This window comes from Mycobacterium fragae (assembly GCF_002102185.1).
Taxonomy (GTDB): Bacteria; Actinomycetota; Actinomycetes; order Mycobacteriales; family Mycobacteriaceae; genus Mycobacterium; species Mycobacterium fragae.
On record NZ_LQOW01000028.1, the window covers coordinates 285,082 to 341,215 of the forward strand.

Consider the following 56,134-nt stretch of genomic DNA (forward strand, 5'->3'; position numbering starts at 1 on the left):
GGCCAACCTGGCGATCCTGGTGCTTTCCGGGTTCGTCGGCTTCGCCGTGATCTCGAAGGTGCCCAACACGCTGCACACCCCGCTGATGTCGGGCACCAACGCCATTCACGGCATCGTGGTACTCGGCGCGCTCGTGCTGTTCGGACAGATCGAGCACCCATCGCTGGCGTTGCAGATCATCCTGTTCGTCGCGCTGGTGTTCGGAACGCTGAACGTGATCGGCGGATTCATCGTCACCGACCGGATGCTGGGGATGTTCAAGGGCAAAAAGCGGGAGCCCGTTAAGGCCGAGACCGATGGGCACGGCCGATGAACACCCACTACCTCGTCCTGGTCCTTTACATCATCGCGTTCTCGATGTTCATCTACGGGCTGATGGGCCTCACCGGGCCCAAGACCGCGGTGCGCGGCAATCTGATCGCCGCGGTCGGCATGAGCATCGCCGTGGCGGCCACCCTGATCTCGATTCACGACCGCGCGCCATGGCTGCTGGTCATCACCGGACTGGTGGTCGGCGTCGTGCTCGGCGTCCCGCCGGCACGGTGGACCAAGATGACCGCGATGCCGCAGCTGGTGGCGTTCTTCAACGGCGTCGGCGGTGGCACGGTCGCGTTGATCGCGCTATCGGAATTCATTGAGACGACGGGCTTTTCGGCGTTTCGGCACGGCGAGGAGCCGACCGTACACATCGTGGTGGCGTCGCTGTTCGCCGCTATCATCGGCTCGATCTCGTTCTGGGGATCGATCATCGCGTTCGGCAAACTGCAGGAGATCATCTCCGGCCGCCCGATCGGGATCGGCAGGGCCCAGCAGCCGCTGAACCTGCTGCTGCTGGCCGGCGCCGTCGCCGCCGCAGTGGTGATCGGACTTCACGCGCATCCCGGCAGCGGAGGCGTGTCGCTGTGGTGGATGATCGGGCTGCTGGCTGCCGCCGGCGTGCTGGGCCTGATGGTGGTGCTGCCGATCGGCGGTGCGGACATGCCCGTCGTCATCTCCATGCTCAACGCGATGACCGGTCTGTCCGCGGCCGCGGCGGGATTGGCGCTGAACAACACCGCGATGATCGTCGCCGGCATGATCGTCGGCGCCTCGGGTTCGATCCTGACCAACCTGATGGCCAAGGCGATGAACCGGTCCATCCCGGCGATCGTCGCCGGCGGGTTCGGTGGCGGCGGGGTGGCCCCCGGCGGCGGCGACACTGGCGACAAGCACGTCAAGTCGACGTCGGCGGCCGATGCCGCGATTCAGATGGCCTACGCCAACCAGGTGATCGTTGTGCCGGGCTACGGCCTGGCCGTCGCTCAGGCCCAGCACGCCGTCAAGGACATGGCAACGCTGCTGGAGAACCGTGGGGTCACGGTGAAATACGCGATCCACCCGGTGGCGGGCCGGATGCCCGGACACATGAACGTGCTGTTGGCCGAGGCCGAAGTCGACTACGACGCGATGAAGGACATGGACGACATCAACGACGAGTTCGCCCGCACCGATGTGGCGCTGGTCATCGGCGCCAACGACGTGACTAATCCGGCTGCCCGCAACGAAGCGTCTAGTCCGATCTACGGCATGCCGATCCTCAACGTGGACAAGTCGAAGTCGGTGATCGTGCTCAAGCGGTCGATGAATTCGGGGTTCGCGGGCATCGACAACCCGCTGTTCTACGCGGACGGAACCACGATGCTTTTCGGTGATGCCAAGAAGTCGGTGTCGCAGGTGACCGAGGAGCTAAAAGCTCTCTAGACGGGCGGGTAGGCCGGCGGCGGGTAGCCGTTGCCGTCCACGACGCCGCGCAGACCCCACGGCATGTAGCGGAAGAAGAACTCGAGTTCGTCGGAAAAGTCGTAGCTAGGATCCGGATCTGGATTCATCTGACCACCTTCTCGATTGGGTCGATTCGCCACGTGCCTTCGTGGAGCAGTCTAATCCCGCCCGTACAACCCGCAACGGTGAAAAACTGTCCTGCCTAGACTATCCAACTAGTTGATTGACGCCGGGGCAACCCGGCCTGCTGATAGCGAGAAGACATGCCATCCGAGAACGGGCTCTCCCGCCGCGAAGAGCTGCTGACCGTTGCCACCAAGCTGTTCGCCGCCCGCGGCTACCACGGCACCCGGATGGACGACGTCGCCGACGTGGTCGGACTGAACAAGGCGACCGTTTACCACTACTACGCGAGCAAGTCGCTGATCCTCTACGACATCTACCAGCGGGCCGCCGAGCGCACGCTGGCCGCCGTGCACGACGACCCGTCGATCTCCGCCCGCGAGGCGCTGTATCAGTACACCGTGCGGCTGCTCAACCAGATTGCCGCCAACCCGGAAGGGGCTGCGGTGTACTTCCAAGAGCAGCCGTATATCACCGAGTGGTTCACCGAGGAACAGGTTGCGGCCGTGCGCGAGAAGGAAATTCAGGTCTATGAGCACGTGCACGGGCTCATAGACCGGGGCATCGCCAGCGGCGAGTTCTACGAATGCGACTCCCATGTGCTGGCGCTCGGCTATATCGGGATGACCCTCGGCGCCTACCGGTGGCTGCGGCCACACGGCCGTCGGACCGCGCAGGAGATCGCCGCCGAGTTCAGCACCGCCCTGCTGCGGGGTTTGATCCGCGACGAGTCGGTCCGGGCGGAGTCTCCGCTCGGCGTCAGAACCGAAATCGATACAGCCGGTCGTAGTTCCTGACGGCGGGTAGCGCGGTCAGCAATCGGTAGAGCACCCGCTGCGGCTTCAGCGGGATCTTCGCGGGGTCGAGGAACACGACTCGGTCAACGAGGCGCAGCCGCGGGTTCCACTCGGGTAGCTCATGACCGTCCCGCGTGCCCCATTTGGTGATCCCCGCCGTGGAAGCCTTGGAGAGCAATGGAGAATTCGAGAACCGCGGACCCCATGGTGAGAGCAGGTCGGTCAGCAGCTCGCCGGTGCCGAATCGATCCGTCAGCCGGCCCATCAGGTCGCGTAACTCCGCTTCGGTGAGGTACATCAGCAGGCCCTCGGCGACGACCAGCGCGGGACGACCCGTCGGGATCTGGTCCAGCCAGCCGGGGTCGGTGACCGACGACCCGATCATCGTGTAGCCCTCACGGTCGTCGTACAACCTGCGCCTCAAGTCGATGACCTCGGGCACGTCGAGGTCGAACCAGCTCACCCCGGAGGGCACCTCGAGGCGGAACGCGCGGCTGTCGAGTCCGCACCCCAGGTGCAAGACGACAGCGTCCGGGTTGCGGCGCAGGAAATCGTCGGCCCAGACATCGAGTTGCTTGGCGCGCAACGCAACCAGGAACTGGTTGGACCATGGCTGGGTGGCTCGGTGCATTCGGGCAAAGTCGTAGTCGATCCGGTCGATGGCTTCGGCGGCCTCCCGGTCACCGAGAACCGGGTGCTCCAAACGACTTTCGTAGGCACGCAGATACAGGGTGCACAGATTGGTCCACTCCACCGAGCCCCAGCGCACGCCGGAGAAGTCGAGCTTGCTGGACTGGTCTGGCCGGTCGGTCACTGTGTTCTCCGTTCTGCTCGGTAGTCCTCCCACAACTGCATCAACTTGTCGCGGTAGTCGTTGTTGCAGAACTCGCAGAAATCCCGGAAGTCCTGCAATAGCTCGCGTTGTTCGGCGCGATCCTCGCCGAGCAGCGTCAAGCCGAAGTCGGCGGCGTGGACACCCGGTTGCATGAGGCCGAATTGCACATTCAGGACGTGGGTGAAGCCGCCGGGAGTGACACGGTAGCGATGCTCACGAGACGCCGACGGCAGCCGCTCGATCATCCCTGCCGCCTGCAGCTGACGAGCCACCGTGCTGACGGACGCCTTGCTGACCGACAGCGCGGTCGCAAGCTCGGCCAACGACTGCTGGGGCGGCTCGCAGATCATCAGCCAGCCGTAAACCCGGCCCATGGTCCGCGGCCCGCCCATGCTCTCGAAGAACAGCCCGATACGGTCGACGAACTCCGCCTCGTCGGGCGACACCTGAGCTCCATCTCCTAGTTATCGTTCAGTACGGACTGAACGTACTATACAAGGTCCCCGCCGACTGTGGTAGGCACACCGACGTCCAGACTGATGGCCATGACCGACATGTTTCGACTTGACGGCAAAGTCGCCGTGGTGACCGGCGGCGGCCGCGGCATCGGCGTGATGATGGCACGCGGATTGCTGCAGGCCGGTGCGACGGTGTATCTGTCCAGCCGCAAGAAGGCCGAGCTGGACGCGGCCGTCGCCGAGCTGTCAGCCCATGGCATCGTGCACGCGATTCCGGCGGATCTCAGCACGGTCGACGGGGTGCAGGCGCTGGTGAGCGACCTGGCCGACCGGGAGGACGCGATCCACGCGCTGTTCAACAACGCCGGCGCCGCGTGGGGAGCGCCGTTCGGCGAATTTCCCGAATCCGGCTTCGACAAGGTGCTCGACGTCAACGTCAAAGGCGTGTTTCTGCTGACCCGCGCACTGGTGCCGATGCTTACCGCCGCCGCCACCGACGACGATCCCGCGCGGGTGATCAACACCGGCAGCGTCGACGGGATCATTCCGCCGGAGCGCGGCAGGAACAACTTCTCCTACAGCGCGAGCAAGGCGGCCGTGCACATGCTGACCAAGCATCTCGCCGGTGAACTGGCGCCGCGGATTCTGGTCAACGCGATCGCCCCCGGGTTGTTCCAATCCCGGATGACCAAGGAGCTGCTGCGGGCGGGCCCGGAGGCGGTCGGTTCGCTGTTGCCACTGGGCCGCATCGGCCGACCCGCCGACATGGCCGGCATCGCCGTCTTCCTCGCCAGCCGGGCCAGCACCTACATCACCGGTGCGGTGATCCCGGTCGACGGCGGCGCCAGCGTCATCCGCTAGAACTCGCCATGGCTACCGGTGTGCTTGCCCGCATGGCGACAGTGGTCGGTGACCGTCATGTCAGCACCGACCCCGATGTGCTGGCCGGTCGCAGCGTCGACCACACCGGCCGGTATCCCGGCCACGCCAGCGCCCTGGTGCGTCCTGGTTCGGGCGAGCAAGTGGCCGAGGTGTTGCGAATCTGCCGCGACGCCGGAATGCACGTGACAATCCAGGGCGGTCGGACCTCATTGGTGGCCGGCACCGTTCCCGAACACGACGATGTGCTGCTGTCCACCGAACGGCTTTGCGCCACAGGCGATGTCGACTTGCGCGAAAGACGCATCGAAGCCGGGGCGGGTGCCACCCTGGCCGCGGTGCAACGCGCGGCATCCGCGGCCGGTCTGACATTCGGTGTCGACCTTGCGGCGCGCGACAGCGCGACCGTCGGTGGCATGACATCCACCAACGCCGGCGGGCTGCGCACTGTGCGCTACGGCAACATGGGCGAACAGGTCATCGGTCTGGACGTTGCGTTGCCCGACGGGTCGATGCTGCGCCGGCACACCCGCGTGCGGGCCGACAACACCGGCTACGACCTGCCGGCGCTGTTCGTCGGCGCCGAGGGCACGCTGGGCGTGATCACGGCGCTGGATCTGCGCCTGCATCCGACGCCGTCGCATCGAGTGACGGCGGTCTGCGGTTTCGACGAGCTCGACGCGCTGGTCGACGCGGCTCGGTTGTTCCGAGACCTGGAGGGCATCGCCGCCCTGGAGCTGGTGGACGGACGGGCCGGTGTGGCCGCGCCCGTGGACGGCGCCTGGATGCTGTTGGTGGAACTGGCATCCGATCACGACCAGACCGAGCGGTTGGCCGCCGCGCTTACGGGCGTAACGACATGTGGCGAGCCCGCGGTGGGCGTCGATGCGGCTGCGCAGCAACGGCTTTGGCGGGTGCGGGAATCGCTGGCCGAGGTGCTGGGTATTCATGGGCCGCCGCTGAAGTTCGACGTCTCGCTGCCGCTGTCGGCCGTCGGCGCGTTCGCAGGCGAGGCGACGGCGCTGGTCGCCCGTCGTGCGCCTGGCGCGCTGCCGGTGTTGTTCGGGCACATCGGGGAGGGCAACCTGCATCTCAACGTGCTGCGCTGCGCCGTCGAGGCCGAACGCGAGCTGTACCCGGCGATGATGGACCTGATCGCCGGTTGCGGCGGCAACGTCAGCTCCGAGCACGGGGTGGGCAGCCGCAAACGTGCCTACCTCGGCATGTCACGCGAACCCGCCGACATTGCCGCGATGCGGACCGTCAAGACGGCCTTCGACCCGACCGGCTATCTCAACGCGGCGGTGCTGTTCGACTAATCGGCTCCTTTGATGCCGACCGCGTGGCGCAGTTGGGCCAGGAACTGGTCGGCGTCGTCGCCGCGAACCATGTAGTGCGAAAGCGCGATCCGGATCGCGACGGCCGCTTTGACCGCGGCGTTAGGCCCGGGAAGCAGCCGCTGCAGCCCCTCCCGCATCTGTGGAAGGACGTGCGAAAACTGCCCGATCACATGCTCGGGCTCGATGTCGACCATCCGCACGCCGGTGTAGGAGTGCTGGTAGTCGACGATGAAGCGCAACGCGGCGTCGAGCTTGTCGACGCCCTTGAGGCCGGCCGTCGCCCGAGCCAAACCGCTCTCGAATCCCTGTCGCTCGTAGCGGGAGAACGCCGAGAGCAGCTCCTCCTTCGACGCGAACCACCGGTACAGCGTCGGCCGCGAAACGCCGGCCTGGGCGGCGACGTCGGACAGGCTGAGCTTGCGTTTGCCGTTGCGGCTGAGGACCTCAGCGGTGGCTGCCAGGATCCGCTGCTGCGTCGAGGTATCACCTTCGATGGTCGAGGTCTGCTCCATACCCGCAACTTTACAAAACTTACCCGAAGTGTCACGCTCTTTGCGTGCCACCAGCTGACTACCAGATCTTAGCCGGACCGGCCGGGGGCAGGGCCGTCGTCATCACCGAAGCCGCATCGGCAGTTGCCCTGGCTGTCGCCGCACGATTGGCCGGGGATGGCCATCTGGTGCTGATGGGGGCCCGCCGCACCGACGTGTGTGAGGGGCTCGCGAGCCGTCTTCGATCCGACGGCGCCGCGGCCTTCGCCGCATACCTGGACCTCGCCGACCCTGCCTCGATCAATCGGTTCGTCGAGTCTGCGGGCTACCTGGTCGGTGCCGTCGACGTGCTGGTCACCGCGGCCGGTCTCGCCGACGGCTCGTGGGTCGGTGCCCAACACCTTGCGGCACAAGTCATTCCGCCGATGATCGAAAACCAGCGTGGTGATGTCGTGCTGATCAGCCCGGAGCTCGTCGGGCCGTCGCTGCCGGGGGCAAAGCGGATGCTGGACACCTGGGTATTGGGTTTGCAGGCCGAATTCGTCGGCACCGGCGTGCGGGCCTCGATCATCCGTTCGGGCGAGGACATCGTGAACCTTGCTGTACCGAGATCGACGTCAGTGCCGGAAATCTTGAAAAAAGCGACGCTACCGTCGATCTCGGCGCTCAACTGAGGGTGTCGCCGCACCAGGGATGTCCACGATCACCGTGTCGAGTCGGGACAGCCGAGTGCCTGCCAGCCGCTTGGGATCGGCGTCGGTGCTGGACATCATGAACAGCGTGCGGCGCTCTGGGCCGCCGAGCGTGCAGGCGATCGCGGCGCGATCGCCGATGTCGATGCGGTGAGTCACTTCGCCGCCTACTGTGATCCGCTCGAACTGGTGGGCCAGCGTCATCGCGGTCCACACGCCGCCGCCGGCATCGAGGGTGATGCCGTCGGGCGGGCCGTCCAAACCGTCGGCGAAGACCCGCCGGTCGCGCAGCTCGCCGCCGTCGCCGATGCTGAACGCGGTCAACCGCCTGCCGGTCGACTCCGCCACGATCAACGTCTCGCGATCGGCGGTGATCACCATCCCGTTGGGAAACTCCAGGTCTTCGGCGACCATGGTCACGGTGTTGTCCGGATCGACCCGCAGGATCACCCCGCCGTGAAATGCCTGCGACCCGATGTAGGCGCGTCCGAGGTCGTCGACCACCATGTCGCAGAGGTCGGCGGGTGCGACAGCGCTCAGGTCGGCGACGGCGATCACGGCTTCGCCGTCGTAGCGCAGGACCTGGCGGGCCTCACTGGAGGCGATCAGCAGGGACCCATCGGGGCGGAATCCCAGCCCGGACGGGGTATGCCCGGGCAACGGCACGGTGGTCAGCGAGCCACGCAGGTCGACGGTGTGCACGGCCTCGCCGAGAACGTCGGAGAACCACAGCAGCCCCTCGAACCAGCGCGGGCTTTCGCCGAAGCAGAACCCACTTGCCAGCGTTTGGAATGCTGTCTGCGAACTCGTCGTCACAATGCCCCCTACACGACTCCTGGGTTAGCTTTACAGATTATTGTAAAAGTGTCACGCAGTCGCTTCGCGCGGAGGTAGGCCGATGCATTTCACGATCACCCACCCGATGCACCGGCACCCCTACAACCCGGAGCTGGTCAGCGGCAGCGGCATCGCCGCGGTCGCCGCGGCCGCGGAGGCGGCCGGATTCCACGGCTTCGGGTTCACCGACCACCCCGCGCCGACGCAGCGCTGGCTGGACGCCGGCGGACACGATGCACTGGACCCGTTCGTGGCGATGGGTTTCGCCGCGGCGCACACCAGCACGTTGCGGTTGATTCCCAACATCGTCGTGCTCCCGTATCGAAATCCGTTCGTGGTGGCCAAGTCTGGCGCGACGCTGGATTTGCTCTCCGGCGGCCGCTTCACGCTCGCGGTCGGAGTCGGCTACCTCAAGAAGGAGTTCGCCGCCCTCGGTGTGGATTACGACGAGCGTGCCGAGCTGTTCGACGAGGCGCTGGACGTGATCCGGACGATCTGGACCACCGATGACGTCTCGTTCGAGGGCAGGCACTTCACCGCTCGCGGGATCACCGCACACCCGCGACCGGTGAGCGAGCCGCATCCGCCGATCTGGATCGGCGGCAACACCGGAGCCGCTCGTCGGCGGGCTGCGCAAAAGGGCGACGGGTGGTGCCCATTCCCCGCGCCCGCGGCGCTGGCCCAGACCGCTCGCACCGCGGCCATCGACTCGCCCGAGCGCCTCGTCGACGGCATCGACGACCTGCGTCGCCGAATCGATGCGGCTGGCCGCGACTGGACGGATTTCGACGTCGTATTCAGCAACTTCGACGGCGGCAACCCGGCAGCCGACGACTTCAACGCCGACGCCTACCTGACCGGTGTGGAAAAGCTGGCCACCCTCGGCGTCACATGGCTGCAGGTGTCGTTGCCCGGGGACAGCGTGGCGCATGCAATCGAAACCATCGACCGCTTCCGCACACTGGTGATCGACGCCTAAGCCTTTACAACATTCGTAGAGAATGTCACGCTCGCTAGGTGACCACGGACTCTGAGCAGACACACTGGTCGGTCGCCGGCCTGCTTGACTTGTTCGACGTGCGGCCCGACGGGTCGGACCGCTTCAGCGGCGACACCGGGATCGCCGGCGAGGACGAGCGGCAGGTGGTGGAAGGCACCCAGATACTGGCGCAGGCGATTGTCGCGGTGACCAAACGGTTTCCGGAGAAGTCGCTACGCTCGGCGCACGCGGTGTTCGCCCGCGCCGTGATGGCCGGTCCGCCCGTCGAATTCGACATCGACGTCGTCCACGAGGGCCGCTCCACCGCGACCGCGGTCGTCGCCGTGCAGCAGAACGGCCGCCGCTGCATCACGGTGACCGCGCTCGCCGACGTGCCGTCGTCCGATGTCATCCGTCACCAGCTGGCCCGCCCCGATGTCGCCGGGCCTGCGGATGCGAACGTGTCGCCGATGCCGATGGCGGGGCGGGAGGTGCGGCTGGTCGACGTCGTGGACGTCAATAGCCCCGACGAAGTCGGGCCGCCGGAGCTGTACGCCTGGGTGCACTACGACCCGATCCCGGCCCGCGACGACTTGGCCAAGGCGCTGGTCGCGTATTTCACCGGCCACCTGGGGATTTCGACGACGATGCGTGCGCACGAGGGCATCGGCACCAGCCAGTCGCACCTGACCGTGTCCACCGCACCGTTGTCGGTGACGGTGAGCTTTCACGAGCCGGTGTCGTGGGCCGGCTGGCTGCTGTACACGCACGAAAGCACCCAGGTCGGCGCGGGCATGTCGTATGTCCGAGGCGCGGTGCACACCGAAGAGGGCGAGCTGATCGCGTCGTTCAACCAGGAGGCGCTGATTCGTCCGCTGCGCACCAGCGACGCCGCGATCAAAACCCAAGCCCGGCTTTAACGGTCATGGACTTCTCGGTCGTCGAACTCTCCGCCGAGGACGCGGAGTTCCGCGATCGGTTGCGGGCGTTTCTGGCCGATGTGGTCACCGACGAGGTGCGCCGACGAGACCGTGAGACTGGCGAGAATTTCGACGAGGGAGTGCATTTGGCGCTGGGCGCCGAAGGCTACCTGGCCAGCGACTGGAAGGAGGAATCCGACGGCGGCTTCAGCGCGGTCCGCCGGCGCATCTTTGACCTGGAGATCGGCCGCGCGCACACGCCGTGGTTCCACTGGGGCACGACGGCCATGGTCGCGCACAAGGTCGAGCAGTTCGGATCCCCGGAGCTCGCCCGGGAGGTGATACCCGGGGTGCTGTCCGGTCACATCCGGCTGTGTCTGGGTTACACCGAGCCCGAGGGCGGCTCCGACGTGGCGACCTGCAAGACCCGCGCGGTCCGCGAGGCGGATGGATCTAGCTGGGTCATTAATGGCTCCAAGATGTTCACCTCCAACGCGCAGAACGCCAAGTATGTCTTTCTGCTCACCAACACCGACCCGGATGCCCCGAAACACAAGAACCTGACCATGTTTCTGGTGCCGCTCGATTCGCCGGGCATCGAGATCCAACCCATCCGCACCATCGACGGCGACCGGACCAACATCGTCTACTACAGCGATGTCCGGGTGGACGACAAATACCGCATCGGTGAGGTCAACGGCGGCTGGTCCGTGCTGCGGGAGGCGCTCGACGTCGAGCACGGCACGTTCGAACGTGATCTCGAAGGTCTGCAGCGGATCGCGGTGATGTCCGAGCAGGCCACCCTGATGGCCGAGGCCATCGACCGGATCGCGGCGCTTGCCGCCGAAGCGGGCCCTGATGGCCGCCGGCTGCTGGACGACACGTCGGTGGCATACCGGCTGGGCCGCGGTGTCGCTCGCCTGGAGGCGGCGCTGAGCACCCCGGGAATGTTCGGGCGAGTGGCCAATGCGCAAGCCATGCGCGATGTTTCACCCGATCTGATGGACCTGCTTGGGGCCGCGTCGGCGCTTCCCGTCGGCACCAGCCGTGCCGCCGACGACGGCGCCGCCGAATACGTTTTTCGGCTGGCGTTGCCGACCGGTATCTACGGCGGCACGCTCGAAGTCTTCCGCAACATGATCGCCCAGCATGCGCTGGGCCTCGGACGCCCGAACTATTCGCCGCCGGCGTCCTCACGACGCGGGTAGTTCGGCGAAAACCTCGGCCCGGGTCGCGTCGAAACTGAGGAAGCCCTTGATCGGCAGGCTTTCCGGTGGCGGATCCGGATAGCTCCACCCGACGTCTTCGACGACGGTGTCGCCGATCGCGGCCGTCCAATACGTCGCTGTCCCTTTGTAGTTGCAGTACGTCGACGTATCCGATTGCCGCAGAACGTCGGTGCGCACGTACGCCGGGTCGACGTACAGGCGAGGTTCCAGCGCCGTCTCGAACACGATCACGGTGTCATCGGTGTCCACCAGCGTGCTGCCGACCACCTCGACCCGTAGCCGCCGCTGGGTCGGGCGACAGTCGACGCGGTGGTACGGGTTAGGCGGGTAGTGGACGAGCGTGCGTCCTTCCTCCAGCCAGGTGTCGACGGCGTCCCACGGCACTGCGAAGTATCCGGGTGCCTCCGAAACCGGTTGGCTGGGCAGGCCGTCGACGTCCTCTGCGCGAAAAGCGTAGGACAACGGGTGATTTCGCCGGTGCACCAGCAATGACCGCTCGGTGTCGATGATTGTGCGCCCGCCGCGCAGCGCCTGCACGCGTCGGGGATGCGGCTCGACATAGACCACATCGTCAGGCACGGCGGGTGAAAACCAGCCCGCGGGATCACTGCTCAGCGGGCCACGCCCGGCAACGAGACTCATGATTGGTACTCAGGGTAGTCGCATGGTGTGATTCCGGGCATGGCCGGACCGATGGAAGGCATCAAAGTCGTGGAGCTCGGGGTCTGGGTGGCCGGGCCCGCAGCGGGTGGCATCCTCGCCGAGTGGGGTGCGGACGTGATCAAGATCGAGCCGCCGACCGGCGATCCGGGGCGGCTGTTCGGCAAGATGCTCGGCCTGGACTTCGAGATCAACCCGCCCTTCGAGATGGACAACCGCTCCAAGCGCAGCATCGTCCTGGACCTGACAACCGACGACGGGCGCGCGACAGCTCTTGAATTGATCAGTGACGCAGACGTTTTCGTGACCAATGTGCGCCCCGCTGCGTTGCGGCGGCTCAGATTCGACTTCGAGTCGATAGCCGCTGACCATCCGCGCCTTGTCTACGGGTTGATCACCGGCTACGGCGAAACCGGGCCCGACGCCGACTGGGCCGCCTACGACGTCGCCGCGTTCTGGTCCCGCGCCGGGGTGGCGCATCTGCTGACCCGGCCCGGTGACACGCCGCCGTTTCAACGCGGCGGGATGGGCGACCACGCGGCGGGCATGACGTTGGCGGCGGCCATCTGCGCAGCGCTGCTGGCCCGCAACCGAACCGGAGCCGGGCAGCTGGTGACCACATCGCTGTACCGACAGGGTGCGTACACGGTGAGCTTCGACTTGAACACCTACCTGATGACCGGCCAGCCGATTGCCATCGGGCAGCGGGAGACGATGGGCAACCCGTGCATGAACAACTACACCGCGGGCGACGGCCGGAGGTTCTGGATCGTCGGGTTGCAAGCCGACCGGCATTGGCCTGCCCTGTGCCGGGCCGTCGGCCACCCCGACTGGCTCACCGATCCGCGGTTTTCCACCGCGCGCTCCCGCGCCGCCAACGCCGTCGAACTGATCGCCCGGTTGGACGAGATCTTTGCCACCAAGCCGCTCGACGAATGGGCGGAGGTGTTCGCCGGGGAGCCCGATTTCTTCTGGTCGCCGATCAACACGGTCGAAGACGTCGTCGCCGACGAGCAGTTCCACGCCGCAGGCGGCATGGTCGACGTCCCGGAGGGCCCGGCGGGCGAAGGCGCCGTGCCGATGGTCGCGACTCCGGCGGATTTCCACGGCACGCCGTGGGCGCCGCGGTCCACCGCGCCGGCGCTCGGCGCGCACACCGAAGAGATTCTCGCCGAGTTGGAGGCGCGCCGTAAGTTCTGACCACCCTTTACAGATTGGCGTAAAAGTGTCACGCTGGGTCGGCCGGATGCAACGATGAGGAATGGTTCATTGATAGCTCGACCTTCGCCCGCAACCGCGGCCTCGCGCTCCGACGATGCTGCATTCAAGTACCGGCTCGACGTCATCGCCGCCAGCCCTACCGATGTCGCGTGCTCGGTCGGCGGGTGGGTTTACGACAGGGTGGCGGCCGGCTGGGAGGTCAACGTGCTGCTAACGCAGCGCTGCGATATCCGCCCGTTGCAGATCCTGGGCGCGCGGGTGGCCGACCTGGACTCCCAGTTCGTGCCGACGAGCATCGGCTTGGCGGTCAGCGCAGAGGTTTTCGCGTCCAACCCGGGCATCCGCGAGCAGGTGCTCAAGGCGCTGGATCAACGGATGACCGAACTCACGCTCTGGCACGACGATTGGCCGTTGGCTGTCGGTCACCGGATGACGACCGTGCAGCATGTGCTCAGCGGTGCCGCGCGCGCGTTCAAGCGTCATGCGCTTGCGGCCGCGGGGATTTCAGCTTCGGTCGGTGCAACCGAAGTGCTGCGCAGCAATTGCCTGCCGGTCGATTCAGAGCTGATCCCGGTTGGCTGACGCGCGCGTCGCCCTGGTGACCGGAGCCGCCCGCGGGCAGGGCTGGGCCATTGTGCAACGGCTGCGCGCAGACGGATTTCTCGTCGGCGCCTGCGACATCAGCACCGGGGAACTCACGGCCGCGGTCGACGGTTTGGGCGACGATGCGGTGATCGCGGTTCCGCTCGACGTGACCTCGCCGCCGCAGTGGGCCAACGCAGTCGCGGCCGTCGTCGACCGGTTCGGGTCGCTCTCCGCGCTGGTGAACAACGCCGGCGCGCTGCACCGCGCGTCGATCGACGAAGAGTCGGTCGAGGGATTCGAAAAAGCTTGGCGGGTCAACTGTCTGGGCGCATTCATCGGTATTCAAGCGACACTCGAGCAGTTGCGGGCCGCCGACAATGCGGCGATCGTCAACACCTGCAGCACCGGCGCGATCCGCCCGTTCCCTCGGCACAGCGCTTACGCGTCGGCGAAGTGGGCGTTGCGTGGCCTGACCCAGATCGCCGCCGCTGAGCTCGCGGCCTCCGGAATCCGGGTCAACGCGGTGTTTCCGGGCCCGATCGCGACACCGATGCTGGACAACGAGACCCAGGCGCGGCTGGCGTCGACGTCGCTGTCCGGCCGGATCGGACAGCCGTCGGAGGTGGCCGACGCCGTCGCGTTCCTGGTCTCGGATCAGGCGTCGTTCATCACCGGTTCGGAGCTCGTCGTCGACGGTGGGCAATGCCTGCAGATCTAGGGCTCGTCGGTTAGAAGGTGATCAGCTGGCGGATCGCGGTGCCCTCGGCCAGATGATCCATCGCCTCGTTGATGTCGTCGAGCGAAATCGTCGAGGACACCAGCGACTCCACCGGCAGCCGGCCCGAGCGCCACAGCTCGACGAACTGTGGGATATCACGTGCGGGCACCGCCGAGCCCAGGTAGCTGCCCACCAACGAGCGGCCTTCGGCAACAAAACCCAACGGCGACACGCTGATTCGGGCATCCGGTGGTGGCAGGCCGACGGTGATGGTGCGACCGCCGGGGGCGGTCAGCTCGATCGCCGTCTGTAGCGCAGCGGGATGGCCGGCCGCCTCGATGACCACGGCGGCCTTGACCCCGGCGTCGGTAGCCGCCTCGGGTGTGAAGGTTTCATGCGCGCCGAGGTCGCGAGCCGCTGTCAACTTCTCGGGTAGTTGGTCGACGGCGACGACCCGGACGTCGTCGTGGGCCAATGCCGTCAGCACCGCCGCCATACCGACACCACCCAGGCCGACGACGGCAACAGTCTCACCCGGACGCGGCTTACCGACGTTGAGCACCGCGCCGCCGCCGGTGAGCACCGCGCAGCCCAGTAGCGCCGCGACGGACGGAGGTACGTCGTCCGGCACCGGGACGACGCTGGCCCGGTGGACGACGGCGTGCGTCGCGAAGCCCGACACCCCGAGATGGTGGTAGACGGGGCGGTTGTCCCGGCTCAGCCGCATCCCGCCGCCCAGCAACGTGCCGGCGGTGTTCGCGGCGCTGCCCGGCTGGCACGGGGTCAGCCCGTCGGTGGCGCACGCCGCGCAGTGGCCGCACCGCGGCAAAAACGTCATCACCACCCGCTGACCGACCGCTATGTCAGAGCCGCTGCGTTCGACGATTCCGGCTGCCTCGTGACCGAGCAACATCGGCACGGGCCGCACCCGGTTGCCGTTGACCACCGACAGGTCGGAATGACACACGCCGGCAGCCTCGATGCGGACCTGCAGTTCGTCGACTGCGGGCGGGGCCAGGTCAACCTCGGCAACGCTGATGGGCCGCGATGCCGTGTAGGGCCGTGGCGATCCGATGTGCTCCAGCACCGCACCGCGGATTCGAAGCATGTTCGAATACAACCATGACCGTGTTTTCGGGGGGGCCGCCCGCCCCGGACGGGCTCACCAGCCGCGACTTTCCGGTGCACTGGCCCGTGACCACCCGCTGGGCCGACAACGACATGTTCGGGCACCTGAACAACGCGGTCTACTACCAGCTCTTCGACACCGCGATCAACGGCTGGATCAACACCAACGTCGACCTCGACCCGGTGACCACGCCCTTGCAAGGCATCGTGGCCGAATCGGGCTGCCGGTACTTCTCCGAATTGCATTTTCCGGAGCGGCTGATGGTCGGCGTGGCGGTCACTCGGCTCGGACGCAGCAGCGTCACCTACCGGCTCGGCGTGTTCCGGGCAGACGAACAGACCATCACCGCGCTCGGCCACTGGGTGCACGTCTACGTCGACCGGACCACGCGCAAACCGCAACCGATTCCGGAGGCCATCCGCGCGCTGCTGGCGACGGCCTGCGTGAGCTAGTGCATTGTTCCGACGCCCTCGGCCGCTGTGCCGATCCGCTGTGCCCGGCTTCGCCGCGCTTGCGATCGCCACGGATATGCTCGGCCAATGCCGTTCGTGAGCAAGACCGTCGAGGTCGCCGCCAACGCCGCCACAGTCATGGGCATCGTCGCCGACTTCGAGTCCTACCCGCAGTGGAACAAGGAGATCAAAGGCCTGTGGGTGCTGGCCCGCTACGACGACGGACGCCCCAGCCAGCTGCGTCTGGATGCCGCCTATGAAGGCATCGAAGGCACCTATATCCAGGCGGTGTACTACCCGAACCCGAACCAGATTCAGACGGTCATGCAGCAGGGCAACCTGTTCACCAAGCAGGAGCAGCTGTTCAGCGTCGTGGAGATGGGCCCGACGTCGCTGCTGACTGTGGACATGGACGTCGAGACCGAGATGGCGGTGCCGGCGCCGATGGTCAAGAAGCTCGTGAACAACGTGTTGGATTACCTCGCCGAGAACCTCAAGCGGCGCGCCGAGGAACTAGCGTCGTCGAACTAGCCCCAGATCCCGCTGGTGTCCAGTCGCTCGGCGAGCCGGCGCGCGCCGTCGACGAACTGCCAGTTGGTGTGTTCGACGACCGCGCCGGCATCGCGGCGGCGCAGCGCGGCGATCAACCGCCGGTGGTTGTCCACTGCGGCCGCACCCCATTCCGGGTCGGCGGCATACACCAACAACGGCATGTAGCGCGCGACATGCAGCAAGAACCAGGCCAACTTGATCCGCCCGGCGGCATGGTTGAAGGCCCGGTGAAACGCGAACTCGATCGTCGCGATCGCCTCGACGTCGGCGGACGCGACGGCGGCCGCCAGCGTGTCGGTGATGTGCTCGAGCTCGTCGATCTCGGTGTCAGTGATGCGTTGGGTGGCCGTCGCGGCGAGTTCCTTGGCGATGGTTGCCTGCAACCAGAAGATGTCGTCGACGTCTTGGCGGGTCAGCGGCAGTACGACATGGCCGCGGTGTGGCTCGAGTTGGACCATGCCCTCGCCGCGCAGCTTCAGTAGCGCCTCGCGTACCGGCGTGACGCTGACCCCGAGCTTGGCCGCGGTGTCGTCGAGCCGGATGAACGTCCCGGGTCGCAGCTCGCCCGACATGATCGCCGCACGCAAGTGGCCCGCGACCTCGTCGGACAACTGCGCTCGGCGCAGCGGCGGCCCAAAGTCGGGAAGCGCTTGTCTTCGCGCCGCTAAGACCATAATGTGACCCACACAACACCAAGTTTTATCAAATATCAAGCCGACCGCGAACGGCGCCGAGCAGAAAGGAAACCCTCTAGTTGACCGCGCAGTTGACTGGCCAGAACGCCCTCGGGGCAGCTCCCACCGAGCAGCCGTACCTGGCTCGACGACAGAACTGGGTCAATCAACTCGAGCGGCACGCGCTGATGCAGCCGGGTGCGACGGCGTTGAGATTCATGGGCCACACCATCACCTGGTCCGAACTTCGGCGGCGCGTCGTCGCGTTGGCCGGAGCCCTGAGCCGCCGAGGGGTCGGCTTCGGGGACCGGGTGATGATCCTGATGCTGAACCGACCCGAGTTCGTCGAGTCGGTGCTGGCGGCCAACATGCTCGGCGCCATCGCGGTGCCGGTGAACTTTCGGCTGACGCCCGCCGAGCTCGCCTTCCTGGTCGACGACTGCGAAGCGCGAATCATGATCACCGAATCCGTGCTCGCCGCGGTGGCCGGCGGTGTCCGCGGCATCACGTCGGTGCTCAACACGATCGCAGTGGCCGGCAGCGCCACCGAAGGCGATCTGTTGGGCTACGAGGATCTGGTCAACGAGCCCGGTGACCCGCCCGAGCCGGTGGACATCCCCAACGACTCGCCGGCGCTGATCATGTACACCTCGGGTACCACCGGCCGGCCGAAAGGTGCGGTGCTGACCCACACCAACCTGACCGGGCAGACGATGACCGGGCTTTTCACCCACGGCGTGGATGTCAACGATGTCGGCTTCATCGGCGTCCCGTTTTTCCACATCGCCGGAATCGGCAACATGTTGACCGGGATGCTTCTCGGCATCCCCACGGTGATCCATCCGCTGGGCGCGTTCGACCCCGGGCAGCTCCTCGACGTGCTGGCCGCGGAGAAGGTCACCGGAATCTTTTTGGTGCCCGCGCAATGGCAGGCGGTATGCGCTGCGCAGCAGGCAAATCCGCGCGACGTGAGACTGCGGGTGATGTCGTGGGGCGCCGCGCCGGCGTCGGACACGCTGCTGCGGGAGATGTCGGAAACCTTCCCCGGAACGCAGATCCTGGCCGCGTTCGGCCAGACCGAGATGTCGCCGGTCACCTGCATGCTGCTCGGGGAGGACGCGATCCGTAAGCGCGGCTCGGTCGGCAAGGTGATACCGACGGTGGCCGCCCGCGTCGTCGACGACAACATGGACGATGTGCCCGTCGGTGAGGTCGGTGAAATCGTCTACCGGGCACCGACATTGATGAGCGGCTACTGGAACAACCCGGAGGCCACCGCCGAGGCGTTCGCCGGCGGCTGGTTCCATTCGGGCGACCTGGTCCGGATGGACGACGAGGGCTACGTCTGGGTGGTCGACCGCAAGAAGGACATGATCATCTCCGGCGGCGAGAACATCTATTGCGCCGAGGTGGAAAACGTCCTGGCCAGTCATCCCGGCATCGTCGAGGTCGCCGTCATCGGGCGCCCCCACGAAAAGTGGGGTGAGGTGCCGATCGCGGTCGCCGCCGTTGCCCAAAGCGATCTGCGCATAGAGGATCTCGATGAGTTCCTCACCGAGCGGCTGGCGCGCTACAAGCATCCCAAGGGATTGGAAATCGTCGACGCATTGCCGCGGAACCCCGCGGGCAAGGTGCTCAAGACCGAATTGCGCGCACGCTACGGGGCGCCCCAGGGTGCAGCCGGAGCCCATGAAAGCGCTTCGGCGTCAACGGATCCAGGTCGCGGCGGATGAACCTGACATAACGCTCTGATAACGAAGAACGCGCAGGTCAGTTTGACGGAAGGCTAATAGTGCGGATGCGGTGTACGGCGAGTGAGCCATCGGGTATGGTCCTGTGGTCTGCCTTACTACCCCGCAGTAGGGAGGCGGCGGTCACACCTGAGGGATGGGGCAAGGAGGAGGCGTGAGACTGGATCCGCCGCTATGCCGCGGTAGCCGCGGTTCCTTCCCGAGGGGGCGCCGGTGACAACGACCCAGCCGCGACTCACCGATTACGTGCGTGACCAGCTAGGCCCGCCGCTGGTACTTGTCGGCGGCTTCTTCCGGATGTGCGTGCTGACCGGAAAAGCAGTGTTCCGCCTGCCGTTCCACTGGCGCGAATTCATCGGGCAGTGCTGGTTCATCATGCGGGTCGCACTGCTGCCAACCATGGCGGTCTCGGTGCCCGTTACGGCGCTTTTCATCTTCACGTTCAACGTCCTGCTGATCCAGGTCGGCCTTGCCGATGTCTCGGGCGCGGGCGCCGGGATCGCGGTGATCACCCAGATCGGCCCGATCAACACGGTGTTGGTGATCGCCGGCGCGGTGTCCACCGCTATCTGCGCCGACCTCGGTGCGCGCACCATCCGCGAGGAGATCGACGCGATGGAGGTGCTCGGCATCGACCCCATCCACCGGCTGGTAGTGCCCCGGGTCCTCGCCTGCGCCCTGGTCTCGATGCTGCTCAACGCCCTGGTCTGCATGGTCGGCCTGGTCGGCGGCTTCCTCTTCGGTGTTTATCTGCAAAACGTGTCGGCCGGCGCTTACCTGGCCTCGCTGACCCTGCTCACCGGACTGCCCGAAGTCGTCATCGCGACGATCAAGGCCTTGACCTTCGGGCTCATCGCGGGTCTGGTCGGCTGCTACCGCGGGCTGACCGTCCGGGGCGGCTCCAAGGGTCTGGGTACCGCCGTCAACGAGACCGTGGTGTTGGTTGTGGTGGCGCTGTTCGCGGTCAACGTGGTGCTGACCACTATCGGTGTGCGGTTCGGAACGGGGGCCCTGGGATGACGACAGGTCAAGTACTGCGCACCCGCTTCCCGCGGGCAGCGGGAAACCTTCGTCGCTACGGCGGCGCCGCGGCCCGACCACTTGAGGAAGCCGGAAAGCTGGGCTGGTTCGCGGTAATCGGCGGTCGCGACATGGCGTGGGCGGTGACCCGTTACCGCAAGGAAATCCTGCGGCTCATTGCCGAAGTCGGCATGGGCACCGGGGCCATGGCCGTCGTCGGCGGCACCGCGGTGATCATCGCTTTCGTGACGCTCTCCGCCGGCTCGCTGGTCGCCATTCAAGGCCTTGCGTCACTGGGCCACATTGGAATCCAGACCCTGCTGGGGTTCCTCGCCGCATTTATCAACGTGCGTCTCGTCGCGCCCATCGTCACCGGCATCGCCCTGGCAGCCACGGTCGGCGCCGGCGCCACCGCCGAACTGGGCGCCATGCGGATCAGCGAGGAGATCGACGCGCTGGAGGTGATGGGCATCAAGTCGACGGCGTACCTGGTGTCCACCCGGGCGTTGGCGGGGCTGGTGGTGATCATCCCCCTCTACGCGGTGGGCCTGATCTTGTCCTTCCTGTCTCCGCAGGTCCTGACGACGGTGATATACGGACAGTCCACGGGCACCTACGAGCACTACTTCCGGACATTCTTGCGCCCCAACGACGTGTTCTGGTCATTCGTGGAGGTCATCATCATCGCCGGGGTGGTGATGCTCTCGCACTGCTACTACGGCTACAACGCCAGCGGCGGCCCGGTCGGTGTCGGTGAGGCAGTCGGCCGCTCGATGCGTTTCTCGCTGGTCTCGACGCCGGTCGTCATGCTATTGGCCGAAATGGCGCTCTACGGCGTCAACCCGAACTTCAACTTCACGGTGTAAGGCAACGGGATAGAGCATGACGACTCCGCAGGGGAAGGTAAACAAGCCGCCGGCCCGGCCGTACCGAACAGCCGGTGTAGTAGTTTTTCTGGTCGCTGCGCTAGTGCTATGGCTGGTGTACCTGCAGTTCAAGGGGGATTTCACGCCAAAGACGCGGTTGACGATGCTGTCGTCTCGTGCGGGTTTGGTGATGGATCCGGGTTCAAAGGTCACCTACAACGGGGCGGAGATCGGCCGGGTGGCCAGCATTTCCGAGGTGCAGCAGGACGGCAGGCCGGCGGCCAAGTTGGCCTTGGACGTGTATCCGCGCTACCTCAAGGTGATTCCGGCCAACGTGGACGCGAGGATCGTGGCGACCACCCTGTTCGGCAACAAGTATGTTGCGTTCACGTCGCCGAAAAACCCTACGCCCCAGCGGATTACGCCGCAGCACGTCATCGACGCCAGGTCGGTCACTGTCGAGTTGAACACGCTGTTCCAGACGCTCATGTCGATCTCCGAGAAGGTGGATCCGGTCAAGGTGAACCTGACGCTTTCGGCGGCCGCGGAAGCGTTGAACGGGTTGGGCGACAAGTTCGGGCAGTCGATCATCAACGGCAGCGCCGTCCTCGACGACATCAATCCGCGGATGCCCACTATCCGCCGCGACATTCAGCGGTTGGCGGACCTCGGCGACACCTACGCCAACGCGTCGCCGGACCTGTTCGATTTCCTGAACAACGCGTCGACGACGGCACACACGGTGCACCTGCAGGAGAAGGAGCTGGATGCGGCCCTGTTGGCGGCGACCGGCTTCGGCAATACCGGCGCTGACATCTTCAACCGCGGCGGGCCGTATCTGGCACGGGGGGCCGCTGACCTGGTGCCCTCGGCTCAGCTGCTGGACACCTACAGCCCGGAGGTGTTCTGTGCCATCCGCAACTTGCACGATGTCGAACCGAAGGTCGCCGCTTTCACGGGTGGCTTCGGCGGCTATTCGCTGCGATCCGACACCGAATTGTTCTCCGGGTTGGGGCTCATGCTGGGTCTCCCGGGGATCGGCATGACGATCGCCACCCAGGGCCTCATCGGGCTGGCCGGACTGGTAGGCGGAGCGCCCAACCCCTACATCTACCCGGAGAACCTGCCGCGCGTGAACGCGCACGGCGGGCCGGGCGGTGCGCCCGGCTGCTGGCAGTCGATCACCCGTGATTTCTGGCCGGCGCCCACGCTAGTGGCGGACACCGGCAACAGCCTCGCGCCGTACAACCACGTAGATACCGGCTCGCCGTACGCAGTCGAGTACGTCTGGGGCCGTCAGGTAGGGGACAACACGATCAACCCATGAAAATCACCGGTACCTTAATCAGGCTCGGCATCATCGGGACGGTGCTGCTGCTATTCACCGTGCTGCTCGCCGTGGTGTTCGGTCAGATGCGCTTCGACCGGACCAGCAGCTACTCGGCGGAATTCAGCAATGCCAGTGGCTTACGCGAAGGCCAGTTCGTCCGGGCCGGCGGGGTGGAGATCGGGAAGGTCAAAAAGATCCAGCTGGTCGACAACGGGCATCGGGTACAGATCGATTTCGACGTGGACCGCTCCGTGCCGCTGTACCAGTCCACCACCGCACAGATCCGCTACCTGAACCTGATCGGTGACCGTTACGTCGAACTCAAGCGCGGGCAGGGCGAGGGCGCCGACCGGGTCCTCCCGCCCGGGGGGTTCATCCCGCTGTCGCGCACTCAGCCGGCCTTGGATCTGGACGCGCTGATCGGCGGTTTCAAGCCGCTGTTCCGGGCGTTGGACCCGGAGAAGGTCAACAACATCGCCTCGGCCATCATCACCGTCTTCCAGGGTCAGGGCGGCACCATCAACGACATCCTCGACCAGACCGCACAGCTGACCTCCACGATCGCCGAGCGCGACCAGGCCATCGGCGAGGTGGTCAAGAACCTCAACATCGTGCTGGACACCACGGTCAGACATCGCAAGCAGTTCGACGAGACCGTCGACAATTTCGAGAAACTGATCAGCGGGCTCAACACCCACGGTGACGAGCTGGCCGCCGGCACCGCCCACATCAGCGACGCCGCCGGGACCGTCGCCGACCTGCTGGCCGATAACCGGACCCTGCTGCACAAGACCCTGAATTACCTGGAGCCCATCCAGCAACCGATCATCGACCAGCGGGACGCGTGGGACGACCAGATCCGCCGCACGCCGCCCGGGCTGAACATTGTGGGCCGCGCCGTCGGCAGCTACGGAGACTGGGTGAACTTCTACTTGTGCGATCTCACGCTGAAGACCAATGGGCTACAGGCGGGCGGCCCTGTTCGCACGGTCCATGTCTGGGCGCAGCCGTCAGGTAGGTGCACGCCGCAATGAGAACGCTGGAACCTGCCAACCGATTGCGAATCGGCCTCATGGGCGTGGTCGTGGTGGTGCTGGTCGTCATCGTGGGCCAAACCTTTACCAGTGTTCCGATGTTGTTCGCCAAGCCCACTTACTACGGGCAGTTCACCGATACGGGTCAGCTGAACAAGGGCGACAAGGTGCGCATCGCCGGCGTCAATGTCGGGCAGGTCGAGGAGATCAAGATCGCGGGCGACCACGTCGTGATGAAGTTCTCCACCGGCAACAAGACCATCGGCACCGAGAGCCGGCTGGCGATCAAGACCGACACCATCCTGGGTAAGAAGGTGCTCGAGATCGAGCCGAAGGGCACCCAGCCGCTGCGTCCGGGTGCGATGTTGCCGCTGGGGCAAGCCACTACCCCCTACCAGATTTACGACGCGTTCTTCGATGTCACCAAAGCCGCCGCCGGCTGGGACATCGAGACCGTCAAACAGTCGCTGAACGTGTTGTCGCAGACCATCGATCAGACGTATCCCCACCTGAGCGCGGCCCTCGACGGCGTGGCCAAATTCGCCGACACCATCGGCAAGCGGGACGACCAGATCACGCATCTGCTCGCGCAGGCCAATCAGGTGGCCAGCATTCTCGGCGACCGCAGCGAGCAGATCGACCACTTGTTCGTCCACGCCAACGAGCTGCTGGCTGCGTTCAACCAGCGCAGTCAGGCCATCAGCGCGCTGCTGGGCAATGTTTCCGCTTTCTCGGCGCAGGTGCAGAACTTGATCAACGACAACCCCAATTTGAATCACGTGCTGGAGCAGCTGCGCATCGTCAGCGACCTGCTGGTGGCCCGCAAGGACGACCTGGCCAAGACGCTCGCAACGTTCGGCAAGACCGTTGCGGCCCTGAACGAAACCGTCGCGTCCGGACCGTACTTCAAGGTCCAGCTGTCCAACCTGCTGCCGCCCTGGATCCTGCAGCCGTGGGTGGATGCGGCGTTCAAGAAGCGTGGGATCGACCCGGAGGACTTCTGGCGCAGCGCGGGGCTGCCGGCCTTCCGGTTCCCCGACCCGAACGGCACCCGGTTCCCCAACGGTGCGCCGCCGCCCGCGCCGCCGGTGCTGGAGGGCACCCCGGATCACCCGGGACCGGCCGTGCCGCCGGGGTCGCCGTGCTCGTACACGCCGCCGCCGGAGCTGCTGCCGCGGCCGGGCAACCCGATGCCGTGTGCCGGCATGAATCCAAATGTGGGACCCTTCGGGCCCAACGGGCCGTACTCGTTGCCCGACGTGCTCTCGTCGCCGCCTAACCCGAACGGTTTGCCCCCGACGCCGGGCATCCCGATCGCCGGGCGGCCGGGCGCACCGCCACCTGACCTGCCGGGCACCCCGGCGCCGCTGCCGCCGAACGCGCCGCCGGGGGCACGGACCGAGCATCTGGCACCGGCCGGCCCGACGCCCCCGCCGTCGACGTTCGCGCCGGGACTGCCGCCCGGACCGCCGGCACCACCCGGACCCGGCCAACAGCTGCCGGCGCCGTTCATCCCCCCCGGCGTACAGGGCAGCCAGCCAGGCGGCGGCGGAGGAAGCGTGGGAGGTACTCAGTGAGCACCGTCTTCGATATCCGCAACCTGCGGCTGCCGAGGCTGTCTCGGGCGTCGGTGATCATCGGCGCACTGGTGATCGTGCTGGCGCTCGTCGTCGCGTACGTCGGCTACCGGCTCTTCGAGAAGCTCACCAACAACACCGTGGTCGCCTACTTCCCGCAGGCCAATGCGCTTTACTCCGGGGACTCGGTCGAGATTATGGGTGTGAAGGTCGGTGCGGTCGACAAGATCGAGCCGGTCGGCGACAAGATGAAGGTGACCTTTCATTACGCCAACAAGTACAAGGTGCCTGCCGATGCGCAGGCGGCGATCCTCAACCCCACCCTGGTGGCGTCGCGGCTCATCCAGTTGGAGCCGCCATACAAGGGCGGTCCGGTGCTGGCGAACAACGCGGTGATCCCGATAGAGCGCACTCGGGTGCCCACCGAGTGGGACGAGCTACGAAATACCGTCACCAACATCATCTCCAAACTCGGGCCCACGAAGGAGCAGCCCAAGGGGCCCTTCGGTGACGTCATCGAGGCCTACGCCAACGGGCTGGCCGGCAAGGGCAAGCAGATCAACACCACGTTCAACGCCCTGTCGCGAGCACTGACCGCGCTCAACGAAGGCCGCGGCGACTTCTTCGCGGTGGTCCGAAGTCTGGCGCTGTTCGTGAACGCGCTGCACCAGGACGACCAGAAGTTCGTCGCGTTGAACAAGAACCTGGCCCAGCTGACCGGCAACTTGCGCGGCTCCGACGCCGACCTGGCCAACGCGATACAACAGGTCGACAGCCTGCTCACGACGGTTCGGCCGTTCCTCGACAAGAACGCGGAGGTGCTGACCCACGACATCAACAACCTCGCCGAGGCGACCAATGCGCTGGTGCAACCCGACCCGCTGAACGGCTTGGAGACCGGCCTGCACGTGCTGCCGACGGCCCTGTCGAATGCGGCCTTGATTTACCACCCGGCGCAGGGCGCCGTCGTCGGCCAGCCAGCCGGGACCCTGGGCACGATGGGCTTCGCGAACCCAATGCAGTTCATCTGCAGCGCGATTCAGGCCGGTAGCCGGCTCGGCTACCAGGAATCCGCCGAGCTGTGCGCGCAGTACCTGGCGCCGATTCTCGATGCGATCAAGTTCAACTTCCCGCCGTTCGGGCTGAACCTGTTCAGCACCGCCGCGACGTTGCCCAAAGAGGTCGCGTACTCGGAGCCGCGCCTGCAGCCGCCGAACGGGTACAAGGACACCACCGTGCCGGGCATCTGGGTGCCCGACACACCGTTGTCGCACCGCAACACCCAGCACGGCTGGATCGTCGCGCCGGGCATGCAAGGCGTACAGGTGGGGCCGGTGACGGCGGGCTTGCTGACCCCCGAGTCGCTTGGCGAACTCATGGGCGGGCCGGACATCGCTCCGGTGCAGTCAAACCTGCAGACACCGCCGGGATACCCGAATGCCTACAACGAGGAGCCCGGCCCGCTGCCCTACATCGGCCAGCCGAACCACCCGGCGCCGATACCACCACCACCACCGGGGCCCGAGGTAGTCCCTGGTCCGGTCGCGCCGACGCCGGCGCCGGTCTCCGGGCCAGGCCCGGCGCCCGCGGGCCCACCGCTGCCGGCTGAGGCCGCATCGTCAGGAGGGGGCCAGTGAGCAGGGTGATGCGCGTGCTTCGCCGCCGTACCTGGCAGGGGCTGGTCTTGCTGACCGCCGCGCTGATGCTGAGCTCATGCGGCTGGCGCGGTATCTCCAACGTTCCGCTGCCCGGCGGGCCGGGCAGCGGTCCCGGTTCCTACACCGTCTACGTGCAGATGCCGGATACGCTGGCCATCAATGGCAACAGCAAGGTCATGGTGGCCGACGTCTTCGTCGGGAGCATCCGCAATATCCAGCTGAGGAACTGGGTGCCCACCTTGACGTTGCGCTTGGACAAGGATGTCAAGCTACCGGCGAACGCCACCGCTAAGATCGGGCAGACCAGTCTGCTGGGTTCTCAGCACATCGAACTGGCCGCGCCGCCGCACCCTTCGTCACAGCAGCTGAAGAACGGCGACACCATCCCGCTGAAGAACTCGTCGGCATATCCCAGCATCGAGCAGACGCTGGCCAGCCTGGCCATGATTCTGCGTGGCGGCGGCATCCCAAACCTCGAGGTCCTGCAAAAAGAGGTCAACAACATCCTGGCCGGGCGGGGGCCGCAGATCCGCGCGTTCCTCGGCAAGCTGGACACGTTCACCCGGCAAGCCAACGAGCAGCGCGACGACATCAACCATGCCATCGACTCCACCAACCGGCTGCTGGCCTACGTAAGCACCCGGGCGAATGTGCTGGATCGAGCGCTGACCGAAATCCCGCCGCTGATCAAGTATTTCGCGAACAAGGACTATCAAACGCATCTGATCAACGCGGTCGACGCGGTGGGCCGGCTCAGCCAAGCCGCCGCCCTGTACCTGGGCGAGGCGCGGGGCCCGCTGCACCAGGATCTGCAATTACTGCAGTGCCCGCTGAAGCAGCTGGGACGTGCCTCGCCGTATCTGCTCGGCGCGCTGAAGTTGATCCTGACCGCACCGTTCGACCTCGACACTGCCCCGAAGTTGATCCGCGGCGACTTCATGAACTCGTCGCTCACGCTCGACACCACGTTGTCGGCCGTTGACAACGCGTTCCTCACCGGGACCGGGCTATCCGGCGTATTGCGGGCACTCGAGCAGTCGTACGGCCGGGACCCCGAGACGATGATTCCCGACGTCCGCTACACGCCCAACCCCAACGACGCGCCCGGCGGGCCCTTGGTCGAAAGGGCGGACAGGCAATGCTGACTCGCTTCCTCAAGCGCCAGCTGATCATCTTCAGCATCGTGACGGTGATCGCCCTGGTTGTGTTGGGCTGGTACTACCTGCGGCTGCCCACGCTGGCGGGTATCGGCCAGTACGACCTGAAGGCCGACCTGCCCGCGTCCGGCGGTCTGTACCCCACCGCCAACGTGACCTATCGCGGTATCACCATCGGCAAGATCACCGCCGTCGAACCGACCGAGCGCGGCGTGCAGGCGACGATGAGCATCGACAACCGGTACAAGATCCCGATCGACGCATCGGCGAACGTGCATTCGGTGTCCGCGGTCGGTGAGCAGTATCTGGACCTGGTGTCAGTGGGCAATCCGGGCAGGTTCTTCTCGCCCGGGCAGACCATCACCAAGGGCACCGTCCCCAGCGAGATCGGGCCCGCGCTGGACACCGCCAACCGCGGGCTGGAGGTGCTGCCCAAGGAGAAGATCAGCCAGTTGCTCGACGAGACCGCGCAGGCGGTGGGCGGATTGGGCCCGTCGCTGCAGCGACTGGTCGACTCCACTCAGGCGATAGTGGGTGACTTCAAAACCAACATCCGTGATGTCGACGACATCATCCAGAACTCGACGCCGATCTTGGAAAGCCAGGTCACCTCGGGCAGCGCGATCGAGCGTTGGGCTCGAAACCTGAACGTCCTGGCCGCGCAGGCAGCGCAGAACGACCAGCATCTGAAAAGCATTCTGAGCCAAGCGGCGCCGACGGCCGATCAGGTCAACTCGGTGTTCAGCGGCGTCCGCGAGTCACTGCCGCAGACCCTGGCCAATCTCGAGATCGTGATCGACATGCTCAAGCGTTACCACGGCGGGCTCGAGCAGGTGCTAGTGTTCCTGCCCCAGCTCGGGTCGATCATCCAGACGGTCTCCGCGCCGTACGAGAAGGATCACATGGCTGCGCTGGACCTCTCGCTGGCGATCAACTACCCGCCGCCCTGTCTCACCGGGTGGCCCTCGCCATCGGAGTGGCGCTCGCCCGCCGATGTCAGCATGGCGCCCTTGGTGGAGGGCGCGTACTGCAAGATCCCGCAGGACTTTCAAGCGAACGTGGTGCGTGGATCGCGCAACATCCCGTGCGTCGACGTCCCGGGCAAACGCGCGGCGACGCCGAAGGACTGCCGCAGCAACAAGCCGTACGAGCCACTGGGCACCAACCCCTGGTACGGCGACCCGAACCAGATCCTGAACTGCCCGGCGCCCGGGGCCCGATGCGATCAGCCGGTGAATCCCGGCCAGGTGATACCGGCACCGTCGGTCAACAATGGTTTGAACCCGTTGCCCGCCGACCGGTTACCACCGGGTGGTAGTCCGCCGCCGAAGAGCGATCCGCTGCAGCGTCCGGGTTCGGGTACGGTGCAGTGCAACGGGCAGCAGCCCAACCCCTGCGTCTACACTCCGGCTGGGCCTCCTACGGCCATCTATAGTCCGATGAGTGGCGAGGTCGTAGGTCCTGACGGTTCGAAATTCTCCGTCAATAACTCGAGTACCAGAGGAGACGACGGATGGAAGGAGATGCTGGCGCCGGCCGGCTGAACCCTGACGACACCGACGATTCGCCGGAATCGGACGTCACAGCCGACCAAACCAGCACCGAGACAACCGCCGAGGGTCGCGACCAAACAACCGAGACGGACGCCGAGGATTCGCAGGCAACGGCTGAGGATTCGGAGCAAAGCGCCGAGGATGCCGGTGAGCCGGCGCACGACGAACGAAACCCCTCGCGCCTGACTCGCGGCTGGTTTGTCGGTATCACGGCAGCGCTTCTCGTGTTGGCCGGCGGTCTCGGCGCGGGCGGATACCTCGCGCTGCGGTCGCACCAGGACAGCCAGGCCCTCGCGCGCCGCGATGCGGCGGCGATAAAGGCTGCAAAGGATTGTGTCGCCGCAACACAGGCCCCCGATGTCGGCGCCATGCTCGCCAGCGCGCAGAGGATCATCGACTGCGGCACCGGAGCTTTCCGCTCCCAAGCGATTCTGTACAGCGGCCTGCTCGTCGAGGCGTACCAGGCCGCGAACGCGCATGTGCAGGTGTCGGATATGCGTGCGGCGGTTGAGCGCAACAACGCCGACGGCTCGGTCGATGTTCTGGTGGCGCTGCGAGTCAAGGTGTCCAACAGCGAAACGCAAAACCAAGAATCGGGCTACCGACTGCGCGTGACGATGGCACCGGACGAGGGCCAATACCGGATCGCGAAGCTCGACCAGGTGGCGAAGTGACGGCGGTGGTCGAGGAGACCGAGACCATCCCGGCGGCGGACCAAGCGACACCGAATGGCTTGGCGCCCTGGCATGTTCGCGCAGCGGCGTTCGCCGTTGATGTGCTGCCCGGAGTTGCCGTGGCGGTGACGATGGTTTTGACCAGGCTGGCCGTTCCGGCGCAGAGCACCTGGTGGTGGCTGTGTGTTTGTGTTCTGGCGGGTGCTCTGCTGCTGACCTTCGTCAACCGGGTGGCGTTGCCGGTGATCAAAGGATGGAGCGTGGGACGTGCCCTGGCGGGGATCGTCGTGGTGCGCCCGGATGGAACTGCGCCCGGGCCGGGTCGGCTGCTGTTGCGAGACCTCGCCCACTTGCTCGACACCATCGCCGTATTCGTCGGCTGGCTATGGCCGCTGTGGGACGCGCGTCGGCGTACCTTCGCCGATTTGCTGCTGAGAACCGAGGTGCGCCGTGTCGACCCGCAGAACAGGCCCGCCAACATCCGGCGGCTCACCGCGATCGTCGTGTCGACCGCGGCGCTGCTGTGCATCGGCGGCGCCGCGGTCAGCGTCCTGGCGGTCTTCTTGCCTGATCGGACGTCGGATCAAACGCGCGCCGCCGTACAGGCGCAGGGACCCAAGATCGTCACCGAAATGCTGACCTACGACCCGAAATCGCTGCGCGAGGATTTTGCACGTGCGCAATCGCGGACGACCGAGAAATACCGTCCGCAGTTGGTCGCGCAGCAGCAGGCGGTGCAGAAGGGCCACCCCGTCGTCAACGAATACTGGGTGACCAACAGCGCGGTGCTCTCCGCGACGCAGGATCGGGCGACGATGCTGCTGTTCATGCAGGGTCACCGCGGCGGCGGGCAGCAGCAACGCTTCATCACCGCCACCGTCCGGGTTGCCTTGGTCAAGGGCGCCGACGCGCGTTGGCTCGTCGACGATCTGACCGTGGTGACCAAACCGAAACCCGCCAAGGGTAAAAGATGAGCCCGCTGCGCCGAATTCAGCCTGGCGAGGAGCCCCTGCTCAACCCACAGGTGCCGAAGCCGACGCGGTGGTCGTGGGTGCGACTGCGCCGGTTGACGTTACCGCGGCAATGGTGGAAGCCGACGCGGCAATGGGCGCTGCCCATCGCCATGGCCGCCGCCACGGTGCTCGCGGCGGTCGCAATCACTGCTTCCTCATTGGTTCTGGTCAACCATCGGTCGCATCACGAGTTGGCGATGAAGGAAGTCGACGTGCTCGGCTTCGTCAAATCATTCATGACCGGGTTCACGACGGTGGATCCGTTTCATGCCAACGACTACGTGGACCGGATATTAGCCCAGGCCACAGGCGATTTCGCCAAGCAGTACCGCGACAAACAGAACGAGATCCTGATCGGACTTGCCCGCGCCGAGCCGACCAGAGGCACCACCCTGGATGCCGGGGTGGAACGATGGAACGACGACGGCAGCGCAAATGTGCTGGTGGCCACCGATGTCAAATACAAATCTCCCGACGGAAAGCAAATACTCGAGGACACAAATCGTTGGGTGGTAACCGCTCAACGGGAAGGTGAGCAGTGGAAGATCAGCAGCCTGCTGCAGGTGATCTGACCGACGATGACGCGACCGCCGAACGACCCCAACCGGAAGTTTCCGAGGCGGAAACGACGAGCGAGGCGGTCACCGACGACGAGGACACTGCGGGCGACGAAACCGGCGTTGGCACAACCGAAGACGAGGATGCCAAGGCTGAGCAACCCGCAGACGGAGAAGCCGAAATCACGCTGCGGGTAAGGCGGCCGGCCGGCAAGCGGCTCGCCATCGCGGCCGCCACGGCCGCAGCGCTGTTCGTGGGCGCCGGGGCATTCGCCGGCGCAATGGTGCAGCCGTATCTGACCGATCGCGCCACCGTGGACACCAAGCTGCGGATTGCCAGCACCGCCGCCAATGCGATCACAACGTTGTGGACCTACACCCCGGAGAACATCGATACGCTCGCCGACCGCGCAGCTCAATACCTCAGCGGCGACTTCGAGGCCCAGTACCGAAAATTCGTCGACCAGATCGCGGCGCCCAACAAGCAGGCACAGATCACCAACCACACCCAGGTCACCGGGGCGGCTGTGGAATCTCTGGACCCGGCAAACGCCACCGCGATCGTGTACACCAACAGCACTTCCACCAGCCCGGCTACCAAAGGCATTCCGTCCCTGAAATACCTGTCCTATCGGGTGGTGATGAGACGTGACCACGCGCGCTGGCTGGTCACCAAGATGACGACCATCACCTCGCTGGATCTGACGCCTCGGGTGTAGGCCGGCGCGCCGAAAGGGATTGGACCCCATGGTCGCTGGCGTGATGGTCTCGCCGGTATCCCATCGGCTGACGGTTGCGGCGTTGCTGCTGTTGACATTTGCCACCGGCCTGGTCGATGCGATCAGCGTGCTCGTTCTCGGTCACGTGTTCGTCGCGAACATGACCGGCAACGTCATCTTCCTCGGGTTTTGGTTCGTCCCAGGCGCGGGCGTCGATCTGACCGCCGCTATCGTCGCGTTCATCGGGTTTCTCGTCGGCACCGTCGTCGGCGGCCGGTTGGCCCGGCACCTGCGCCAGCAGACCAGGCGATGGCTCACTGTGTCGTTGGGCATAGAGGTCGGCATGCTGGCGGTGCTGTCGATCCTGGCGGGCACCGGCGTGCTGAGCTATCACGCAAACACCAAACTCATCCTGATCGCCGGGCTGGCACTGACTTTCGGCGTACAGAACGCCACCGCACGCCAGTTCGGGATCCAGGAGCTCAGCACGACGGTGTTGACGTCGACGGTCGTCGGCATTGGCGTGGACAGCAGGCTGGCCGGTGGCACGGGCGAGCGCGAAAAGTTGCGCTACAGCGTGATCTTCGCGATGTGCGGGGGCGCCATCTTCGGCGCCACGCTGTCACGGGTGACGGTGGCTCCGGTGATCGCGCTGGCCGCGGCGGTGGTGGCGGTCAGCCTGCTCATCTTCCGGTTCGGACCGCCGGTAGCTAGTTGAACGCCAGCCAGCTTGGCAGCGCACGTTCACGCGAGTCGCAAAGCACCTGAGCGGTGTCGCAGGAGCCCTTCGGCACCCCGGCGCCGGCCCACATCCCGCCGGTCTCGCGGCGCAGCACGATCGCCGACGACCCGCCGCCGTCGAGCAAAACCGCGTTGTCGCTACCCAATCCGCGGAAGAGGTCTTGGATATTGTCCGGTGTGTAGCTGCCGCCCTGGAACACATACATCTCGTCTTTGGCGTGGGAGTAGGCGACTGCTGTGCGGGCGGCGCTGGGTCCACCGTCATTGAGCTGGCCGGTGTTCCCCGGGGATAACAACCCCAATCCACTTACCGCGACGAACGATTCGCCCCTTTCCACCAAACCCTGAACGACCGGGGCGGCGGCGTCGTAATCATGGCCGTCCCTGCCGCCGTTGGGCCACACCACAGATGGCGCGCCACGAGTCGGCATGATCATCGTCGCCAACGCGCTCCAGTGTTCATTCCCACCGGACAGGCCCTGTTTGCCGGCATAGGGGATGGTGCCGGTCACCGCCTGATTGGCCCGGCCCTGCCCGCGGGTGTTGTCGACATAGGCTCCCAGCGGCGAGCTGCACCCCGTGGAGCGCCACGAGCCGCCCTTCTGTCCGCGGATGTCGAAGAAGTTGGCGTTGATGGCGATCGTCGGTTGACCCAGCAATTGCCAGGCCTGCAGCGGCGAGTAGATCTCCGAGGCCTGCATCAATCCTTCGCCGGTGCGAGCCCCGGGGTTGCGCTCACAGCGTGCCTGCGCACCGGTGTGACTGTCCACCAGCAGATGTGGTGAAAGCCGTTGCGACGCACCCTTGATGACCATCAAGTGCCCACCGCTGGTCCCGTCGTACCACCCGCCACCGGCGTTGAGCATAGGTGCCGGATGCCCACTGCCGAAGTTGTACACCAGATATGAACCCCGGGTGTTCGCGATCGCGCCGGCCAGCAAATCGCGGGCCTCCGCGCGCGCCACCGGCTGCCCGATGCTGATGGCCAGCGCCAGGCACAGCACGAACCCGGCGCAGCTGGCTGATATGCGCCGGAAGGCGGCAAGAGTCGGCACGGTTGCCCTTTCGGCACGCGAGTCGGTACAACAAGCACAACATTAACCTCAGAGATAACAGAGTCAACTTGCGTAACAATCGCGTGACGCTTTAGCCGCGATGCAATGACCGGGCAGGCGAGCGAACGCGGCTACTCGTCTGCCGTCGTGGTTGCAGGGGCTGCGGGGACCGCCGCCTGGGCGTTGGGCGCCGATGCGGCAACCGCCGGAATGCGGTGATAACCGCGACGGTCGTAGATGCGGGTGACGATGCCGCCCAGCAGCAGACCGATCAACAGTCCGATGGCGGTGAGGATCAGTGCCTGCGACAGCCCGGCATCCCACCGCCCGCCCAGGTACAGCAGTGCTCGCGCACCCAGGAAGACCTGGTGCATGGGCTCGAACTTCGCCAGCCAGCCGAAGAACTGTGGCGCGGCTTGCAATGGGACCGTCGCGCCCGCCGACGGCAAACCGAGAATAACGAACACCAGCATGCTGACCAGCAGACCTATCGAGCCCAGCACCGCGATCAGCGAGGTGGACGTGACGCCCACCGCCACGATCGCGAAAACCCCGAACAGCCATAGCGCCCAGCCATTTCCGAACGGCATTCCCAGCGCGGATGCTATCGCCATGTACACCGCAGACGTCAACAAGGCCAGCGCCGCCATCAACGCCCACTTGATTAACAGCGTGCGGAACCGCGAGATCCGTACCTGCTCGGCGAATCGATATACCGGACCGAACTCGGCTGGCACATAACCCAATAGCGAGTCCACCAGCATGCTGACCACGATGCTGCCCGTGAAACCCGCCAGCAGCAGCAACAACGAATAGTAGAACGCGGACAAACCGTTACCGGTCCCGTCCGGGAGCGCGTTGTGCACGCCTGACTGGATCTCGATCGGATGAGCCAGCGTCAGAGAGGCGGCGCCGGGCATCGGTGCGCCACCCGTCTGCTGCGCCACCTCTTGCGAAAGCCGTTCGCCCAAGCGGGAATCCACCACGGTGATAGCCCGGGTGAGCGTCTGGCCGGCGATGCTGGCGCCCAGCGTGCCCGCTCGCGGATTGGTCGAGATCCTGATCACCGGGCGGTCGACCCGCCCCGGGACGACCGCGCTTTTTGCCAGGGTCTGCAGCCTCGAGGACAAGTTGGGCGGCACCACGACCTCGCCGTAAACCTGCGCGGTGTCCAGTTGGTGCTCGGCCTCCGCGCGGGAGAGCACCCGCAGGTCGTACTTGTTCTTGTCCAGCCCGGACACCAATCCATTGACGACCTGTCCGCCAGTAGGGCCGGCGTCGGTGTTCACCACCGCGATCGGGAAGTGTCGCAGGTTGGTCAGCGGGTTCAAGATTCCGCCCAGATACAGCGCGGCGAGCGCCGACAGCAGGGCCAAGGTGATCACGATGGGAGCCACCCAAAACCGCACCCTGCGGGTCGCTCGCAAGCCGGCCTTGGGGTCGGGCGCTGCGTGGCGGGGGTTCGTTTCAGACATGCCGACTCCTGTTCGTCGGAGCAACCCTATGTCCTTATGTCGCGGAACCGAGCGTCGCGTGCATCTCCCAGATCAGGATTTCCGACGGCTCGCCCGCCGAGACGTGCTGGCCGTTCGAGTCGGTGAACCGCGCGGCGTCGCCCTCGGCCAGCTCCGCCCGGTCGGTGCCGCCGTCCAATTGCAGCCGGCCGCGCGCGACGAACAGGTGCAGGTACGGTGTCGCCGGCAGCTCGACGCTGTCGCCGGGCTGCAGCCGCGCGCCGTGCAACGCCGCCGAGCGGTTGTGGATGGTGATCGCCGCGTCATGCCCGGGCATCCCCGAGGCGATCGGTACCAGACGGCCGTCGAGCAGTCGATCGTCGATCTCGTGCTGTTGGTAGCTCGGGTCGATGCCCGACACGTCGGGCAGCACCCACATCTGCACGAAGTGCACCGGATCGGCGGCGGAGTCGTTCATCTCGGAGTGCAAGATGCCGCTGCCGGCCGACATCCGTTGAGCCAGGCCCGGATAGATCACTCCGCGATTGCCCACGGAGTCGCGATGCGCGAGCGACCCGTCGAGCACCCAGGTCACGATCTCCATATCGCGGTGGGGGTGGGTCTGAAAGCCACGGCCGGGCTCGACGATGTCGTCGTTGTTGACCAGCAGCACCCCGTGGTGGGTGTTGTGTGGGTCGTAGTGGTCGCCGAACGAGAACGAATGTCGGGAGTTCAGCCACGACGTCTTGGTGACGACGCGGTCCGCGGCTCGCCGGATGTCCAGGGTGGCGGCCATGAGTTCAGCGTAGCCACCCGTGCGGTTTACCAGTCGGCCTCGGTGTATTTGATGACGCCGCGAATGTTCTTGCCGTCGAGCATGTGCTGGTAGCCCTGGTTGATATCCTCGAGCCGGTAGGTGCTGGTCACCATCTCGTCGACCTTGAGCAGGCCCGACTTGTACAGGCCGACCAGGCGCGGCGTCTCGACATGCGAGTTGCCGCCACCGAAGATGTTGCCCTTCAACGTCTTCTGCAACATCGTGAACAGGAACAAGTTGAGCTTGACGTCCACGTCGGACATCGCGCCCATGCCTGTCACCACGCAGGTGCCGGTCTTGGCGGTCAGGGTCATCGCTTCTTCGATCATCTCTCCACGCATCTCGCCGACCGCAATGATCGTCTTGTCGGCCATCAGCCCGTAGGTCAGATCGATCATCGGCGCGATCGCCTCGGCCATCGTCGGGTAGACATGCGTGGCACCGAATTTGATCGCCTGCTCGCGTTTGAACTCGACCGGGTCGATCGCGATGACGTGCTTGGCACCGGAGAGCACAGCGCCCTGCAGTGCGCTCATCCCGATGCCGCCGACGCCGATGATCGCCACCGTCTCACCGGGCTGAACGTTGGCGACGTTGGTGGCCGATCCGAATCCGGTCGGCACCGCACAGCCCATGATCGCCGCCGACTCGAACGGGATGTCCGGATCGATCTTGACCACCGAATCCTTGTGCACGGTCATGTACGGCGCGAATGTGCCGAGCAAGTTCATCGGCGAGACATCGTGCGTCCCGGCGCGCACCCGGCAGGTGCCGTCGGCGATGGCCTTGCCGCCGAGCAGCACCGCGCCCCGATCACATAGCGATCGGAACCCCTTTAGGCACGGTGGACACTGCCCACAGGCCGGGATGAAGGCCAGGATGGCGTGGTCGCCCTCCGCCAGACCCGTGACGTTCTTGCCGACCTTGGTAATTACGCCGGCGCCCTCGTGTCCGCCGAGCGCCGGCAGCCCTATCGGGGTGGCCCCGGTGGTCAGGTGATAGTCCGAGTGGCACATGCCGGCGGCATGTAGCTGGATCTGAACTTCGTCGTCAACGGGATCACCCAGCTCGATCTCGTCGATGCTGAAGTCGGAGTTCAGCTCCCACAAAAGCGCGCCTTTGGTCTTCACCCGAGCGATCTTAGCCAAGCGGTCAGAACGCGTTACAGAATGGGGGCCTGCAGTACACGCTGACCTGGTGAAATAGCCCGCTACATGGTCTTGTGTGGTATGCCGATGGTCAGTCCGCCGTCGACGACGAACTCTTGGCCGGTCGAGTAGGACGACTCGTCGGAGGCCAGGTAAACGACGCAGGCGGACACCTCCGCCGGGTCTGCGCCGCGACCGAGCGGGATCTGCAGGAAGTCCTCCGGAAGGCCCGCCGTCATCGGGGTGCGGATGAAGCCCGGATGGATCGAGTTGACCCTGATGCCGTGCGGCGCCAGCTCCAGCGCGGCGGCCTTGGCCAGGCCCCGCACCCCGAACTTGGATGCGACATAGCCGTACAGCCCGGGACTGCCGCGCAGACCTTCCACCGACGAGATGTTGATCATCGAACCGCCGCCGGCCGCGATCATCGGCGCGACCGCGGCCTGCATACCCAGAAACGTCCCGGTGAGGTTGATGTCGATGATCTGCTGCCAGTCTTCGAGCGGGAAGTTTTGCAGGGTATTGCCGTTGACGATGCCGGCATTGTTGATCAGCACGTTGAGTGTGCCGAATGCCTGGACCGTCGCCGTGACGGCCGCCTTCCACTGATCGCGCCTGGTCACGTCGAGGTGGAGGAACAGAGCTGCCGGACCCAGCTCCGCCGCGACCGCGATGCCTTCGTCGTCGAGGACGTCGGCGACGACCACCTTGGCGCCTTCAGCGACTAATGCCCGCGCGTGTGCGGCGCCCATACCGCGCGCGCCACCGCTGATCAGTGCGACTTTGCCGTCTACGCGTCCCATGGCCGGTCACGCTACCTTGGCCGCCCGGCGCGCTAGAGCCGGTCGGGCAGGCCGAACTTAGGGAACAGCGTGGTGTCCAGGAAGGCCACCACATGCGAGACCCCATCGGCGCGCATGTCCAACACGTGCAGCTGAAACGGTCGGTGGTGCTCGCCGTCGCGCATGTACATGGCGGCGGCGGGCTGGCCGTTGGCAACCAACGGGATCAGGCGCATATCGCCGGGCGCTTGCGCCGGACACTGCTCGCGAATGAGCGTGGCGATCGACTGCGGACCCTGATACCAGCCGACGTACGGCGGCATCTCCCAGATCGCCTCACTGGTGAACATCTCCACCAGCCGGTCGACGTCGTAGTCCTCGAACGCGGCGATGTAGCGCGCCAGCCGATCCTGCGCGTCCGCCGAATCCGGTGCCGCCAGCCGATCGTCGGCGCTCGGGCCGACGGACTCCAATTGCGAGCGCGCACGCTGCAGCAGGCTGTTGACGGCCGCGGTGCTGGTGCCGATCGCGCCGGCCACTTCGGCGGCCTTCCATTGCAGCACCTCGCGGAGCACCAGCACCGCACGCTGCCGCGGCGACAGGTGCTGCAATGCGGCGACGAACGCCAATCGCACCGACTCCCGCGACCCCACGATGTCGGACGGGTCTGTGGGGACATCCGGCAACGGCTCGAGCCACGGCACCTCGGTGCGTTCTACCAACTCCGCGGTCGGGTCCGAACTGGGCGCGCCCAGCCCCGTCGGCAACGGCCTCCGCTGCCGACCCTCCAGGGCGGTCAGGCAGGTGTTGGTGGCGATGCGGTGCAGCCAGGTGCGCACCGATGACTTGCCCTCGAACCGGTCGTAGGCCTTCCACGCACGCAGAAAGGTCTCCTGCACCAGGTCCTCGGCGTCATGCAGCGAACCGGTCATCCGGTAGCAATGCGCGAGCAGTTCACGCCGGTATGGCTCGGCACGCGCGGAGAAATCCGCGCCCCGCTCACCGGCACCTTCACCCTCGAAGTCTTCCGCGAGCAGACTCACGCGCATGAGCTTACGCAGCCGCCCCGACATCGCGCCGCTACGCTGCCCCTGATGACAACCACCCGCACGGAACGAAGCTTCGACGGCGTGGGCGGCGTGCGCATCGTCTACGACGTCTGGATCCCCGACGTCCCGCCGCGTGCGGTCGTCGTCCTCTCGCATGGGCTGGGCGAACACGCGCGCCGCTACGACCATGTCGCTCAGCGGTTCGGCGAGGCCGGGCTGGTGACCTACGCGTTGGATCACCGCGGGCACGGCCGCTCGGGCGGCAAGCGGGTGCGGCTGAGGAGCATCTCCGAGTACACCGGCGACTTCGACGCGCTGGTCGGCATCGCCACCAAAGAACATCCCAGGTGCAAGCGCATTGTGCTCGGCCACAGCATGGGCGGCGGCATCGTGTTCGCCTACGGGGTGGAACGCCCCGACAACTACGACCTGATGGTGCTTTCGGGCCCGGCGGTGGCGGCACAGAACGCCGTGTCGCCGCTGTTGGCCTGGGTCGCCAAGACCCTCGGCGCCATCGCGCCGGGTCTGCCGCTACAGGAACTCGACGTCGACGCGATATCCCGCGACCCCGCGGTGGTGACCGCCTACAACATCGACCCGATGGTGCACCACGGCAAGGTTCCCGCCGGTATCGCCCGCGCCCTGCTGCTGGTCGGCGAAACCATGCCCCAGCGGGCCGCCGCGCTCACCGCGCCGCTGCTGGTCGTGCATGGATCGGAGGACAGGCTTATCGAGGTCGAGGGCAGCCGCCGGCTGATGGGCGCCGTCGGCAGTGCGGACGCCGAGTTGAAGGTCTATCCCCGGCTGTATCACGAGGTGTTCAACGAGCCGGAACGCTTTGCCGTGCTCGACGACGTGGTTTCGTGGATCGAGGCGAGGCTGTGAGTTGCGGAGCCGGAATGTCATGGGCGTCCCTTAGTTTGGTGCCATGACCGACGACAAGATGCTGGCGCGCATCGCGGCCCTGTTGCGTCAGGCCGAGGGCACCGACAACGTCCATGAGGCGGAGGCATTCATGGCAGCCGCGCAGCGGCTGGCCACCGCCACCTCCATCGACTTGGCCGTGGCCCGCTCGCATGCGGACAAGCGCACACCCGCGCAGACCCCGATCCAGCGCACCATCACCATCGGCGAGGCCGGCACAAAAGGGCTGCGCACCTACGTGCAACTGTTCGTGGTCATCGCCCACGCCAACGACGTCCAATGCGACGTGGCGTCCAACTCCACATTCGTCTACGCCTACGGGTTCGCCGAGGACATCGATGCCAGTCATGCGCTGTATGCGAGTCTGGTGGTGCAGATGGTGCGCGCGTCGGACGCCTACATCGCTTCCGGCGCGCACCGGCCCACTCCGACGATCACCGCCCGGCTGAATTTTCAGCTGGCGTTCGGCGCACGGATCGGACAGCGGTTGGCCGAGGCGCGAGAGCAAACCCAGCGAGAGGCGAAGAACGACCGTCGTCGTCCCCCGGGGACCGCTATCGCCTTGCGCGACAAGGAGATCGAACTGCGCGATTACTACCGCAGCGAGTCGAAGGCGCGCGGCACCTGGCGGGCAGTTTCCGCGTCTGCCGGATATTCGTCGGCGGCTCGACGGGCCGGGGATCGAGCCGGCAAGCGGGCCCGGCTGGGACACGGTCCGGAGCTCTCGGCAGCGCGGAGCGCGCTGGAGCGGTGACCGCCGGCGAACCTGCTGCCCGAGACACGCAGCGCTCGAAGGTCTACGCCGCCGAGGAATTCGTCCGGACACTGTTCGAACGTGCCGCCGAACATGCGTCTCGCAGCGTCGAATTCTTCGGCGCCCAGTTGACGCTGCCGCCCGAGGCGCGGTTCGGTTCGGTCCCGGCGGTGCAGCGCTACGTCGACGAGGTGCTGGCGCTACCCGCGGTCCGACGGAAGTGGCCCTCGGTTCCGCCGCTGACGGTGCGGGCTCGACGGGCTTCCACCGCTGCGCACTACGAAAACCGCGACGGCACAGGCATTATCGCCGTACCAGACCTGACCACAGCCGACTGGGCGATGCGCGAGCTGGTGGTGTTGCACGAAATCGCGCACCACCTCTGCGAGGACCAGCCGCCGCATGGACCCCGATACGTCGACACCCTGTGCACCCTGGCCGAGTTGGTGATGGGGCCGGAAGTCGGGCATGTGCTGCGGGTGGTTTACGCGAAGGAGGGCGTGCGGTGACCGACCCCGATACCCGTGCCCGCGACGTCGAGATGCAGATGACCGACGAGGAGCGGTTCTCGTTGCTCGTCAGCGTGATGGGCGTGAACAAGTGGTTGCCGTTTCGGGATGCGCGCATACCGCCTGACGTTCCCATGTGCGCCGGCTATGTTCCCGGCGTCCCGCGCCTCGGAGTGCCCGCGCTGTTGATGAGCGACGCCGGTCTCGGCGTAACCAATCCCGGTTACCGGCCGGGCGACACCGCGACCGCACTACCCGCCGGTCTGGCGCTGGCGGCCGGCTTCGACCCGGCGCTCGCCCGCGCGGGAGGAGAAGCGATCGGGCGGGAGGCGCGCAGCCGCGGATTCAACGTGCAACTGGCCGGCGGTATCAACCTTGCCCGCGACCCCCGCAACGGCCGCAACTTCGAATACCTCTCCGAGGACCCACTTTTGAGCGCCGCGATGGCGGCAGAGTCGATCAACGGCATCCAGCAGCAAGGCGTCATCTCGACGATCAAGCATTACTCGCTGAACTGCAATGAAACCAACCGCCATTGGCTCGACGCCGTCATCGACCCAACCGAACATCGCGAATCCGACTTGCTGGCTTTCGAAATCGCCATCGAGCGATCACAGCCGGGTGCAGTGATGGCGGCGTACAACAAGGTCAACGGCGAGTCCGCCGCGGGAAACGCCCTGCTGCTCAACGACGTGTTGAAAGTCGCGTGGGGATACCGCGGCTGGGTGATGTCCGACTGGGGCTCGACGCCGAGCTGGGAGTACGCCCTCAAGGGCCTGGACCAGGAATCTGGTGCGCAGATCGACGGCTTGTTCTGGCAGTCAGAGGCGTTCACCGACCCGCTCAAGGCCGCGTACGCCGACGGGAAGCTGTCCCGACAGCGCTTGTCGGACATGGTGCGCCGAATCTTGCGATCGATCTTCGCCGTGGGCGTCGACCAGTGGGACACCGCACCCCAGCCGGATCTGGCCGCACACCATCGGATCGCGTTGCAGATCGCCCGCCAAGGTATCGTCTTGTTGAAAAACGATGGCGTGTTGCCGCTTTCGGCTGAGTCAACCGCGCGCATCGCGGTCATCGGCGGGTGTGCGCAGATTGGTGTGCCGGCCGGCTGCGGGTCGAGCGCCGTGGTTCCGCCCCGGGGTTATGCCGCGGTGTTCCCGATCGGGTGGCCGGGTGGCCTGCGCGAACTGTGCCTGTTGCCTTCGTCGCCGGTAACCGAACTGAGAAAGCAGCTGCCGAACGCAGGGGTGGAATTCGACCCCGGCGTCAGCCCGGCAGAGGCGGTGCTGGCGGCGCGAGACGCGGATGTCGCGATCGTATGCGCGATCCGGGTGGAGGGCGAGGGCTTCGACAGCGCCGACCTGTCGTTGCCGTGGGGTCAGGACGCGGTCATTGCCGCGGTGGCGCAGGCGAACCCGAACACCGTCGTGGTATTGGAGACCGGCAACCCGGTCGCAATGCCCTGGCGCGGCGCGGTCAACGCGATCGTCCAAGCCTGGTACCCGGGCCAGGCCGGCGGTCAGGCGATCGCGGAAGTCATTGCCGGACGGGTGAATCCGTCGGGCCGGCTGCCGATCACCTTCCCGGTTGATCTCGCCCAGACGCCCCGCCCGCAGCTGCCGGGCTTGGGCGTCCCGTGGGGTACCGCCTCAACCATCCACTACACCGAAGGCGCCGAGGTCGGCTACCGCTGGTTCGCGAGGCAGGGCCACACACCGATGTTCGCGTTCGGCCATGGCTTGTCCTATACCGCCTTTGAACATCGCGACCTCGCCGTCACCGGCGGCGACACCATCACCGCCAGCTTCACCGTGGTCAACTCCGGCGATCGCGCCGGTGCCGACGTCCCACAGCTGTACCTCACCGCGGCGCCGGGCGAGCGGCGGTTGCGGTTGCTCGGATTCGAGCGGATCGAACTCCAGCCGGGCGAGTCTCGCCGGGTGACCATCGAGGCGGAGCCACGGCTGCTGGCCCGCTACGACGACGCGGTCGGTGCCTGGCGAATCACCGAGGGCAGCCACGACGTGGCGGTGGGAGCGTCGGCGGCGGCGCTGGACCTGACCGCCAAAGTCGAGCTGGCCGGCCGCGTCTTCGGACGCTGACCGGCCGGCCCGTGAGAGGCATCGCTAGCCGACGGCAACCATTTCGTCGCCGCATGTGCACCGATACGGGTGGTCCGCGTCAGCGCAATGGCATTCGACCTCGATGCGCACGCGGCAGCCACAACCTTCGTGGCCGCAGGTGAGTACTGTCCCTGCCTCGTTTGCCATCGACTCCACCTATCTAGTCTGGGGACCTCCGAACTGAGGGCTCCCTGCGGACAACTACAACTGTAGCATATACCCCCTAGGGGTATGGGGTAAAGCCCTTCTTTGAGACGACGAGCGCCGGGCTAGCGTGGCGTCATGACCCAAAAGCCGAGTCCGCAAGATGTTGACGCGTTTTTGGACGCCACCGTCGTCGGTGACGATCCGGTGTTGTCCGCTGCGCTGGAGGCCAGCGAGGCGGCCGGGCTGCCGCGGATCGCGGTGTCGGCCCAACAAGGCAAGTTCCTGTGCCTGTTGGCCGCCGCCATGGGGGCGCATCGGATTTTGGAGATCGGCACGCTGGGCGGATTCAGCACCATTTGGCTGGCCCGCGGCGCCGGCCCCGACGGGAGCGTCGTGACGCTGGAATATGAGCCCAGGCACGCAGAAGTCGCGCGGGCCAATATCGCTCGCGCCGGGTTCGGCGACCGGGTGGAGGTGCTGGTCGGCCCTGCGTTGGAGACACTGCCGACGGTGACCGGCCCGTTCGACCTGGTATTCATCGACGCCGACAAGGAAAACAACGTCGGCTACCTCGAGTGGGCGGTCCGGCTGACCGAGCCGGGCTCAGTTATCGTGGTGGACAACGTCATTCGTGATGGCGGAGTTTTGTCACCGGGCGCCGACGACGTGTTGGGCGCGACCCGGCGCACGCTGGAACTGATGGGCGAGCATCCGCGCCTTGATACCGCGGTCCTTCAGACGGTTGGGGCGAAGCACTGGGACGGGTTCGCGCTGGCGTTGGTGAAGTGAGCGTCAGGGCGTCAGGTCCACGACAGCTTGCTGCGCCGAAATGATTTCGCCGATCCGCAGCACGGTCTCACCCGCATAGAGTGCGCCGGAGTCCACTGACGAATTCGGCATGCCGTTCAGCGGCGCCAGCGGTGTGAATACCGGCAGGGCTGGCGATTGCACCCGGATGAGTGCGCCTGCGTCGAAATACCCCAGCACCGCCAGCCAGCGGCTGGCCGCGTTGAGGGCAGTAGGCAGTGCTTTGGCCGTGCCGTCGTCGCGGCACCATTTCTGCGTGGCGGCGTTGGGCACGACTCGGTGCCGAAGCGGCCAGCTCAGGCCGAACAGCGTGGTTTCCAGTGTCTTGTCTGCGTTGAGGATTCGTCGTTGATACTCCGGGTGAGCGTTGGCCTCGTGGGTCAGCAGAAACCGTGTTCCGGCGATGACGCCGGTGGCTCCCGCGTCGAGTGCCGCGCGCGTGTCGGCGCCGGTTGCGATTCCCCCGGCAAGGAACACCGGGCGCGCACCGGCAACGGCCCGGGCCTGCGGCAGAAAGTCGAGAGCCGGCATGGTTCCGACGAGATGGCCTCCGGCCTCGCGTCCCTGTGCGATCAAACCGTCGGCGCCCCAGCCGATTGCCTGGCGTGCCTGCGCCTCGGTGCCGACCATGACGAAGACGAAAATCCCTGCGTCGCGCAGGCGTTCGACGATGCCGCGATCGCCGCCGAAAGCCACCACGACAACGTCGACGCGCGCATCGACGCACACCGCAACATGGCTGCGACGCGCGAAGGGCATCAACAGGTTGACCGCGACCGCGCGATCGGGGGCCTCGGCGCGCACTTGATCTATCGCGGCCCGCAGTTGACCGGGTGACGTCAAACCCAGGGTGCCCAGTCCGCCCGCCTTGGCGACGGCGCCGGCCAGCTTCGCGCCGGCCAGCCCGCCGCCCATTCCGGCCTGACCTATCGGAACGTCGAGCTGGAGTCGGTCAGCGATGTCCATAGCGCACCTTTCTGTCGCCTCGGGGACACCCGAGCTTCGTTGCTGGCACCACGCTGGCGAGCGTAATCTGGGAAAAGGTGGATGGGTTGCAGGGAGCCCAAAAGGCTTGCTGCATAACAGAAAGGTCACAAAATGAGCACAGTCCATTCATCAATCGATCACCACCCGGATTTGTTGGCTCTGCGGGCACGGTATGAGCGCGCTGCCGAGTCGATGACCGCACAGGGCACCTTCGGCCTGACGCTGCTGACGGCGGTTTACGCGGCCATTTCGCCGTGGGTTGTCGGATTCCAGGGAACGAGGGCGCTTGCTGTCAGCGATCTCATCGTCGGACTCGTCTGCGTGGCGTTGGCGTTCGGATACGCGATGGCACTGGACCGCAGTCACGGCATGACGTGGACGCTTCCGTGCCTCGGCGTGTGGTTCATCGTCTCGCCGTGGGTCATTCACGGTGTCTCGCCGCACGGCGGCATGATCTGGTCGAACGTCATCGCAGGCGCGGTGCTGACCGTACTGGGCTTGAACGCGATGTACTTCGGCATGCGCGCGCGTAGCGCCGAAGCAAAGCACGCATAGCCGGCCCAGGCGCGAACTCGCCTCGAACCCGGCCGGACCAGCCGGCCGGGAGTGGTATGTCGTGGCCAACGTTATGTGCAGACCGCTCCGATGGCGGCCGAACCCACTAACTTGACGTACTTGGCCAGTACACCCGTCGTGTAGCGCGGCGGCAACGGCGTGAAACCCGCACGGCGGGACGCGAACTCGTCGTCGTCAACCAGCACGTCCAACGTGCTGTTGGCGACGTCGAGGCGGACTCGGTCGCCGTCGCGCAGGAAGGCGATCGGCCCACCGTCGACCGCTTCGGGTGCAATGTGGCCCACGCACAGGCCGGTAGTGCCGCCGGAGAACCGACCATCGGTCAACAGCAACACATCCTTGCCGAGGCCGGCGCCCTTGATGGCGCCCGTGATGGCCAGCATCTCGCGCATGCCCGGACCGCCCTTAGGTCCTTCGTAGCGGATCACCACCGCGTCGCCGGCTGTGATGGTGCCGTCTTCGAGCGCGTCCAAGGCGGCCCGCTCCCGGTCGAAAACCCTTGCGGTGCCTTCGAACACGTCGTTGTCGAAACCCGCTGTCTTCACCACCGCGCCCTCCGGCGCCAGCGACCCGTGCAAGATAGTGATGCCGCCGGTGGGATGGATGGGATTGGCAAAAGCCCGCAGCACCTTGCCGTCTGGATCGGGTGGGGTGAGGTGCGCGAGGTTGTCGGCCACGGTCTGCCCGCTCACCGTCAAGCAGTCCCCATGCAGCAGGCCGGCATCCAGTAGCGCTTTCATCACCACCGGGACACCGCCGGTGCGATCCACGTCGAGCATCACATGCCGGCCGAAGGGCTTGACGTCAGCAAGATGTGGCACCCGTGCGCCGATTCGGCTGAAATCGTCCAGTGACAGCTTGACATTGGCCTCGTAAGCGATCGCCAACAAATGCAGCACGGCATTGGTGGAGCCGCCGAACGCCATCACCACTGCGATCGCGTTCTCGAACGCCTCCTTGGTGAGAATGTCGCGTGCGGTGATGCCGCGGCGCAGCAGTTCGACAACGGCTTCTCCACTGTGCCTGGCGAAGGCATCGCGGCGGCGATCCGTCGCGGGTGGTGCCGCACTTCCGGGCAGCGACATGCCCAGTGCCTCAGCGGCGCTGGCCATGGTGTTGGCCGTGTACATGCCACCGCACGCGCCTTCGCCGGGACAGATGGCACGCTCGATGGCGTCGACGTCCTCGCGCGGCATCAGCCCGCGGGCACACGCGCCGACCGCCTCGAAGGCGTCGATGATCGTGACCTCACGCTCGCTGCCGTCGGACAGCTTGGCGCGCCCCGGCAGGATGGTGCCGGCGTAGAGGAACACCGCCGCCAAATCCAGCCGCGCGGCGGCCATCAGCATTCCGGGCAGCGACTTGTCGCAGCCAGCCAGCAGCAGCATGCCGTCGAATCGTTCGGCTTGCATCACGGTCTCCACGCTGTCGGCGATCAGCTCGCGCGACACCAGCGAGAAGTGCATGCCCTCATGGCCCATCGAGATACCGTCCGAGACCGAAATCGTCGCGAACTCAAGCGGATAGCCGCCGGCGGCAAACACGCCGTCCTTGACCGCTTTGGCCAGCCGGTCCAAAGACAGGTTGCAGGGCGTGATCTCGTTCCACGACGACGCCACCCCGATCTGCGGCTTGGCGAAGTCGTCGTCATCCATGCCTACCGCGCGCAGCATGCCACGCGCGGCGGCTTTCTCGAGACCGTCGGTGACGTCGCGGCTGCGGGGTTTGAGATCGGGGGTTTCGGGCTTGTTCTGGGGCACGGCCCAAGTATGCGCGTGCCGGTTGTGCCCGCCAAAATTCATTTATATACCCCGGTGGGGTATGAGGTAGCCTGGCGGCATGACGACACGGCTCGGGGCGCCGTTGAAAGCGCTCGAGCCGAGATCGACAATAAGCTGGATCAAACGATCACGACGTTGGAGAGTAGATGACACCGGCACACGGATACTCGTCGCAGAAGGACAACTACGCCAAACGCCTGCGGCGCATCGAGGGCCAGGTGCGTGGCATCGCGAAGATGATCGAGGACGATAAGTACTGCATCGACGTCCTCACGCAGATCAGCGCCGCCAACAGCGCGCTGCGGTCGGTGGCGTTGAACCTGCTTGACGAGCACCTCGGACACTGCGTCACCCGAGCGGTGGCCGAGGGCGGCAACGAGGCCGACGAGAAGCTCGCCGAAGCCTCCGCGGCGATTGCACGGCTCGTCCGCTCCTGACGATCGAGACCGGACTCGTCCGCTGGTGACGGTTAACGGATGAGCGCATCGCATGGTTGAGTAGGGGCCGTGGGGCCAGCTCGTGCCGAGGGAGCAGCGCGATTGCGCCGCCGATGGACTGGCGGGGACGTAGCCGCTCGCAGCGGACCCTGGACGCCGCGGGTCGCGGTGCAGTTGGCGGTGCTGGCCGCGGCGGCCTTCATCTGCGTCACCGCCGAGATCTTTCCGGTGGGTGCGCTGCCGGTGATCGCCCGGGACCTCCACGTCAGCGTGCTCATGGTCGGGACCTTGCTGGCCTGGTACGCCCTGGTGGTGGCGCTGGCGACGATTCCGCTGGTGCGGTGGACCGCGCACTGGCCGCGGCGCCGGGCGCTGATGCTCTCCCTGGGCTGCCTGACCGTCTCGCAGCTCATCTCCGCGCTGGCGCCCAACTTCGTCGTACTGGCCGGCGGCCGGGTGCTTTCGGCGATAACCCACGGCCTGATGTTGTCGGTCCTGGCGCCGATCGCCACCCGCCTGGTGCCGGCCAGCCACTCCGGACGCGCGACGACGATGATCTACGTCGGCATCAGCCTGTCGGGCGTGGTCGGGATCCCGGCAACGGCCGCGATCAGCTTTCTGTCGAGCTGGCGGATGGCGGTCGGGTGCATCACGATCGCGGCCGCGGCGATCACCCTGGCGGCCTGGGCGGTGCTGCCGGTACTCGAGTTGACCGACGACCAGCTGGCGTTCGTCGGACCCGGGGCCGGTCATCACCGCAACCGGCGGTTGGTCACGGTGAGCCTGCTCACGATGATCGCCGTCACCGGCCACTCCATCTCCTACACCTACATCGCGGTGATCATCCGCGACGTCGTCGGGGTGCGCGGACCCAACCTGGCCTCGGTGTTGGCCGCCTACGGTTTGGCGGGCCTGCTGGTGCTGCCGCTGGTCGCCCGACCGCTTGACCATCGGCCAAGGGCGGCGGTCATCAGCTGCATGGGCGGACTGTTGGCGACGTTCGTCGTGCTGACCGCGCTGGAGGTGGGCAGCGCGCGGACCACGGCGAGCGTTGTGATCGGCACCGCCGCCATCGGGCTGTGGGGGGCCACCGCGAACGCGGTGTCCCCGATGCTGCAGGCGGCGGCGATGCGCGCCGGAGCCGACGACCCCGACGGCGCGTCCGGTCTCTACATGACGGCCTTCCAGATCGGCATCATGGCCGGATCGTTGGGCGGCGGCGTGCTCGTCGAGAAAAGCGTGCTGGCGATGCTGGCCGCATCGGTGGTGCTGATCGGCGCGGCAGCGGCGGGGATGACCGCCAGGCGGCAGCTGTTCGACGTGCCGACCATCGGCCAGCCCTAATATTGCCGGCCCGCGTCACGAGCAACACCGCAGGTCAGCGCTGTGGGACCCGCGGCCACGCGGGCCGTACCGCGACGGCCGAGGCCCAAGCTGGTCTCAGCGCTATGCCACACTGGTCGGGAAACGTGACTGGAGGGATGCATATGTCGCGATGGACGAGGAGTCCTCTCGTCGCCGCGCTCGGCACAGTCGGAACGGCCGCCGTGCTGACGCTTGGCAACGGTTCGGCGCTGGCCGACCCGGACCAGCCACCGCCGCCGCCCGGTCCGGCGGTCGTGGATCCCGCGCCCCCACCGGCGCCACCGGCCCCCGCGCCACCGCCTCCTCCGGCGGACCCGCTGGCGGCACCGCCGCCCCCGCCGCCGGGCATCCCCGGTGCGCCTCCGCCACCGCCGGCAGACCCGTTGGCGCCGCCCGGAGCGGCTCCGGCGTCCGCGCCGGCCGGACCGGCGGCCGGGCAGAACCCGGCGCCGTTCACCGGCGAACCGCCGTTCCTGCCGCCCTCGTTCAACCCGGCTAATGGGTCGACGGTGGGTGTGGGCAAGCCCATCATCATCAACTTCCAGCGGCCGATCGCCGACCAGCCGATGGCCGAGCAGGCGATCCACATCTCGTCGAACCCGCCGGTGCCCGGCAAGTTCTACTGGATGACACCGACCCAGGTGCGGTGGCGCCCGATCAACTTCTGGCCAGCCCACACCGCGGTGCACATCGACGCCGCGGGCACCACGTCAGACTTCATGACCGGCGACGCGCTGGTGGCCACCGCTGACGACGCCACGCATCAGATGACCGTCACCCGAAACGGCACCGTGGAGAAGACCATCCCGATGTCGATGGGCATGTCGGCGGGCGGCCACCAAACCCCGAACGGCACCTACTACGTGCTCGACAAGAAGGCCACGGTGGTAATGGATTCCTCGACGTACGGGGTTCCGGTCAACTCGACGTACGGGTACAAGGTGACCGTGCAGGATGCGGTCCAGTTCGACAACAGCGGCGACTTTGTGCACAGCGCGCCGTGGTCGATAGCCGATCAGGGCAAACGCGACGTCAGCCACGGGTGCATCAACATCAGCCCGAGCAACGCCAAGTGGTTCTTCGACAACTTCGGCAGCGGCGACCCCATCGTGGTGAAGAACTCGACAGGCACCTACAGCAAGAACGACGGCTCCAACGACTGGCAGCTGTAGCTGCCGCGGCTAGTTCCAGATCCTGACCCGGCGCTGCGGCTCCAGGTAGAGCGCGTCGCTCTCGTCGACGCCGAACGCTTCATAGAAGGCGTCGATGTTCCGGATCACGCCGTTGCAGCGGAACTCGGCGGGGGAATGCGGGTCGACGGCCAGCCGCCGGATGGTCTCGGCCTCGCGTGACTTGGCGCGCCACACCTGGGCCCAGCCGAAGAACACCCGCTGCACTCCGGTGAGCCCGTCGATGACCGGAGCGGGGCGGCCACCCAGCGAGAGCTGGTAGGCCAGCAACGCGATCGACAGGCCGCCCAGGTCGCCGATGTTCTCGCCGACGGTGAATGCGCCGTTCACGTGGTGGCCATTATCGAGCTCGCGCGGCGTGTAGACGTCGTACTGCTCGATCAGCGCCTTGGTGCGGGCGCCGAACTCGGCGCGATCCTCGTCGGTCCACCAGTCGACCAGGTTCCCCTCGCCGTCGTATTTGGCGCCCTGGTCGTCGAAGCCGTGCCCGATTTCGTGTCCGATCACCGCGCCGATTCCGCCGTAGTTGGCCGCGTCATCGGCGTCAGGATCGAAGAACGGTGGCTGCAAAATCGCTGCCGGGAAGACGATTTCGTTCATACCCGGGTTGTAGTAGGCGTTGACGGTCTGCGGTGTCATGAACCATTCGTCGCGGTCGACGGGGCCGCCCAGCTTGGCCAACTCCCGGTCGTGGTTGACCGCGTAACCCCGTTGGTAGTTGCCGTAGAGGTCGTCGCGGTCGATCACCAGCGCCGAGTAGTCGCGCCACTTCTCCGGATAGGCGACCTTCGCAGTGAACTTGTCCAGCTTGACCAGCGCGCGCTGTCGCGTCTCCGGCGTCATCCAGTCCAGGCTTTCGATGCTGACCCGATACGCTTCACGCAGGTTGGCAACCAGGGCATCGATGCGGGCCTTGGCCTCCGGCGGAAAATACCGCTGGACATACAGCTTTCCGACGGCGTCGCCCAGCATGCTCTCGACCAGCGCCACCCCCCGCTTCCAGCGCTCGCGAATCTGCTCGGCACCCGTCAGCGCGCGGCCGTAGAACGCGAAGTCCTCGGCGACCAGCGCGTCGGTGAGTATCCCGGCGCGAGAGTGAATCAGCCGCCAGCGCGCCCACAGCTTCCAGTCGTCGAAATCCTCGCTGCGCCACAACGTCGCGAACGCGGTTAGGTAATCCGGTTGGCGCACAACGAGTTCGGCGACCGCATCCGGTGTGCTGCCCAGCGCCCCGACCCAGCCGGCCCAGTCGAAACCCCGCGCATCGGTCTGCAGGTCGGCGAACGTGCGCAAGTTGTACGTGAGGTCGGCGTCGCGGCGTTTGACCACATCCCAGTGCGCGGCGGCCAGCTTGGATTCCAGTGCGACGATGCGAGCCGCGGCCTGCCCATGGTCGGCCGGGTCGCCGCCGTAGACGAGCGCGAACATCCGCGCGATGTGATCCGGGTAGCCGGCCAGCAGCTGGGCGTGCTGCTCGTCGCGGTAGTAGGACTCGTCGGGCAGTCCGAGGCCCGATTGGTTGGCGTGCAGCAGATAGCGGGTCGAGTTTTTCTCGTCGGTGTCGACATACACCCGGACGCCGCCACCCACCCCGGTGCGTTGCAGGGCGCCGACGGCGACGGCCAGAGCGTCGGGGTCAGCGGCGTCGTCGATCGCCGCGAGTTCGTCGAGCAGCGGCTGCACCCCCCGGCGTTCGACGGCGTCCTCGTCGAGGAAGCTGGCGTACAGGTCGCCGATGCGTTGTTCGTCGGTGCCGGGCGCCACAGACTCCCCGGCGCTCTCGCTGACCTCCGTGATCAGGTCACGGACCTGGGCCTCGGCCCGGTCGAACAGCACCCGGAAGGCGCCGTCGGCGGCGCGGTCGGCGGGTATCTCGTACTCGGCGAGCCAGCGGCCGTTGACATGACCGAACAGATCGTCTTGGGGGCGGGTACCGGCGTCGACATGGCTGAGGTCGATGCCCGAGCGGGTTGCTGTTTCCGTCACCCCACCATCCTTACCATCACCTGCCGGGTTACCCTCACGGCCATGCCCGAGGAGCAGACCGAACCGGCGGCCGACGAGCGTGATGAAGCGGCGACGCCCGAAGACTCGGGCGGCCCGATCTTCTCCGCCTACGGCATCGCGTCGACTGTGCTCGGGGCGCTCTCGGTCGCGGCGATCGCGCTGGGTCTGGTGATTTGGTCGACGCACCGCGGCGACATCGATGAGCGCCGCTACCAGAGCCGGGTCCTGCAGGCCGCCGTCGACTGGACCGAGGTGCTGATCAATATGAATGCCGAAAACGTCAACGCCAGCCTGCAGCGGCTGCACGACGGCACCGTCGGGGAGCTGAACGCCGATTTCGACTCCGCTGTGCAGCCCTATCAGCAAGTGGTGCAGCGGCTGAAATCGAAGAGCAGCGGACGGATCGAGGCGGTGGCAATCGAAACCGTGCGCCACGACCTGGACGCCCAGCCCGGTACCCACCGGCCCGCGCCTGAACAGCTGCCGGACTCGCTCGCCGCGCGTACCGACAACGTGATGGTGGTCGCCACGTCGGTGAGTGAGAACGTCGGCGGCAAGCCGCAGATCGTGCATTGGAACCTGCGGCTGGGTGTGTCCGACGTGGACGGCAAGCTGATGGTCTCGCGGCTCGAGTCGATTCGATGAGAAACGCGTGGCGGGTACTGGCGTTCGACATCGCCACGCCGTTGCTCGCGATCGGGGCGCTGCTGATGATCGGGGTGATTCTCCGCTGGCCGCTGTGGTGGGTGTCGATCTGCTCGGTGGCGGTACTGCTGATCGTCGAAGGCATGGCGGTCAATTTCATTCTGCTGCGCCGTGATTCGGTGACCGTCGGCACCGACGACGACGCGCCCGGCCTGCGGCTGGCCGTGGTCGGCTTGTGTGTGATTGCCCTGGTGGCTGCGGTGCTGGTCGGGTACACGCATTGGACGACGCCCGACCGCACGCTGAAGAGTGACGCGTCAGAGGTGGTGCAGATTGCCACCGGGATGGCAGAGGCGACGGCCACGTTCTCCCCGCAACATCCTGCCGCGTCGTGGGACCGGGCCGCGGCGATGATGGTGCCCGACCAGGCGAATGCGTTCAAGGACCAATTGGCCAAGGCCACATCGGATCTGGTGAAGCGGAACGTCAGCGCCGAGGCGTCGACACTGGAAGCCGGTGTCGAGGCGATCGGGCCGTCGGCGGCCAGCGTGGCGGTGATCCTGCGCGCCACTCAGAACGAACCCGGCCGGCCGTCCAGCCGCAGCGTGCTGGCATTGCGGGTCGCGCTGACCAAACGCAGCGACCGGTGGATGGTCTTGGAAGTGGCGCCGATCAACTCCCGGTAGCGGCGATCGCTAGCGCGGCGCAGCCGGGCGCGGCGGCTCGCCGCGCGAGCTCACAGCAAGCGCGCGTGCGCGACCATCAGGCAGCGATCCATCACGACCTGCATTCCCGCCGACTCGGCGTCGCGACCCACCTGCTCATGCCACAAACCCTGCTGCAGCCACAGGGTTTTCGGCAGTCGCCCTAGAGCGAGGGTGTCAGCCAGCACCGACGGCAACTGGTCGAATCGCCGGAATACGTCGACCATATCGGGCACCACCGGTAAGTCGGCAAGCCGCGGATACACTGGCACGCCGTCGATCTCGGCGATTGTCGGGTTGACCGGATACACCTGGTAGTCACCGGTCGAAACGAGGTAGGAGTAGATCTCGTGGCTCGGCCGGCTCGGCTTGGCGGACGCGCCGACCACCGCGATGCTGCGGGTCTCGGTCAGGATGCGCCGCAGCGTCGCATCATCGGGGTGACGGGTCATCAGCGGCTGCCGGGTGGCCGCTGCGGCGCGCGCTGGGACCTGGCCTTGGCGAAGCGATCAGAGAGCCGACGCATCCGGATCATCAACGACGCGGACGGGCTGACCTTGCCGTCGAGGTAGGCGGCCAGGTCCCCGACGGGCACGCCGATCCTCGACGCGAATTCCCGCTGCCCAAGCCCCGACCGTTCCATCAGCAACTGCACGTGGCGGGCCACTTCGGCACGTTCGTTGGCCTCCAGGTGTTCGCGGGCGCGGTCCAGCACTTCCGCGAGGGCCTTGGATATCCCGTAGGGCCGGGCTTTTTCCAGGACCTCTTCCACTTGGCGTGCCGTGCGCCCGTAAGGGTCGCGTTTGATCGCAACCGCGATCTGCTTCCAGGTGGCGATGTCGCCGCCTTCCAGCGCCGCCCGGATGGCCGCGGTCGGCCAGAACTCCACGGGACGATCGCCGGGGTGGGGGCGGGCTGGCGATTGATTCGACGCCGGTCCGGGGCGTCGGTCCGCTGCCAACGTCACCTCGCCTCCTCCAGCATCGCCACCGCAACCGACAGGCAGCGCTGCCTGACTTCCTCCCAGTCTTTCTTCGCATCCGGCTCGGGCTCTTGCTCGTCCTCGAGGTCAGACGGATGCGGGTCCGCAAGCCGACGAACCAACTGGGTAGCGATCCATTGTCGTTTAGGTGGTTGACAACAGTAATACCTATCCATCCCGGCCAGCACCACCGCAGCCGTTTCAGCATCCATCGCGTCGACCAACTCAGCAAATTCTGCGTAGTCGCGGCTGCTGTTGCGGCACATGATCAGGTAGCCCTTGAGGCGCAGCGTCTCGGCACCGGTCGGGATGCGCAGCCGGTCACCGGTCGGCAATTGCACATGAGTGGTTTCCACCGGGCTACGCCGCTCGAATCTGGGTTGGTCGGTTTCGGCTTCGGTTTCCAGCGCGTCCAGGGCGAGCGACAGCCGGCCACGCCACAGGGTGACCGGATGCACTGGCCGCACCGCGCGCGGTGCACTGCGGCCTGCCCCGTTACGCGACGACAACCCACCGACGATCTTCCTGGCCTTCGACTGGCCGTTGCCCGAGGGAGCCGCAACCGTCCCGGCCACCGACAAGCGCTGCGTGTCGTCGTCGTCCTTGACCCGTCGCAGGGTGCCGTTTCGTCCGCATCCGGTGAAAGCCAACGGGTCGGTCACGGTAATCGCGTCTGGGACAAGGCGCTTGAGCCGTGCCGCAGACTTCAGCACCATCCGCAGATCGGCGCTCGGCACCACCGGTGCGGAGATGTCGTCGGGAATCATCACGACATCGCCGAGATCGACTGTGGGCAAGGGCTTTTCGAAGTCAACCGACGGCAGGATGCGGTGCAGCCACGCCGGTAGCCACCAGTTCCATTGGGCGAACATCGCCATCAGGGCGGGGACCATCACCAGCCGCACC

The 56,134-nt window shown here is 66.4% G+C and carries 59 protein-coding genes and 1 pseudogene (2 of these 60 running past the window's edge); 39 read left to right on the forward strand and 21 right to left on the reverse strand.

From position 1 onward, the window contains the following. A protein-coding gene (locus AWC06_RS18130) for an NAD(P) transhydrogenase subunit alpha part 2 (RefSeq protein WP_085199367.1) crosses the window boundary here: on the forward strand, positions 1-313 show its 3' portion. The gene continues 17 nt to the left of window position 1, outside the view; only the last 313 of its 330 coding nucleotides appear in the window; its start codon lies beyond the left edge, outside the window; its stop codon occupies positions 311-313. After that, the gene (locus AWC06_RS18135) at positions 310-1,740 is read left to right on the forward strand and encodes an NAD(P)(+) transhydrogenase (Re/Si-specific) subunit beta (protein ID WP_085199368.1); all 1,431 of its coding nucleotides are present in this window, start codon (positions 310-312) and stop codon (positions 1,738-1,740) included. Before AWC06_RS18130 ends, AWC06_RS18135 begins: the two co-directional genes overlap by 4 nt. On the opposite strand, the gene AWC06_RS23085 is transcribed toward AWC06_RS18135, so the two are convergent. After that, positions 1,737-1,868 carry a hypothetical protein gene (locus AWC06_RS23085; protein WP_139820109.1) on the reverse strand — a complete coding sequence of 44 codons (132 nt, stop codon included), beginning with the start codon at positions 1,866-1,868 and terminating at the stop codon, positions 1,737-1,739. The genes AWC06_RS18135 and AWC06_RS23085 overlap by 4 nt on opposite strands. 156 nt (positions 1,869-2,024) lie before the next feature. Here AWC06_RS23085 and AWC06_RS18140 point away from each other — a divergent pair, with 156 nt between their 5' ends. Beyond that, positions 2,025-2,681, forward strand: coding sequence for a TetR/AcrR family transcriptional regulator (locus tag AWC06_RS18140; protein WP_085199369.1), 657 nt, complete (start codon positions 2,025-2,027; stop codon positions 2,679-2,681). Here the strand turns inward: AWC06_RS18140 and AWC06_RS18145 are convergent. Further along, a complete protein-coding gene (locus AWC06_RS18145; RefSeq protein ID WP_085199370.1) occupies positions 2,644-3,495 on the reverse strand; it encodes a class I SAM-dependent methyltransferase in 852 nt (283 codons plus the stop codon). The genes AWC06_RS18140 and AWC06_RS18145 overlap by 38 nt on opposite strands. Continuing rightward, positions 3,492-3,962 (reverse strand): GbsR/MarR family transcriptional regulator, encoded by a 471-nt coding sequence (locus AWC06_RS18150; RefSeq protein WP_085199371.1) that lies wholly within the window; start codon positions 3,960-3,962, stop codon positions 3,492-3,494. The genes AWC06_RS18145 and AWC06_RS18150 overlap by 4 nt, the downstream gene beginning before the upstream one ends. Before the next feature lie 99 nt (positions 3,963-4,061). Here AWC06_RS18150 and AWC06_RS18155 point away from each other — a divergent pair, with 99 nt between their 5' ends. Continuing rightward, positions 4,062-4,835 carry an SDR family oxidoreductase gene (locus tag AWC06_RS18155; protein ID WP_085199461.1) on the forward strand — a complete coding sequence of 258 codons (774 nt, stop codon included), beginning with the start codon at positions 4,062-4,064 and terminating at the stop codon, positions 4,833-4,835. A gap of 32 nt (positions 4,836-4,867) precedes the next feature. Beyond that, on the forward strand, positions 4,868-6,172 hold the full coding sequence (locus AWC06_RS18160; protein ID WP_372458033.1) for an FAD-binding oxidoreductase: 1,305 nt from the start codon (positions 4,868-4,870) through the stop codon (positions 6,170-6,172). On the opposite strand, the gene AWC06_RS18165 is transcribed toward AWC06_RS18160, so the two are convergent. Further along, complete coding sequence (locus AWC06_RS18165) at positions 6,169-6,705, reverse strand: TetR/AcrR family transcriptional regulator (protein WP_085199372.1); 537 nt, start codon at positions 6,703-6,705, stop codon at positions 6,169-6,171. The two genes, AWC06_RS18160 and AWC06_RS18165, sit on opposite strands and share 4 nt — an antisense overlap. Before the next feature lie 44 nt (positions 6,706-6,749). Between AWC06_RS18165 and AWC06_RS18170 the strand changes: the two genes are divergently transcribed. Continuing rightward, positions 6,750-7,358, forward strand: coding sequence for an SDR family NAD(P)-dependent oxidoreductase (locus tag AWC06_RS18170; protein WP_169715375.1), 609 nt, complete (start codon positions 6,750-6,752; stop codon positions 7,356-7,358). Here the strand turns inward: AWC06_RS18170 and AWC06_RS18175 are convergent. Beyond that, positions 7,332-8,192: an SMP-30/gluconolactonase/LRE family protein gene (locus AWC06_RS18175; RefSeq protein ID WP_085199374.1), complete on the reverse strand. Its 861-nt coding sequence runs from the start codon at positions 8,190-8,192 to the stop codon at positions 7,332-7,334. The two genes, AWC06_RS18170 and AWC06_RS18175, sit on opposite strands and share 27 nt — an antisense overlap. Positions 8,193-8,274: 82 nt before the next feature. Between AWC06_RS18175 and AWC06_RS18180 the strand changes: the two genes are divergently transcribed. Genes AWC06_RS18180 through AWC06_RS18190 form a run of 3 tightly spaced genes read left to right on the forward strand, consistent with a single transcriptional unit; the run spans position 8,275 to position 11,320 of the window. Continuing rightward, positions 8,275-9,192: an LLM class F420-dependent oxidoreductase gene (locus AWC06_RS18180; RefSeq protein ID WP_085199375.1), complete on the forward strand. Its 918-nt coding sequence runs from the start codon at positions 8,275-8,277 to the stop codon at positions 9,190-9,192. 38 nt (positions 9,193-9,230) lie between these two features. Further along, positions 9,231-10,112 (forward strand): acyl-CoA thioesterase, encoded by an 882-nt coding sequence (locus AWC06_RS18185; RefSeq protein WP_085199376.1) that lies wholly within the window; start codon positions 9,231-9,233, stop codon positions 10,110-10,112. A gap of 5 nt (positions 10,113-10,117) precedes the next feature. After that, positions 10,118-11,320: an acyl-CoA dehydrogenase family protein gene (locus AWC06_RS18190; protein WP_085199377.1), complete on the forward strand. Its 1,203-nt coding sequence runs from the start codon at positions 10,118-10,120 to the stop codon at positions 11,318-11,320. Here AWC06_RS18190 and AWC06_RS18195 read toward each other — a convergent pair. Further along, on the reverse strand, positions 11,306-11,983 hold the full coding sequence (locus AWC06_RS18195) for a DUF427 domain-containing protein (protein WP_085199378.1): 678 nt from the start codon (positions 11,981-11,983) through the stop codon (positions 11,306-11,308). The genes AWC06_RS18190 and AWC06_RS18195 overlap by 15 nt on opposite strands. A gap of 39 nt (positions 11,984-12,022) precedes the next feature. Between AWC06_RS18195 and AWC06_RS18200 the strand changes: the two genes are divergently transcribed. The 3 genes from AWC06_RS18200 to AWC06_RS18210 all read left to right on the forward strand — a co-directional run bounded on the left by AWC06_RS18200 (position 12,023) and on the right by AWC06_RS18210 (position 14,525). Continuing rightward, entirely contained in the window at positions 12,023-13,201 is a 1,179-nt protein-coding gene (locus AWC06_RS18200) for a CaiB/BaiF CoA transferase family protein (protein WP_085199379.1), read from the forward strand. Between the two features lie 69 nt (positions 13,202-13,270). Beyond that, positions 13,271-13,804 (forward strand): hypothetical protein, encoded by a 534-nt coding sequence (locus tag AWC06_RS18205; RefSeq protein WP_227371009.1) that lies wholly within the window; start codon positions 13,271-13,273, stop codon positions 13,802-13,804. Further along, positions 13,797-14,525 (forward strand): SDR family NAD(P)-dependent oxidoreductase, encoded by a 729-nt coding sequence (locus AWC06_RS18210; RefSeq protein WP_085199381.1) that lies wholly within the window; start codon positions 13,797-13,799, stop codon positions 14,523-14,525. Before AWC06_RS18205 ends, AWC06_RS18210 begins: the two co-directional genes overlap by 8 nt. A gap of 10 nt (positions 14,526-14,535) precedes the next feature. Here the strand turns inward: AWC06_RS18210 and AWC06_RS18215 are convergent, their stop codons facing one another. Beyond that, on the reverse strand, positions 14,536-15,633 hold the full coding sequence (locus tag AWC06_RS18215) for an alcohol dehydrogenase catalytic domain-containing protein (protein WP_085199382.1): 1,098 nt from the start codon (positions 15,631-15,633) through the stop codon (positions 14,536-14,538). A gap of 14 nt (positions 15,634-15,647) precedes the next feature. On the opposite strand from AWC06_RS18215, the gene AWC06_RS18220 reads away from it, so the two are divergent. Further along, positions 15,648-16,106 carry an acyl-CoA thioesterase gene (locus AWC06_RS18220; protein ID WP_085199383.1) on the forward strand — a complete coding sequence of 153 codons (459 nt, stop codon included), beginning with the start codon at positions 15,648-15,650 and terminating at the stop codon, positions 16,104-16,106. An 87-nt stretch (positions 16,107-16,193) separates the two neighbouring features. Continuing rightward, a complete protein-coding gene (locus AWC06_RS18225) occupies positions 16,194-16,637 on the forward strand; it encodes an SRPBCC family protein (RefSeq protein ID WP_085199384.1) in 444 nt (147 codons plus the stop codon). On the opposite strand, the gene AWC06_RS18230 is transcribed toward AWC06_RS18225, so the two are convergent. Continuing rightward, positions 16,634-17,332, reverse strand: a complete 699-nt coding sequence (locus AWC06_RS18230; protein WP_085199385.1) for a GntR family transcriptional regulator — start codon at positions 17,330-17,332, stop codon at positions 16,634-16,636. The two genes, AWC06_RS18225 and AWC06_RS18230, sit on opposite strands and share 4 nt — an antisense overlap. An 80-nt stretch (positions 17,333-17,412) precedes the next feature. Between AWC06_RS18230 and fadD5 the strand changes: the two genes are divergently transcribed. The 14 genes from fadD5 (at position 17,413) to AWC06_RS18300 (ending at position 32,959) form a co-directional block, all read left to right on the forward strand. Then, positions 17,413-19,065: a fatty-acid--CoA ligase FadD5 gene (gene fadD5, locus AWC06_RS18235; RefSeq protein WP_211281989.1), complete on the forward strand. Its 1,653-nt coding sequence runs from the start codon at positions 17,413-17,415 to the stop codon at positions 19,063-19,065. Between the two features lie 231 nt (positions 19,066-19,296). Further along, the gene (locus AWC06_RS18240) at positions 19,297-20,103 is read left to right on the forward strand and encodes an MlaE family ABC transporter permease (RefSeq protein ID WP_085199387.1); all 807 of its coding nucleotides are present in this window, start codon (positions 19,297-19,299) and stop codon (positions 20,101-20,103) included. Continuing rightward, a complete protein-coding gene (locus AWC06_RS18245; protein WP_085199388.1) occupies positions 20,100-20,969 on the forward strand; it encodes an ABC transporter permease in 870 nt (289 codons plus the stop codon). Before AWC06_RS18240 ends, AWC06_RS18245 begins: the two co-directional genes overlap by 4 nt. A 16-nt stretch (positions 20,970-20,985) precedes the next feature. Beyond that, complete coding sequence (locus AWC06_RS18250; protein ID WP_085199389.1) at positions 20,986-22,296, forward strand: MCE family protein; 1,311 nt, start codon at positions 20,986-20,988, stop codon at positions 22,294-22,296. Next, positions 22,293-23,333, forward strand: coding sequence for a virulence factor Mce family protein (locus AWC06_RS18255; RefSeq protein WP_085199390.1), 1,041 nt, complete (start codon positions 22,293-22,295; stop codon positions 23,331-23,333). The genes AWC06_RS18250 and AWC06_RS18255 overlap by 4 nt, the downstream gene beginning before the upstream one ends. After that, positions 23,330-24,910 carry a virulence factor Mce family protein gene (locus AWC06_RS18260; RefSeq protein WP_085199463.1) on the forward strand — a complete coding sequence of 527 codons (1,581 nt, stop codon included), beginning with the start codon at positions 23,330-23,332 and terminating at the stop codon, positions 24,908-24,910. Before AWC06_RS18255 ends, AWC06_RS18260 begins: the two co-directional genes overlap by 4 nt. Continuing rightward, complete coding sequence (locus tag AWC06_RS18265) at positions 24,907-26,547, forward strand: virulence factor Mce family protein (protein WP_085199391.1); 1,641 nt, start codon at positions 24,907-24,909, stop codon at positions 26,545-26,547. Before AWC06_RS18260 ends, AWC06_RS18265 begins: the two co-directional genes overlap by 4 nt. An 8-nt stretch (positions 26,548-26,555) precedes the next feature. After that, positions 26,556-27,713, forward strand: coding sequence for a virulence factor Mce family protein (locus tag AWC06_RS18270; protein WP_085199392.1), 1,158 nt, complete (start codon positions 26,556-26,558; stop codon positions 27,711-27,713). After that, complete coding sequence (locus AWC06_RS18275; protein WP_085199393.1) at positions 27,707-29,269, forward strand: virulence factor Mce family protein; 1,563 nt, start codon at positions 27,707-27,709, stop codon at positions 29,267-29,269. Before AWC06_RS18270 ends, AWC06_RS18275 begins: the two co-directional genes overlap by 7 nt. After that, a complete protein-coding gene (locus AWC06_RS18280) occupies positions 29,239-29,952 on the forward strand; it encodes an Mce protein (protein ID WP_085199394.1) in 714 nt (237 codons plus the stop codon). Before AWC06_RS18275 ends, AWC06_RS18280 begins: the two co-directional genes overlap by 31 nt. Next, positions 29,949-30,926 (forward strand): RDD family protein, encoded by a 978-nt coding sequence (locus AWC06_RS18285; protein ID WP_085199395.1) that lies wholly within the window; start codon positions 29,949-29,951, stop codon positions 30,924-30,926. Before AWC06_RS18280 ends, AWC06_RS18285 begins: the two co-directional genes overlap by 4 nt. Next, positions 30,923-31,537, forward strand: coding sequence for a mammalian cell entry protein (locus tag AWC06_RS18290; RefSeq protein ID WP_085199396.1), 615 nt, complete (start codon positions 30,923-30,925; stop codon positions 31,535-31,537). Before AWC06_RS18285 ends, AWC06_RS18290 begins: the two co-directional genes overlap by 4 nt. Then, entirely contained in the window at positions 31,504-32,241 is a 738-nt protein-coding gene (locus AWC06_RS18295) for a mammalian cell entry protein (protein ID WP_085199397.1), read from the forward strand. The genes AWC06_RS18290 and AWC06_RS18295 overlap by 34 nt, the downstream gene beginning before the upstream one ends. Positions 32,242-32,269: 28 nt before the next feature. After that, entirely contained in the window at positions 32,270-32,959 is a 690-nt protein-coding gene (locus tag AWC06_RS18300) for a YoaK family protein (RefSeq protein ID WP_227371008.1), read from the forward strand. On the opposite strand, the gene AWC06_RS18305 is transcribed toward AWC06_RS18300, so the two are convergent. The 6 genes and pseudogenes from AWC06_RS18305 to AWC06_RS18330 all read right to left on the reverse strand — a co-directional run bounded on the left by AWC06_RS18305 (position 32,952) and on the right by AWC06_RS18330 (position 39,385). Next, complete coding sequence (locus AWC06_RS18305) at positions 32,952-34,037, reverse strand: phosphodiester glycosidase family protein (RefSeq protein ID WP_085199398.1); 1,086 nt, start codon at positions 34,035-34,037, stop codon at positions 32,952-32,954. The two genes, AWC06_RS18300 and AWC06_RS18305, sit on opposite strands and share 8 nt — an antisense overlap. 131 nt (positions 34,038-34,168) lie before the next feature. Beyond that, entirely contained in the window at positions 34,169-35,512 is a 1,344-nt protein-coding gene (locus AWC06_RS18310; protein WP_085199399.1) for a YhgE/Pip domain-containing protein, read from the reverse strand. 34 nt (positions 35,513-35,546) lie between these two features. Continuing rightward, complete coding sequence (locus AWC06_RS18315; protein ID WP_085199400.1) at positions 35,547-36,287, reverse strand: pirin family protein; 741 nt, start codon at positions 36,285-36,287, stop codon at positions 35,547-35,549. A gap of 26 nt (positions 36,288-36,313) precedes the next feature. Further along, positions 36,314-37,438 carry an NDMA-dependent alcohol dehydrogenase gene (locus tag AWC06_RS18320; protein ID WP_085199401.1) on the reverse strand — a complete coding sequence of 375 codons (1,125 nt, stop codon included), beginning with the start codon at positions 37,436-37,438 and terminating at the stop codon, positions 36,314-36,316. 80 nt (positions 37,439-37,518) lie between these two features. Next, complete coding sequence (locus AWC06_RS18325) at positions 37,519-38,259, reverse strand: glucose 1-dehydrogenase (protein ID WP_085199402.1); 741 nt, start codon at positions 38,257-38,259, stop codon at positions 37,519-37,521. 32 nt (positions 38,260-38,291) lie between these two features. After that, positions 38,292-39,385: pseudogene (locus tag AWC06_RS18330) on the reverse strand (sigma-70 family RNA polymerase sigma factor). Between AWC06_RS18330 and AWC06_RS18335 the strand changes: the two are divergent. From AWC06_RS18335 to AWC06_RS18350, 4 genes are read left to right on the forward strand one after another with little or no spacing between them, the layout of a single operon-like run. Beyond that, a complete protein-coding gene (locus tag AWC06_RS18335) occupies positions 39,333-40,172 on the forward strand; it encodes an alpha/beta hydrolase (RefSeq protein WP_085199403.1) in 840 nt (279 codons plus the stop codon). The pseudogene AWC06_RS18330 and the gene AWC06_RS18335 sit on opposite strands and share 53 nt — an antisense overlap. Before the next feature lie 43 nt (positions 40,173-40,215). Then, positions 40,216-40,965 (forward strand): DUF2786 domain-containing protein, encoded by a 750-nt coding sequence (locus tag AWC06_RS18340; RefSeq protein WP_085199404.1) that lies wholly within the window; start codon positions 40,216-40,218, stop codon positions 40,963-40,965. Further along, the gene (locus AWC06_RS18345) at positions 40,962-41,474 is read left to right on the forward strand and encodes a TIGR04338 family metallohydrolase (protein WP_085199405.1); all 513 of its coding nucleotides are present in this window, start codon (positions 40,962-40,964) and stop codon (positions 41,472-41,474) included. Before AWC06_RS18340 ends, AWC06_RS18345 begins: the two co-directional genes overlap by 4 nt. Further along, on the forward strand, positions 41,471-43,579 hold the full coding sequence (locus AWC06_RS18350) for a beta-glucosidase (RefSeq protein ID WP_211281990.1): 2,109 nt from the start codon (positions 41,471-41,473) through the stop codon (positions 43,577-43,579). Before AWC06_RS18345 ends, AWC06_RS18350 begins: the two co-directional genes overlap by 4 nt. 24 nt (positions 43,580-43,603) lie before the next feature. On the opposite strand, the gene mymT is transcribed toward AWC06_RS18350, so the two are convergent. Then, entirely contained in the window at positions 43,604-43,747 is a 144-nt protein-coding gene (gene mymT, locus AWC06_RS18355) for a copper-binding metallothionein MymT (RefSeq protein ID WP_085199467.1), read from the reverse strand. Positions 43,748-43,882: 135 nt separating this feature from the next. On the opposite strand from mymT, the gene AWC06_RS18360 reads away from it, so the two are divergent. Beyond that, complete coding sequence (locus tag AWC06_RS18360) at positions 43,883-44,536, forward strand: O-methyltransferase (protein WP_085199406.1); 654 nt, start codon at positions 43,883-43,885, stop codon at positions 44,534-44,536. 3 nt (positions 44,537-44,539) lie between these two features. On the opposite strand, the gene AWC06_RS18365 is transcribed toward AWC06_RS18360, so the two are convergent. After that, on the reverse strand, positions 44,540-45,520 hold the full coding sequence (locus AWC06_RS18365) for an NAD(P)H-dependent flavin oxidoreductase (protein ID WP_085199407.1): 981 nt from the start codon (positions 45,518-45,520) through the stop codon (positions 44,540-44,542). Positions 45,521-45,652: 132 nt separating this feature from the next. On the opposite strand from AWC06_RS18365, the gene AWC06_RS18370 reads away from it, so the two are divergent. After that, the gene (locus AWC06_RS18370; protein ID WP_085199408.1) at positions 45,653-46,096 is read left to right on the forward strand and encodes an SPW repeat protein; all 444 of its coding nucleotides are present in this window, start codon (positions 45,653-45,655) and stop codon (positions 46,094-46,096) included. 71 nt (positions 46,097-46,167) lie between these two features. Here AWC06_RS18370 and ilvD read toward each other — a convergent pair whose 3' ends face one another. Next, positions 46,168-47,877, reverse strand: coding sequence for a dihydroxy-acid dehydratase (gene ilvD, locus AWC06_RS18375; RefSeq protein ID WP_085199409.1), 1,710 nt, complete (start codon positions 47,875-47,877; stop codon positions 46,168-46,170). Positions 47,878-48,044: 167 nt separating this feature from the next. On the opposite strand from ilvD, the gene ricR reads away from it, so the two are divergent. From ricR to AWC06_RS18390, 3 genes are all read left to right on the forward strand, one after another. Further along, positions 48,045-48,335: a copper-sensing transcriptional repressor RicR gene (gene ricR / locus AWC06_RS18380; protein ID WP_085199410.1), complete on the forward strand. Its 291-nt coding sequence runs from the start codon at positions 48,045-48,047 to the stop codon at positions 48,333-48,335. 102 nt (positions 48,336-48,437) lie between these two features. After that, a complete protein-coding gene (locus AWC06_RS18385) occupies positions 48,438-49,679 on the forward strand; it encodes an MFS transporter (RefSeq protein WP_085199468.1) in 1,242 nt (413 codons plus the stop codon). Positions 49,680-49,822: 143 nt separating this feature from the next. After that, positions 49,823-50,872 (forward strand): L,D-transpeptidase, encoded by a 1,050-nt coding sequence (locus AWC06_RS18390; protein ID WP_085199411.1) that lies wholly within the window; start codon positions 49,823-49,825, stop codon positions 50,870-50,872. Between the two features lie 9 nt (positions 50,873-50,881). On the opposite strand, the gene AWC06_RS18395 is transcribed toward AWC06_RS18390, so the two are convergent. Beyond that, positions 50,882-52,876: a M13 family metallopeptidase gene (locus AWC06_RS18395; protein WP_085199412.1), complete on the reverse strand. Its 1,995-nt coding sequence runs from the start codon at positions 52,874-52,876 to the stop codon at positions 50,882-50,884. 42 nt (positions 52,877-52,918) lie between these two features. On the opposite strand from AWC06_RS18395, the gene AWC06_RS18400 reads away from it, so the two are divergent. Both AWC06_RS18400 and AWC06_RS18405 read left to right on the forward strand, forming a co-directional pair. Beyond that, positions 52,919-53,542: a hypothetical protein gene (locus AWC06_RS18400; protein WP_085199413.1), complete on the forward strand. Its 624-nt coding sequence runs from the start codon at positions 52,919-52,921 to the stop codon at positions 53,540-53,542. Continuing rightward, positions 53,539-54,228 carry a hypothetical protein gene (locus AWC06_RS18405; protein ID WP_085199414.1) on the forward strand — a complete coding sequence of 230 codons (690 nt, stop codon included), beginning with the start codon at positions 53,539-53,541 and terminating at the stop codon, positions 54,226-54,228. Before AWC06_RS18400 ends, AWC06_RS18405 begins: the two co-directional genes overlap by 4 nt. 50 nt (positions 54,229-54,278) lie before the next feature. Here AWC06_RS18405 and AWC06_RS18410 read toward each other — a convergent pair whose 3' ends face one another. The 3 genes in view from AWC06_RS18410 to AWC06_RS18420 are tightly spaced (each overlapping or abutting the next) and all read right to left on the reverse strand, a layout consistent with a single transcriptional unit that may run on beyond the window. After that, positions 54,279-54,698: a CoA-binding protein gene (locus tag AWC06_RS18410; protein WP_085199415.1), complete on the reverse strand. Its 420-nt coding sequence runs from the start codon at positions 54,696-54,698 to the stop codon at positions 54,279-54,281. Then, entirely contained in the window at positions 54,698-55,213 is a 516-nt protein-coding gene (locus AWC06_RS18415; RefSeq protein ID WP_085199416.1) for a helix-turn-helix domain-containing protein, read from the reverse strand. Before AWC06_RS18415 ends, AWC06_RS18410 begins: the two co-directional genes overlap by 1 nt. Beyond that, positions 55,210-56,134, reverse strand: the 3' end of a protein-coding gene (locus AWC06_RS18420) for an MMPL family transporter (RefSeq protein ID WP_085199417.1). It continues 2,051 nt past the right edge of the window; 925 of the gene's 2,976 nt are visible here — the last part of the coding sequence; the start codon falls outside the window, past its right edge; the stop codon is at positions 55,210-55,212. Before AWC06_RS18420 ends, AWC06_RS18415 begins: the two co-directional genes overlap by 4 nt.

Bases quoted from the DNA above. Each gene is read 5' to 3' on its own strand.
- AWC06_RS18135 (WP_085199368.1), top strand. From the start codon at position 310: ATGAACACCCACTACCTCGTCCTGGTCCTTTACATCATCGCGTTCTCG.
- AWC06_RS23085 (WP_139820109.1), bottom strand. From the start codon at position 1,868: ATGAATCCAGATCCGGATCCTAGCTACGACTTTTCCGACGAACTCGAG.
- AWC06_RS18140 (WP_085199369.1), top strand. From the start codon at position 2,025: ATGCCATCCGAGAACGGGCTCTCCCGCCGCGAAGAGCTGCTGACCGTT.
- AWC06_RS18155 (WP_085199461.1), top strand. From the start codon at position 4,062: ATGACCGACATGTTTCGACTTGACGGCAAAGTCGCCGTGGTGACCGGC.
- AWC06_RS18160 (WP_372458033.1), top strand. From the start codon at position 4,868: ATGGCGACAGTGGTCGGTGACCGTCATGTCAGCACCGACCCCGATGTG.
- AWC06_RS18165 (WP_085199372.1), bottom strand. From the start codon at position 6,705: ATGGAGCAGACCTCGACCATCGAAGGTGATACCTCGACGCAGCAGCGG.
- AWC06_RS18180 (WP_085199375.1), top strand. From the start codon at position 8,275: ATGCATTTCACGATCACCCACCCGATGCACCGGCACCCCTACAACCCG.
- AWC06_RS18190 (WP_085199377.1), top strand. From the start codon at position 10,118: ATGGACTTCTCGGTCGTCGAACTCTCCGCCGAGGACGCGGAGTTCCGC.
- AWC06_RS18195 (WP_085199378.1), bottom strand. From the start codon at position 11,983: ATGAGTCTCGTTGCCGGGCGTGGCCCGCTGAGCAGTGATCCCGCGGGC.
- AWC06_RS18200 (WP_085199379.1), top strand. From the start codon at position 12,023: ATGGCCGGACCGATGGAAGGCATCAAAGTCGTGGAGCTCGGGGTCTGG.
- AWC06_RS18215 (WP_085199382.1), bottom strand. From the start codon at position 15,633: ATGCTTCGAATCCGCGGTGCGGTGCTGGAGCACATCGGATCGCCACGG.
- AWC06_RS18220 (WP_085199383.1), top strand. From the start codon at position 15,648: ATGACCGTGTTTTCGGGGGGGCCGCCCGCCCCGGACGGGCTCACCAGC.
- AWC06_RS18225 (WP_085199384.1), top strand. From the start codon at position 16,194: ATGCCGTTCGTGAGCAAGACCGTCGAGGTCGCCGCCAACGCCGCCACA.
- AWC06_RS18230 (WP_085199385.1), bottom strand. From the start codon at position 17,332: ATGGTCTTAGCGGCGCGAAGACAAGCGCTTCCCGACTTTGGGCCGCCG.
- AWC06_RS18245 (WP_085199388.1), top strand. From the start codon at position 20,100: ATGACGACAGGTCAAGTACTGCGCACCCGCTTCCCGCGGGCAGCGGGA.
- AWC06_RS18250 (WP_085199389.1), top strand. From the start codon at position 20,986: ATGACGACTCCGCAGGGGAAGGTAAACAAGCCGCCGGCCCGGCCGTAC.
- AWC06_RS18255 (WP_085199390.1), top strand. From the start codon at position 22,293: ATGAAAATCACCGGTACCTTAATCAGGCTCGGCATCATCGGGACGGTG.
- AWC06_RS18260 (WP_085199463.1), top strand. From the start codon at position 23,330: ATGAGAACGCTGGAACCTGCCAACCGATTGCGAATCGGCCTCATGGGC.
- AWC06_RS18270 (WP_085199392.1), top strand. From the start codon at position 26,556: ATGCGCGTGCTTCGCCGCCGTACCTGGCAGGGGCTGGTCTTGCTGACC.
- AWC06_RS18275 (WP_085199393.1), top strand. From the start codon at position 27,707: ATGCTGACTCGCTTCCTCAAGCGCCAGCTGATCATCTTCAGCATCGTG.
- AWC06_RS18280 (WP_085199394.1), top strand. From the start codon at position 29,239: ATGGAAGGAGATGCTGGCGCCGGCCGGCTGAACCCTGACGACACCGAC.
- AWC06_RS18290 (WP_085199396.1), top strand. From the start codon at position 30,923: ATGAGCCCGCTGCGCCGAATTCAGCCTGGCGAGGAGCCCCTGCTCAAC.
- AWC06_RS18300 (WP_227371008.1), top strand. From the start codon at position 32,270: ATGGTCGCTGGCGTGATGGTCTCGCCGGTATCCCATCGGCTGACGGTT.
- AWC06_RS18310 (WP_085199399.1), bottom strand. From the start codon at position 35,512: ATGTCTGAAACGAACCCCCGCCACGCAGCGCCCGACCCCAAGGCCGGC.
- AWC06_RS18315 (WP_085199400.1), bottom strand. From the start codon at position 36,287: ATGGCCGCCACCCTGGACATCCGGCGAGCCGCGGACCGCGTCGTCACC.
- AWC06_RS18325 (WP_085199402.1), bottom strand. From the start codon at position 38,259: ATGGGACGCGTAGACGGCAAAGTCGCACTGATCAGCGGTGGCGCGCGC.
- AWC06_RS18335 (WP_085199403.1), top strand. From the start codon at position 39,333: ATGACAACCACCCGCACGGAACGAAGCTTCGACGGCGTGGGCGGCGTG.
- AWC06_RS18340 (WP_085199404.1), top strand. From the start codon at position 40,216: ATGACCGACGACAAGATGCTGGCGCGCATCGCGGCCCTGTTGCGTCAG.
- mymT (WP_085199467.1), bottom strand. From the start codon at position 43,747: ATGGCAAACGAGGCAGGGACAGTACTCACCTGCGGCCACGAAGGTTGT.
- AWC06_RS18360 (WP_085199406.1), top strand. From the start codon at position 43,883: ATGACCCAAAAGCCGAGTCCGCAAGATGTTGACGCGTTTTTGGACGCC.
- AWC06_RS18365 (WP_085199407.1), bottom strand. From the start codon at position 45,520: ATGGACATCGCTGACCGACTCCAGCTCGACGTTCCGATAGGTCAGGCC.
- AWC06_RS18370 (WP_085199408.1), top strand. From the start codon at position 45,653: ATGAGCACAGTCCATTCATCAATCGATCACCACCCGGATTTGTTGGCT.
- ricR (WP_085199410.1), top strand. From the start codon at position 48,045: ATGACACCGGCACACGGATACTCGTCGCAGAAGGACAACTACGCCAAA.
- AWC06_RS18390 (WP_085199411.1), top strand. From the start codon at position 49,823: ATGTCGCGATGGACGAGGAGTCCTCTCGTCGCCGCGCTCGGCACAGTC.
- AWC06_RS18400 (WP_085199413.1), top strand. From the start codon at position 52,919: ATGCCCGAGGAGCAGACCGAACCGGCGGCCGACGAGCGTGATGAAGCG.
- AWC06_RS18405 (WP_085199414.1), top strand. From the start codon at position 53,539: ATGAGAAACGCGTGGCGGGTACTGGCGTTCGACATCGCCACGCCGTTG.
- AWC06_RS18410 (WP_085199415.1), bottom strand. From the start codon at position 54,698: ATGACCCGTCACCCCGATGATGCGACGCTGCGGCGCATCCTGACCGAG.